The 57,671-nt window shown below is 38.4% G+C and carries 59 protein-coding genes (2 of these 59 only partly in view); 29 read left to right on the forward strand and 30 right to left on the reverse strand.

Annotated features, from left to right (window positions below; all coding sequences use genetic code 11):
• The 3 genes from bshC to ABGT15_RS07385 form a co-directional block, all read left to right on the forward strand.
• A protein-coding gene (gene bshC / locus ABGT15_RS07375; RefSeq protein ID WP_367230791.1) for a bacillithiol biosynthesis cysteine-adding enzyme BshC crosses the window boundary here: on the forward strand, positions 1 to 1,169 show its 3' portion. It extends 424 nt beyond the left edge of the window; 1,169 of the gene's 1,593 nt are visible here — the last part of the coding sequence; the start codon falls outside the window, past its left edge; its stop codon occupies positions 1,167 to 1,169.
• Between the two features lie 138 nt (positions 1,170 to 1,307).
• On the forward strand, positions 1,308 to 2,144 hold the full coding sequence (locus ABGT15_RS07380) for a formylglycine-generating enzyme family protein (RefSeq protein WP_367230792.1): 837 nt from the start codon (positions 1,308 to 1,310) through the stop codon (positions 2,142 to 2,144).
• Positions 2,145 to 2,212: 68 nt separating this feature from the next.
• A complete protein-coding gene (locus ABGT15_RS07385; RefSeq protein WP_237789819.1) occupies positions 2,213 to 2,632 on the forward strand; it encodes a nucleoside-diphosphate kinase in 420 nt (139 codons plus the stop codon).
• Between the two features lie 81 nt (positions 2,633 to 2,713).
• On the opposite strand, the gene ABGT15_RS07390 is transcribed toward ABGT15_RS07385, so the two are convergent.
• The 4 genes from ABGT15_RS07390 to ABGT15_RS07405 all read right to left on the reverse strand — a co-directional run bounded on the left by ABGT15_RS07390 (position 2,714) and on the right by ABGT15_RS07405 (position 6,574).
• Positions 2,714 to 3,268 (reverse strand): PepSY-associated TM helix domain-containing protein, encoded by a 555-nt coding sequence (locus ABGT15_RS07390; RefSeq protein ID WP_367230793.1) that lies wholly within the window; start codon positions 3,266 to 3,268, stop codon positions 2,714 to 2,716.
• A 5-nt stretch (positions 3,269 to 3,273) separates the two neighbouring features.
• Entirely contained in the window at positions 3,274 to 5,745 is a 2,472-nt protein-coding gene (locus ABGT15_RS07395) for a TonB-dependent siderophore receptor (RefSeq protein ID WP_367230794.1), read from the reverse strand.
• A gap of 113 nt (positions 5,746 to 5,858) precedes the next feature.
• On the reverse strand, positions 5,859 to 6,155 hold the full coding sequence (locus tag ABGT15_RS07400; protein WP_367230795.1) for a DUF721 domain-containing protein: 297 nt from the start codon (positions 6,153 to 6,155) through the stop codon (positions 5,859 to 5,861).
• Positions 6,155 to 6,574 carry a hypothetical protein gene (locus ABGT15_RS07405; protein ID WP_367230796.1) on the reverse strand — a complete coding sequence of 140 codons (420 nt, stop codon included), beginning with the start codon at positions 6,572 to 6,574 and terminating at the stop codon, positions 6,155 to 6,157. The genes ABGT15_RS07400 and ABGT15_RS07405 overlap by 1 nt, the downstream gene beginning before the upstream one ends.
• 109 nt (positions 6,575 to 6,683) lie before the next feature.
• On the opposite strand from ABGT15_RS07405, the gene ABGT15_RS07410 reads away from it, so the two are divergent.
• A complete protein-coding gene (locus tag ABGT15_RS07410) occupies positions 6,684 to 7,757 on the forward strand; it encodes a serine hydrolase domain-containing protein (RefSeq protein ID WP_367230797.1) in 1,074 nt (357 codons plus the stop codon).
• Positions 7,758 to 7,767: 10 nt separating this feature from the next.
• Here ABGT15_RS07410 and ABGT15_RS07415 read toward each other — a convergent pair whose 3' ends face one another.
• From ABGT15_RS07415 to ABGT15_RS07495, 17 genes are all read right to left on the reverse strand, one after another.
• Positions 7,768 to 7,950, reverse strand: coding sequence for a hypothetical protein (locus ABGT15_RS07415; protein WP_367230798.1), 183 nt, complete (start codon positions 7,948 to 7,950; stop codon positions 7,768 to 7,770).
• A gap of 6 nt (positions 7,951 to 7,956) precedes the next feature.
• Positions 7,957 to 8,910, reverse strand: coding sequence for a signal recognition particle-docking protein FtsY (ftsY, locus tag ABGT15_RS07420; RefSeq protein WP_367230799.1), 954 nt, complete (start codon positions 8,908 to 8,910; stop codon positions 7,957 to 7,959).
• Between the two features lie 250 nt (positions 8,911 to 9,160).
• Entirely contained in the window at positions 9,161 to 9,313 is a 153-nt protein-coding gene (locus ABGT15_RS07425; protein ID WP_023570098.1) for a DUF4295 domain-containing protein, read from the reverse strand.
• 46 nt (positions 9,314 to 9,359) lie between these two features.
• The gene (gene rpmG / locus ABGT15_RS07430) at positions 9,360 to 9,542 is read right to left on the reverse strand and encodes a 50S ribosomal protein L33 (protein ID WP_026981158.1); all 183 of its coding nucleotides are present in this window, start codon (positions 9,540 to 9,542) and stop codon (positions 9,360 to 9,362) included.
• A gap of 25 nt (positions 9,543 to 9,567) precedes the next feature.
• The gene (gene rpmB, locus ABGT15_RS07435) at positions 9,568 to 9,804 is read right to left on the reverse strand and encodes a 50S ribosomal protein L28 (protein ID WP_026981159.1); all 237 of its coding nucleotides are present in this window, start codon (positions 9,802 to 9,804) and stop codon (positions 9,568 to 9,570) included.
• 79 nt (positions 9,805 to 9,883) lie between these two features.
• Positions 9,884 to 11,131 carry a competence/damage-inducible protein A gene (locus ABGT15_RS07440; RefSeq protein ID WP_367230800.1) on the reverse strand — a complete coding sequence of 416 codons (1,248 nt, stop codon included), beginning with the start codon at positions 11,129 to 11,131 and terminating at the stop codon, positions 9,884 to 9,886.
• Positions 11,132 to 11,211: 80 nt separating this feature from the next.
• Positions 11,212 to 11,559 (reverse strand): hypothetical protein, encoded by a 348-nt coding sequence (locus tag ABGT15_RS07445; protein WP_367230801.1) that lies wholly within the window; start codon positions 11,557 to 11,559, stop codon positions 11,212 to 11,214.
• Positions 11,560 to 11,571: 12 nt separating this feature from the next.
• Entirely contained in the window at positions 11,572 to 11,916 is a 345-nt protein-coding gene (locus ABGT15_RS07450) for an Hpt domain-containing protein (protein WP_367230802.1), read from the reverse strand.
• Positions 11,916 to 12,527 carry a fumarylacetoacetate hydrolase family protein gene (locus ABGT15_RS07455; protein WP_367230803.1) on the reverse strand — a complete coding sequence of 204 codons (612 nt, stop codon included), beginning with the start codon at positions 12,525 to 12,527 and terminating at the stop codon, positions 11,916 to 11,918. The genes ABGT15_RS07450 and ABGT15_RS07455 overlap by 1 nt, the downstream gene beginning before the upstream one ends.
• 69 nt (positions 12,528 to 12,596) lie before the next feature.
• Positions 12,597 to 13,370 carry an exonuclease domain-containing protein gene (locus ABGT15_RS07460; protein WP_367230804.1) on the reverse strand — a complete coding sequence of 258 codons (774 nt, stop codon included), beginning with the start codon at positions 13,368 to 13,370 and terminating at the stop codon, positions 12,597 to 12,599.
• Between the two features lie 41 nt (positions 13,371 to 13,411).
• Positions 13,412 to 14,035, reverse strand: coding sequence for a DUF2306 domain-containing protein (locus tag ABGT15_RS07465; protein ID WP_367230805.1), 624 nt, complete (start codon positions 14,033 to 14,035; stop codon positions 13,412 to 13,414).
• Positions 14,036 to 14,977, reverse strand: a complete 942-nt coding sequence (locus ABGT15_RS07470; RefSeq protein ID WP_367230806.1) for a YARHG domain-containing protein — start codon at positions 14,975 to 14,977, stop codon at positions 14,036 to 14,038.
• An 89-nt stretch (positions 14,978 to 15,066) separates the two neighbouring features.
• Positions 15,067 to 16,368 (reverse strand): dihydrolipoamide acetyltransferase family protein, encoded by a 1,302-nt coding sequence (locus ABGT15_RS07475; protein ID WP_367230807.1) that lies wholly within the window; start codon positions 16,366 to 16,368, stop codon positions 15,067 to 15,069.
• 84 nt (positions 16,369 to 16,452) lie between these two features.
• The gene (locus tag ABGT15_RS07480; RefSeq protein WP_367230808.1) at positions 16,453 to 17,613 is read right to left on the reverse strand and encodes a glycosyltransferase family 2 protein; all 1,161 of its coding nucleotides are present in this window, start codon (positions 17,611 to 17,613) and stop codon (positions 16,453 to 16,455) included.
• Positions 17,614 to 17,664: 51 nt separating this feature from the next.
• A complete protein-coding gene (locus ABGT15_RS07485) occupies positions 17,665 to 18,519 on the reverse strand; it encodes a leucine-rich repeat domain-containing protein (protein ID WP_367230809.1) in 855 nt (284 codons plus the stop codon).
• A gap of 113 nt (positions 18,520 to 18,632) precedes the next feature.
• Positions 18,633 to 20,933 carry an alkaline phosphatase PhoX gene (locus tag ABGT15_RS07490; protein ID WP_367230810.1) on the reverse strand — a complete coding sequence of 767 codons (2,301 nt, stop codon included), beginning with the start codon at positions 20,931 to 20,933 and terminating at the stop codon, positions 18,633 to 18,635.
• Positions 20,934 to 21,070: 137 nt separating this feature from the next.
• On the reverse strand, positions 21,071 to 22,903 hold the full coding sequence (locus tag ABGT15_RS07495; RefSeq protein WP_367230811.1) for a cytochrome-c peroxidase: 1,833 nt from the start codon (positions 22,901 to 22,903) through the stop codon (positions 21,071 to 21,073).
• Positions 22,904 to 23,095: 192 nt separating this feature from the next.
• On the opposite strand from ABGT15_RS07495, the gene ABGT15_RS07500 reads away from it, so the two are divergent.
• Complete coding sequence (locus ABGT15_RS07500) at positions 23,096 to 24,955, forward strand: ABC-F family ATP-binding cassette domain-containing protein (protein ID WP_367230812.1); 1,860 nt, start codon at positions 23,096 to 23,098, stop codon at positions 24,953 to 24,955.
• 170 nt (positions 24,956 to 25,125) lie between these two features.
• Positions 25,126 to 25,845: a hypothetical protein gene (locus tag ABGT15_RS07505; RefSeq protein ID WP_367230813.1), complete on the forward strand. Its 720-nt coding sequence runs from the start codon at positions 25,126 to 25,128 to the stop codon at positions 25,843 to 25,845.
• A gap of 13 nt (positions 25,846 to 25,858) precedes the next feature.
• Here the strand turns inward: ABGT15_RS07505 and ABGT15_RS07510 are convergent, their stop codons facing one another.
• Complete coding sequence (locus ABGT15_RS07510; RefSeq protein WP_367231103.1) at positions 25,859 to 27,409, reverse strand: SDR family oxidoreductase; 1,551 nt, start codon at positions 27,407 to 27,409, stop codon at positions 25,859 to 25,861.
• A gap of 149 nt (positions 27,410 to 27,558) precedes the next feature.
• Between ABGT15_RS07510 and ABGT15_RS07515 the strand changes: the two genes are divergently transcribed.
• The 6 genes from ABGT15_RS07515 to ABGT15_RS07540 all read left to right on the forward strand — a co-directional run bounded on the left by ABGT15_RS07515 (position 27,559) and on the right by ABGT15_RS07540 (position 34,631).
• Positions 27,559 to 28,338 (forward strand): O-methyltransferase, encoded by a 780-nt coding sequence (locus ABGT15_RS07515; RefSeq protein ID WP_367230814.1) that lies wholly within the window; start codon positions 27,559 to 27,561, stop codon positions 28,336 to 28,338.
• Between the two features lie 256 nt (positions 28,339 to 28,594).
• Positions 28,595 to 29,284, forward strand: coding sequence for an ABC transporter ATP-binding protein (locus ABGT15_RS07520; RefSeq protein ID WP_367230815.1), 690 nt, complete (start codon positions 28,595 to 28,597; stop codon positions 29,282 to 29,284).
• 292 nt (positions 29,285 to 29,576) lie between these two features.
• A complete protein-coding gene (locus tag ABGT15_RS07525) occupies positions 29,577 to 30,149 on the forward strand; it encodes a cob(I)yrinic acid a,c-diamide adenosyltransferase (protein WP_367230816.1) in 573 nt (190 codons plus the stop codon).
• Positions 30,150 to 30,306: 157 nt separating this feature from the next.
• Positions 30,307 to 30,528 carry a DUF2795 domain-containing protein gene (locus tag ABGT15_RS07530; RefSeq protein WP_002986941.1) on the forward strand — a complete coding sequence of 74 codons (222 nt, stop codon included), beginning with the start codon at positions 30,307 to 30,309 and terminating at the stop codon, positions 30,526 to 30,528.
• Positions 30,529 to 30,616: 88 nt separating this feature from the next.
• Positions 30,617 to 33,976, forward strand: a complete 3,360-nt coding sequence (gene secA / locus ABGT15_RS07535) for a preprotein translocase subunit SecA (protein WP_367230817.1) — start codon at positions 30,617 to 30,619, stop codon at positions 33,974 to 33,976.
• A gap of 76 nt (positions 33,977 to 34,052) precedes the next feature.
• Positions 34,053 to 34,631 carry a hypothetical protein gene (locus tag ABGT15_RS07540; RefSeq protein WP_367230818.1) on the forward strand — a complete coding sequence of 193 codons (579 nt, stop codon included), beginning with the start codon at positions 34,053 to 34,055 and terminating at the stop codon, positions 34,629 to 34,631.
• 26 nt (positions 34,632 to 34,657) lie between these two features.
• On the opposite strand, the gene ABGT15_RS07545 is transcribed toward ABGT15_RS07540, so the two are convergent.
• Both ABGT15_RS07545 and ABGT15_RS07550 read right to left on the reverse strand, forming a co-directional pair.
• On the reverse strand, positions 34,658 to 36,802 hold the full coding sequence (locus ABGT15_RS07545) for a TonB-dependent receptor (RefSeq protein WP_367230819.1): 2,145 nt from the start codon (positions 36,800 to 36,802) through the stop codon (positions 34,658 to 34,660).
• A 99-nt stretch (positions 36,803 to 36,901) separates the two neighbouring features.
• The gene (locus tag ABGT15_RS07550; protein WP_367230820.1) at positions 36,902 to 37,270 is read right to left on the reverse strand and encodes a hypothetical protein; all 369 of its coding nucleotides are present in this window, start codon (positions 37,268 to 37,270) and stop codon (positions 36,902 to 36,904) included.
• 134 nt (positions 37,271 to 37,404) lie between these two features.
• Here ABGT15_RS07550 and ABGT15_RS07555 point away from each other — a divergent pair, with 134 nt between their 5' ends.
• The gene (locus ABGT15_RS07555; RefSeq protein ID WP_367230821.1) at positions 37,405 to 38,325 is read left to right on the forward strand and encodes an alpha/beta hydrolase; all 921 of its coding nucleotides are present in this window, start codon (positions 37,405 to 37,407) and stop codon (positions 38,323 to 38,325) included.
• Positions 38,326 to 38,329: 4 nt separating this feature from the next.
• On the opposite strand, the gene ABGT15_RS07560 is transcribed toward ABGT15_RS07555, so the two are convergent.
• On the reverse strand, positions 38,330 to 39,739 hold the full coding sequence (locus tag ABGT15_RS07560; RefSeq protein ID WP_367230822.1) for an FAD-binding oxidoreductase: 1,410 nt from the start codon (positions 39,737 to 39,739) through the stop codon (positions 38,330 to 38,332).
• Between the two features lie 171 nt (positions 39,740 to 39,910).
• Entirely contained in the window at positions 39,911 to 40,822 is a 912-nt protein-coding gene (locus ABGT15_RS07565) for an AEC family transporter (protein ID WP_367230823.1), read from the reverse strand.
• Positions 40,823 to 40,948: 126 nt separating this feature from the next.
• Between ABGT15_RS07565 and ABGT15_RS07570 the strand changes: the two genes are divergently transcribed.
• The 4 genes from ABGT15_RS07570 to ABGT15_RS07585 all read left to right on the forward strand — a co-directional run bounded on the left by ABGT15_RS07570 (position 40,949) and on the right by ABGT15_RS07585 (position 43,636).
• Positions 40,949 to 41,356: an Rrf2 family transcriptional regulator gene (locus ABGT15_RS07570; RefSeq protein WP_367230824.1), complete on the forward strand. Its 408-nt coding sequence runs from the start codon at positions 40,949 to 40,951 to the stop codon at positions 41,354 to 41,356.
• A 54-nt stretch (positions 41,357 to 41,410) separates the two neighbouring features.
• Positions 41,411 to 42,052, forward strand: a complete 642-nt coding sequence (locus tag ABGT15_RS07575; protein ID WP_367230825.1) for an NAD(P)-dependent oxidoreductase — start codon at positions 41,411 to 41,413, stop codon at positions 42,050 to 42,052.
• A gap of 91 nt (positions 42,053 to 42,143) precedes the next feature.
• Entirely contained in the window at positions 42,144 to 43,229 is a 1,086-nt protein-coding gene (gene meaB / locus ABGT15_RS07580; protein ID WP_367230826.1) for a methylmalonyl Co-A mutase-associated GTPase MeaB, read from the forward strand.
• 20 nt (positions 43,230 to 43,249) lie between these two features.
• A complete protein-coding gene (locus ABGT15_RS07585) occupies positions 43,250 to 43,636 on the forward strand; it encodes a hypothetical protein (protein WP_367230827.1) in 387 nt (128 codons plus the stop codon).
• A gap of 50 nt (positions 43,637 to 43,686) precedes the next feature.
• On the opposite strand, the gene ABGT15_RS07590 is transcribed toward ABGT15_RS07585, so the two are convergent.
• Positions 43,687 to 43,914: a hypothetical protein gene (locus ABGT15_RS07590; RefSeq protein WP_367230828.1), complete on the reverse strand. Its 228-nt coding sequence runs from the start codon at positions 43,912 to 43,914 to the stop codon at positions 43,687 to 43,689.
• A 25-nt stretch (positions 43,915 to 43,939) separates the two neighbouring features.
• Positions 43,940 to 45,319, reverse strand: coding sequence for an MATE family efflux transporter (locus ABGT15_RS07595; protein ID WP_367230829.1), 1,380 nt, complete (start codon positions 45,317 to 45,319; stop codon positions 43,940 to 43,942).
• 224 nt (positions 45,320 to 45,543) lie between these two features.
• On the opposite strand from ABGT15_RS07595, the gene ABGT15_RS07600 reads away from it, so the two are divergent.
• On the forward strand, positions 45,544 to 46,056 hold the full coding sequence (locus ABGT15_RS07600) for a hypothetical protein (RefSeq protein ID WP_367230830.1): 513 nt from the start codon (positions 45,544 to 45,546) through the stop codon (positions 46,054 to 46,056).
• Between the two features lie 32 nt (positions 46,057 to 46,088).
• Here the strand turns inward: ABGT15_RS07600 and ABGT15_RS07605 are convergent, their stop codons facing one another.
• Positions 46,089 to 46,964, reverse strand: coding sequence for a PPK2 family polyphosphate kinase (locus tag ABGT15_RS07605; RefSeq protein WP_367230831.1), 876 nt, complete (start codon positions 46,962 to 46,964; stop codon positions 46,089 to 46,091).
• A 97-nt stretch (positions 46,965 to 47,061) separates the two neighbouring features.
• On the opposite strand from ABGT15_RS07605, the gene ABGT15_RS07610 reads away from it, so the two are divergent.
• From ABGT15_RS07610 to ABGT15_RS07645, 8 genes are all read left to right on the forward strand, one after another.
• On the forward strand, positions 47,062 to 47,934 hold the full coding sequence (locus tag ABGT15_RS07610) for a DUF6929 family protein (RefSeq protein ID WP_367230832.1): 873 nt from the start codon (positions 47,062 to 47,064) through the stop codon (positions 47,932 to 47,934).
• A gap of 111 nt (positions 47,935 to 48,045) precedes the next feature.
• Entirely contained in the window at positions 48,046 to 48,546 is a 501-nt protein-coding gene (locus ABGT15_RS07615) for an RNA polymerase sigma factor (protein WP_367231104.1), read from the forward strand.
• Between the two features lie 2 nt (positions 48,547 to 48,548).
• Positions 48,549 to 49,457 carry a hypothetical protein gene (locus ABGT15_RS07620; RefSeq protein ID WP_367230833.1) on the forward strand — a complete coding sequence of 303 codons (909 nt, stop codon included), beginning with the start codon at positions 48,549 to 48,551 and terminating at the stop codon, positions 49,455 to 49,457.
• A gap of 31 nt (positions 49,458 to 49,488) precedes the next feature.
• Complete coding sequence (locus tag ABGT15_RS07625) at positions 49,489 to 49,962, forward strand: hypothetical protein (RefSeq protein ID WP_367230834.1); 474 nt, start codon at positions 49,489 to 49,491, stop codon at positions 49,960 to 49,962.
• A gap of 32 nt (positions 49,963 to 49,994) precedes the next feature.
• Positions 49,995 to 52,163 carry a YfbK domain-containing protein gene (locus ABGT15_RS07630; RefSeq protein WP_367230835.1) on the forward strand — a complete coding sequence of 723 codons (2,169 nt, stop codon included), beginning with the start codon at positions 49,995 to 49,997 and terminating at the stop codon, positions 52,161 to 52,163.
• A gap of 6 nt (positions 52,164 to 52,169) precedes the next feature.
• Positions 52,170 to 52,775 (forward strand): hypothetical protein, encoded by a 606-nt coding sequence (locus ABGT15_RS07635; protein WP_367230836.1) that lies wholly within the window; start codon positions 52,170 to 52,172, stop codon positions 52,773 to 52,775.
• 36 nt (positions 52,776 to 52,811) lie between these two features.
• Positions 52,812 to 53,552 carry a hypothetical protein gene (locus tag ABGT15_RS07640; protein ID WP_367230837.1) on the forward strand — a complete coding sequence of 247 codons (741 nt, stop codon included), beginning with the start codon at positions 52,812 to 52,814 and terminating at the stop codon, positions 53,550 to 53,552.
• A 1-nt stretch (position 53,553) separates the two neighbouring features.
• Positions 53,554 to 54,081, forward strand: coding sequence for a hypothetical protein (locus tag ABGT15_RS07645; protein WP_367230838.1), 528 nt, complete (start codon positions 53,554 to 53,556; stop codon positions 54,079 to 54,081).
• A gap of 43 nt (positions 54,082 to 54,124) precedes the next feature.
• Here the strand turns inward: ABGT15_RS07645 and ABGT15_RS07650 are convergent, their stop codons facing one another.
• On the reverse strand, positions 54,125 to 55,759 hold the full coding sequence (locus ABGT15_RS07650) for an ABC-F family ATP-binding cassette domain-containing protein (protein WP_367230839.1): 1,635 nt from the start codon (positions 55,757 to 55,759) through the stop codon (positions 54,125 to 54,127).
• A gap of 156 nt (positions 55,760 to 55,915) precedes the next feature.
• On the opposite strand from ABGT15_RS07650, the gene ABGT15_RS07655 reads away from it, so the two are divergent.
• From ABGT15_RS07655 to ABGT15_RS07665, 3 genes are all read left to right on the forward strand, one after another.
• Positions 55,916 to 57,091 carry a P1 family peptidase gene (locus ABGT15_RS07655; protein WP_367230840.1) on the forward strand — a complete coding sequence of 392 codons (1,176 nt, stop codon included), beginning with the start codon at positions 55,916 to 55,918 and terminating at the stop codon, positions 57,089 to 57,091.
• A 54-nt stretch (positions 57,092 to 57,145) separates the two neighbouring features.
• Positions 57,146 to 57,583, forward strand: a complete 438-nt coding sequence (locus tag ABGT15_RS07660; RefSeq protein WP_367230841.1) for an SRPBCC domain-containing protein — start codon at positions 57,146 to 57,148, stop codon at positions 57,581 to 57,583.
• 63 nt (positions 57,584 to 57,646) lie between these two features.
• On the forward strand, positions 57,647 to 57,671 hold the 5' portion of the coding sequence (locus ABGT15_RS07665; protein WP_367230842.1) for a T9SS type A sorting domain-containing protein. The gene runs 1,325 nt beyond the window's last position; 25 of the gene's 1,350 nt are visible here — the first part of the coding sequence; it begins with the start codon at positions 57,647 to 57,649; its stop codon lies beyond the right edge, outside the window.

Raw genomic sequence — 57,671 nt, forward strand, 5'->3', positions numbered from 1 at the left:
ATTTTGAGGAAATCAGCTACTTCTATTTTAAAAACAAAAAAATTCACTGGAATCGTGAAAGTTTCGGTCCGGTTGGAAGATTGTCAACGGAAGGTTTAGACGAAGTGTTCGAAGTCTTCTCCAAAGAGTTAGGTATAGGCAACAATGCGGATCATCTTCGTGAGCTTTTTCGAAAAACCTATCTGGAACATTCAAATTTGGCAAACGCCACACGATTCCTGGTTAATAAACTTTTTAATGAAGAAGGCTTGGTGATTGTTGACGGTGATGATGTTTCGCTAAAAAAACTATTCGTCTCTTTTGTAAAACAGGAAATAACAGAACAACTCTCCTTTAAAAAGGTTTCCGAAACCCTAAAGCAGTTTGAGAAGTATGAGATTCAGGTTAATCCCAGAGAAATCAACTTATTTTACATTGAAGACAATTTAAGAGAACGAATCGTTTTTGAAAACGGTAAATTTCAGGTTAACAACACTAAAATATCATTTACAGAAAGTGAATTGTTATCTGAAATTGAAAACCATCCTAACAAAATCAGTCCGAATGTTTTATTGCGACCGCTTTATCAGGAAATCGTATTACCCAATCTCTGTTATATCGGCGGAGGCGGCGAAATTGCGTATTGGCTGGAATTGAAATCGATGTTTGAAGCGCATCAGGTAACCTTTCCGGTACTCTTGCTTCGTAATTCGGTTTTACTCGCTACTGAAAAACAAATCAAAAAAACAGACGCCTTGAATTTGTCCTGGGCTGATTTATTTTCAAAACAAACCGAACTCATCAATCGTAAAACTGCAGAGTATTCTGAGCACACTCTTGATTTTTCAGAACAGAAAGCATTCCTAAAAGTTCAATTCGAAAAACTGAACCAAATAGCCACACAAACAGACAAATCATTTTCAGGAGCGGTAAAAGCACAGGAAACCAAACAGCTTAAAGGACTTGAGAATCTTGAAAAAAGACTTCTCAAAGCTGAAAAGAAAACACATCAGGATAGACTCTCCCGTATAGTCGAAATTCAGAATGAATTGTTTCCCAACCACTCACTTCAGGAACGAAAATGTAACTTTTCAGAATATTTTGTGACGAATGAAACAAATTTAACAAAAAAAATCTTAGCGCTACTGAACCCATTATCCTCAGAATTTTACATTATTCCCTTACAATAATGTGTTTTAAAAGATAATTTTATACACTTCATCGATATTTTTAAGCATTTCATCTAACATTTTTCATCAAAAATTAGGTTAGTATCAAAAAAATGTTACTTTCGCAACATTAAATTAATGAAAAGTTAAATTTATTATATGAAGAAGAATTACGTAATGTTTGGATTGAGTGCTTTGGCACTTTTTTTATGCTCTTTTTTACAGCTTACTACGGTAAAACCTGAAATGGTAATGGTGGAAGGCGGTACTTTTAAAATGTCTCCGAAAGAAAACGCCGTAGATGTAAAAAGTAAAAAGAAAATCGCTTACGATATCGCTGTTTCATCTTTTGAAATGAGCAAATTCGAAGTAACTGTAGCGGACTGGAGAGCCTATGTTACTGAAAACAAATTAAACATGCCGGCTAAACCTTCATGGGGCTGGAACGACGAATATCCTATTACCAATATTACATGGAGTGATGCGGTTAAATTCTGTAACTGGTTAAGCAAAACAAATGGTTTGAAACCTGCCTATACGAAAAGTGGTGGTAAATATGTTTGTGACTTCAACGCAAACGGATACCGACTACCGACTGATGCCGAATGGGAATATGCAGCCAAAGGCGGAAACAAATCTAAAAACTTCAAATATTCCGGTAGTGATGATATCGAGATGATTGCATGGTATTCTGAAAACAGTAGAAAATCTCCGCAAAAAATCGGAACTAAATTGGCTAACGAACTTGGTTTATATGATATGAGCGGGAATGCTTGGGAATGGTGCTATGACTACTACAGCCCGATTTTTCACAAAGTTGAAAAAAGACAAAACCCAACCGGACCGGACAGAGGTGAAAAAAGATGCATTCGTGGAGGTTCATGGGATAGCAGCAAATTGGAGTATTTAAAACCTACAACCAATCAATTGAACTGGAACCCAAACACTACAAACGAATTTTTCGGATTCAGAGTAGTAAGAACCGTTAGCAAATAATTTTCTGTTAACCCGGTTGTTTTTCAACAAGAAAGCAGTACTTTTGCGCCAAATTTAAAAACACAAAAATGGCAACAAACAGAACATTTACAATGATTAAGCCAGATGCTGTTGAAAAAGGACACATCGGAGGAATTTTAAATATGATTACTGAAGCTGGTTTCAGAATCGTTTCTATGAAATTGACACAATTAACTGTAGCTGATGCTCAGAAATTTTACGCGGTTCACAGTGAAAGACCATTCTACGGTGAATTGGTTGAATTCATGTCAAGAGGTCCGATCGTATCTGCAATTTTAGAGAAAGAAAATGCTGTAGAAGATTTCAGAACTTTAATTGGTGCTACAAACCCTGCTGAAGCTGCTGAAGGAACTATCCGTAAAAAATATGCAACTTCTATCGGTGAGAATGCGGTTCACGGTTCTGACAGTGATGAAAATGCTGCAATCGAAGGAGCTTTCCATTTTGCTGGAAGAGAGCAGTTCTAATTCGAAAGATATATCTGAAATAACTTTCAGTTTAAAATAAAAAATCCCGATTCAATGAATCGGGATTTTTTTTTAACTAAACTATGCTAAAAATAATAGAAATATAAGAGGAAAAATGATTCCGGCTAATGCCAGTTTCCAACCTCTTCGTTTAAAGGTATGCTTACCCGCAGTGATCATCATGGCACCTGTCACAGCTATTGTGATTAAAGATAACCCAAAAATATCCGAATAATAAATCCACCAATTGGAGGTACTCTTATGCAATTTCATTGTCTGGCTAATTAAAGGCGTTTTCAAAAATGAAATTATTTCTCCTTTTCCTGTTTCCACATCGATTTCAATATCTGTATTTTCAAGAGAAATTCTTAATTCCCCTTTTTTTACATTATAACGGCGAAATTTATCTTTAACGCCTAATTCCTTGGCAAGGTTTTCTGCATATTTTTCGTTGATATCATCTTCCGATGGTAATTTAACGGTAATGGCTTTCGTTTCGGTCGTATATTTTTCCGGATGCCAGCTTTCCCTGTGGTTCATGAGGATTCCTGAAAACGCAAAGGAAATAATTAACCCTAAATAGAAGTATCCGAAATCACGATGGATGGATCTGATATTTTTGTCTCTTTTTTTCATTTTTATTAAAATTTATATTTTAAAGTTGCCATGTACTGACGCGGTGCAATAGGATTGATACTGTAATTTTCATGTACGGAATAATTCAACTCATTAAAAATGTTTGCTACTTTACAAAGCAATGAAAACTGTTTCCAGGTGTAACCAACTGATGCGTCCACAGTAACATAACCATCCACCGGAATTTCACGATCGCGGAAAACAACTTCATTGGCAGTGGAATTGTATACATAATCATTGTTCCAACCTCCTATTCGATCTCCGATATAATTAGCGATACTTCCCACAGAAACTCCTTTCAAAAATCCGTTTTGAAGTGTGTAGAAGAAACTTGCATTTGCTGTATGTTGTGGCGTTCTGGCTACACGATCACCTTTAACAAAACTACCCGGAATCCAATCTCCCAATACTTTTGTAAAACGCATGTCATTGTAGCTGTATCCCACCAAAATGTTTAATCCTTCGATTGGTCGCGCATTAACATCAACTTCAATTCCTTTACTTGTGGTTTCTCCCGAAAGCACTTTTAACGTTGTGTCTGTATAATTTGGTGTCCCATCAGCTTTAAAGGATGCCATTTGCGCAAAATTGCTGTTGACAATCTGATATAGTGTAACATTAGTACTTAACAGTCCGTTCCAAAAATCTTTCTTAACACCAACTTCGTACTGGTCGATAATAGAAGCTTCAAGAGCTTGATAGTTAATATCGGTTCCGGTATTTGGCGTAAACGAGTTAGCATAGCTGGCAAATAATGAAGTCGATTTTGTCGGTTGGTACACCAATCCTATTTTGGGAGAAAAGGCTCTGTCTAAACGTTTAGCCTCTTTTGTAGGATTCGTATCGTCTTCTGGGGCTACATTTGTCTTTCCGTAATTTGTTGCCTGAGCCTCCTGCCAAGACCAGCGAATACCCGCCAAAACTTTAATTTTATCATTAAAAGAAATCAAATCCTGAGCATAGGCTCCAAAACGGGAAGTTTCAGTTCTTACGATTTTGGTATTTCTGGAATTCGGCACGTCATATTCATTCTGATACGTTAACGGATCATAAATGTTTACAGTACCATCTGTTCCGTTTGATGCGTTAGGTGCGTGAGGATTATCGTAACTGTCCGGATCGTAATTAGCTCTGGTAAAAGCATAAGTATAAGCCTGTCCGAAAGTATAATCCCAATCAAGTCCTGTAGAAAGCTGATGTTTAATACTTCCGGTATTGAAAACACCTTGAAGGTTAAACTGCTGTCCGGCAATCATTTCGGTATTTTTATTTTTCCCTAATGGTCTTTTGAAGTTCCCTAAAGCATCCACTTGGATACGCTCTGTTCCTTCCGATTTTCTGCTGAAATCCTGTACGGAAGAATTGGAACTGAATTTCCAGTTGTTGTTCAATTTATGGGCAATTTGTGCTGAAACGGATGCTTGGGTAGTCAGTCCGTTCGACCATTTTGCTCCTAAATAAGTATTTCTTGGTATATCTACGATAGTTTTACCGATAACTCCGGTACCAAAATCGGGTGTCCAGTAATCTTTTAAATAGTCTCCTTGCAATAAAATAGTCGTCTTTTTACTTGCCTTGAAAAGCAATGAAGGATTCACGTAAAAACGTTCACGGTTTACAACATCTCTAAAACTTTCCGCATTCTCATAAGAACCTACGAAACGATACGCGATTGTTTTACTTAAAGGTCCATAAAAATCAACAATCGGCTTGTAATAATTATAACTTCCTGTTTGAAAAGAAATACTTCCGCCTTTATTGAACGAAGGTGTTTTGGTTACCATGTTGATGATTCCCCCCGGAGCTACGTTACCGAACAACAAAGCCGAACTTCCTTTTAAAGCTTCAACCTGTTCTAAAGAAGCTACTTCCGGCATGGAACCTCCATTGTATCTGAAACCATTTTTGAACATGTTGTTGGCTGTCATGTCATACCCTCTCGACCAAAAAGATTCCTGAGCTCCACCACGTGCCGAACCGACATAAACTCCATTAACGTTTTTGATGACATCACTTAAACGGATCGTTTGTTGTTGCTCAAGTATCTTACTGTTGATTATCTGAACGCTTTGTGGCAAATCCATTACTTTGACACCGCTTTTCCCGTTAGCCATTGTTTTCTTGACAACACTTCCGGAAACCACAACTTCTGAAAGCTCATTGGAAGTTTCTTCGAGAACCACATCCACTACAACAGTTGAATTTTCATCTTTAACATGCGCATGCGCCGTAGTCGTAACATGACTTATGTGAGTAACAATTAAATTGTATTTTCCTGGTTTTACATTTGAGATAAGGAATTCTCCTTGCGCATTAGTTAGTACTTGAAAAGAAGCGTTTTTGGCAGTAATACTGGCTTTTTCAATTGGCAATTTACTTGATGAAGTAACTTTTCCTTTAATAATTGCAGTAGATTGGGCGTTTATTTGTAGTGAAAACAATAAAACTGCAAATACCAGTTTGGTTAAACTTTTCATTTGAGTTAGGCTTATTTAGATTAATTTTAATTTGATGCAAAACTAATCAGGCAAAGCCTAAAAAACAAGTTTATTTAGAATAAATAAAAATAAAATATTTAAAATATCAACAATTACCTAAGAACCAACTCTTTAACAACTTCCTTTCTGAGTTCTTCGTTAAGCATTTTGATAATTTTGTCTTTTCCGTAGCTCAGTTCTTCCCTCAGAACTGCTGAAGATAAGGCCACATAAAGCGTTTCTCCTTTTAAAAGAATTTCTGTAGTATAGTTGTTTACACCGTTCCCCATAAGGTTTTTCCAGGCTTCCTGTACATTGATTTTGTCCATGCCGGACTGCAGTTTATTCTCTGTAATAAACTGTTTCAGGACATTCCCTATAGGACTTTCTTCATTGTTTCGTTTCGCCATTATTTTACAGAAAAAGGTTGGGATCTTTTATAGGTATATTCAATATCCTGATCATTTCTGAGTATCATATGATCATTCGACAATTCCAGTAATTCTTCATCCCATTTGGCGTAGGAAGTCGTGTAATTTAAAGTAAAATCGCCATCTTTATTTGTAATGCTGATCTTTTCCGAAAGATCATTTATAAGATATTTCCCGTCCAATTGCGGCATCACCTTCTTTCTGAATCCTTTGGTTCCTTTAATCTCAAAAAAATCAATGGTCGTATTTATACTATACTTTTTTTCAGTTCCATCGGGCAGTTCGGCTTTTTCAATTTCCCAATACCCGTTTATTTTAGACAAATCAGTTTCTTGTATCTCTTGTCGGCAACTTATAAGCGAAAAACATACTAACAGAAGGGCAATTATTTTTTTCATCGGACGATTTCTTATATTAGAAGTACAAATGTAGGCTGAAAATACTTTGATAAAAAGAAAACCAATTAAACTATTTCATATTTTTAAAGTCATATTGAAAACCGGAAACATGAAACGATTCTTCTTCATACTCTTTACTGGAATTATGGGTACGAGCTGCAGTTCTGACTCAGAATCGACACCAAGCCCACAACCCATGCCCGAAACCATGTATTTCCCACCAATCACCGGAAACACTTGGGAAACAAAAAATATTTCGGATTTACAATGGAACAACACTGCCGTACAACCACTACTGGATTATTTAAACCAGAAAAACTCAAAAGGTTTCATTATTTTGGTTAACGGCCGTATTGTTATGGAAAATTATTTCAACAACCATACAGTAAACTCAGACTGGTATTGGGCCAGTGCCGGAAAAACTTTAACTGCCACGGTTACCGGGATAGCGCAAGAAGAAGGTTTTTTAAACATCAACAATAAGGTTTCCGATTATTTAGGAACAGGATGGACAAGCGCTCCTGCCGATAAAGAAAATCTAATCACCTCCCGCCATCTTTTAACCATGACGTCCGGATTGAACGATGCTTTAGGTGACGATGTATCGCCGGCTAATCTTCAGTATACAGCAGATGCAGGAACACGCTGGGCGTACCACAATGTTTATGTAAAACTACAGGATGTGGTAGCCGAAGCCACAAACCAAACCTGGAATACTTATTTCAACACAAAGTTAAAGAACAAAATTGGCATGGATGGGTTCTGGACGCAGGCAAATAATTTAAGCGTTTACTCCAGTACAACACGAAGCATGGCACGATTTGGCTTATTAGCCTTAAACAAAGGCAATTGGAATGGCACACAAATAGTTAGCTCTTTGTATTTTAATGATGCTGTCGCAACATCACAACCTATTAATCAGGCTTATGGTTATTTATGGTGGTTGAACGGCAAAACAAGCTACTATTTACCACAATCCCAATTACAATTTAACGGAAGTTTAGTCCCTTCGGCTCCGAGTGATATGTATGCCGCATTGGGAAAAAACGATCAAAGAATTTATGTAATCCCAAGCAAAAAAATGGTCGTGATCCGAATGGGAAATCCTGCTGACGGGAGCAATATGGCACTTTCTGATTTCGATGAAGTCCTTTGGCAAAAAATAAAGGCGTTATATGAATAACGCCTTTATTTTATTTTGAATTGAAATATCTAATAATCGCCCAAAAGAATAAAACATAACCCATAAGCCGCAAGCCCAAAAATATACTCGGATAGGGCTTTTCGAAAAAAACTGCAATCAATCCTAAAGCAAAACCGACAAGCACTAACTTTAGTGGTGATGCGTTTTTGAAAAAGGCTGCAACTTTTTTCACTGCTTATTATTTGAAGAATGAATCCACAAATTCGTATTTGTTGAATACTTGCAAATCCTCGATTCCTTCCCCTACTCCGATGTATTTTACCGGAATCTGGAACTGGTCGGAAATTCCAATGACTACACCACCTTTTGCCGTTCCGTCTAATTTGGTAACTGCCAAAGAAGATACTTCGGTAGCAGCTGTGAACTGTTTGGCCTGCTCAAAAGCGTTTTGCCCTGTAGACCCGTCCAACACCAATAAAACGTCATGTGGCGCATCTTCAACGACTTTTTGCATCACGCGTTTCACTTTGGTAAGTTCGTTCATTAATCCTACTTTATTGTGAAGGCGACCTGCTGTATCAATGATTACAACATCTGCATTTTGCGCTACGGCTGATTGTAACGTATCGAAGGCAACTGATGCAGGATCACTACCCATTTGCTGACGAACGATAGGCACACCAACTCGATCTGCCCAAATCTGCAATTGGTCGATGGCAGCCGCACGGAAGGTATCCGCAGCTCCTAAAACCACATTTTTTCCAGATTTTTTAAACTGATAGGCCAATTTTCCAATGGTAGTTGTTTTCCCAACGCCATTCACACCCACAACCATGATTACGTATGGTTTTTTATTGGCTGGAATTTCGAATTCGGTAGCTTCTCCGGAATTGGTTTCAGATAAAAGCCCCGCAATTTCTTCGCGTAGGATTTTATTCAGTTCGTCCGTTCCCAAATATTTGTCTTCGGATACCCGCTTCTCGATACGCTCAATGATTTTTAAAGTCGTGTTTACCCCAACGTCGGAGGACACCAGAACCTCTTCAAGATTATCCAACACATCGTCGTCAACCTTAGATTTTCCGGCTACGGCTTTCGTTAATTTCGACAAAAATGATGTACTTGATTTCTCAAGACCTTTGTCTAATGTTTCCTTTTTTTCGGAGGAAAATATTTTTTTAAAGAAATTCATTTTTTTAATTATGAATTATGAGTTAAAATTATGAGTTAAAAAGAAGCTGTAACGTTTTTCTCCAGCCCCGTTGGGAGCGGCATCCTGGCAGGGTGGGCTTGCTTCGCAAGCACGCAATGACAGATACAGCGGACAGCAGAAACTTCATGTAAAAAACACCTAAGCGTTTGGCTTCTAATTGCTGCAAATATAAAAAATAAAAAAGCTACTTCCATACGAAAGTAGCTTTTCTATATATTGTATAACGGAATTATTTCTTGCTTAAGAATGCATCCACTTCTTCAGGAGACATAACTGACTCAACGAAAGTATAAGCACCTGTTTTTGGTGATTTTACCATCTTGATCGCTTTAGTTAATCTTTTTGAAGCTGTCTGTAAAGTTGCTACGGTTTTCTTTGCCATGACTCTTTATTTTTTATTTGAAATTTTTATAACTAAAAACTTCTAATTATTTAATTTCTTTATGAACAGTTACTCGCTTCAAAATCGGATTGAACTTTTTAATCTCTAATCTGTCTGGAGTATTTTTTTTATTTTTCGTAGTAATGTAACGAGAAGTTCCTGGAACACCAGAAGCTTTGTGCTCAGTACATTCTAAAATAACCTGGATTCTATTACCTTTCTTTGCCATCTTTGATATATATTATTAGGTCGAATTATTTTACTAATCCGTTAGCTTTAGCTTCTTTCAAAACTGCAGCAATACCGTTTTTATTAATAGTTTTCAATGCAGATGTAGAAATTCTTAAAGTTACCCATCTGTCTTCTTCAGGAATGTAGAAACGTTTCTTAACTAAGTTAACACTAAACTTTCTTTTAGTTTTGTTCATAGCGTGAGAAACATTGTTTCCAACCATTGCTCTCTTACCTGTAAGTTCACAAACTCTTGACATTATACTTATCTTTATATTCGTTATTCAAAATCAGGGTGCAAAGTAACAAAAAAGAAACCTAATACACAAACTATTCTGATTAGTTTTTTAAAATTTCTTTGTAAATTTTTTCTAACGCCTTTGTTACCGCCCTGTCTATCACTTTTTCTCTGGGCTGTCCAAAGTTAAATTCCTCAGAATAAACTCCGTTTGGAGTTGCCATTGCCACTACAACCGTTCCTACTTCGGCATCTGCATCTCCCTTGTTTGGACCCGCATTTCCAGTGGTTGCCAAGGCATAATCCGTTTTCATCAATTGTTGAATTCCCAAAGCCATCGCTTCGGCTACTGCTACACTTACAACCGAATGTTTGTCGATTAATTCCTGCGGAACTTTCAAAACATTTACTTTGGTTTCCGTAGCATAACTCACCACACTTCCTGTAAAATAAGCCGACGAACCCGAAACCGAAGTTAAGGTCGCTGCAATTTTTCCTCCTGTACAACTTTCTGCGGTGGACAAAGTTAAGCCTTTTTCTTTTAGCAATTTTCCTAAAACCACTTCAATAGTTTCACCGTCATCAAAACCAACAATGGCTTCGCCTATAATCTCATGAAGTTTTTCAACCTGTCTGTCTAATTCAAGATAAAGCGCACCTTCATTTGTACCGCGTGCAGAGAGACGCAAACGAACTTGTCCCGGACTTGGCAAATAAGCTAACTTAATAAAGTCGGGTAAATTATCCTCCCAGCTTTCAATCTGTTCTGCCAGCAGACTTTCTCCGATTCCATAGGTTCGAATGGTTTTATGAACAATATAAGGTCGATTGAACTTAGAAACCAATCTCGGAATCACCTCGTTTTCAATAAGGTACTTCATTTCAAAGGGAACACCCGGAAGCGAAACAAAAACCGTGTTTTCTTTCTCCATCCACATCCCCGGAGCCGTTCCTACTTTATTGAACAACACCTGGCTTTTAGAAGGAACCAAAGCCTGATCTTTATTTATTTGAGTAATCGGACGCTTAAAAAATCCTTCAATAAGCTCAGTAACGTGAGCCAAAACAAGCGGATCTGTAACCAATTCATCATTAAGATATTCACATAAAGTTTTTTTAGTAATATCATCTTTTGTAGGCCCCAAACCTCCCGTTATGATTACAACATCAGAATCATTTTGAAGCGACGAAAGTGTTTCAAGTATATGCTCCCGATCATCACTGACGGAAAGCATTTCATACACTTCAATTCCAATTTTATCTAAGGATTTGGCTATAAAAGCCGAATTGGTATCCACGATTTGCCCGATTAGGATTTCGTCGCCAATAGTAACTACAGTTGCTTTCATTTCTTAACAGAATAGAGCTCAAAGATAAAACTCCTGTTTCTCAAAACCAAAGAAAAGCACTGTAACAGAAAAAGAAAATATTAGGGTTTAATAAATTTATCAAACACCTGCAAACCAATCATCAGGACAATAAAAACTGATATCAGTTTAATATAAAGATTAAGGATTTTACGCTCTTCGGAAATATTTGAAAAAACAACGACATCAGACACTACATCAATATTGTTTTCTTCCAAAATAGCTTCAATTATTTCGCTGTTCATATTAAGAATGGAGTACGCAACAAAATCTTCCAATAGTTTTTTATTGGAATCCACATAGAATTTCACTCCTCTCTGAGTTAATTCAGCTTCGAAAATTTCAGCATTCTCACGAGGGATATTCACTTTGAAGTGACTACTGAATTTAACACTAACAGTACCGGACATTTTATCTGAAAGTTACAAGTTATAATCTTTTTTTACTTCTTTCAGGGCGTTTTCAATGTGTTCTTTTAAGCTTTTAAAAACTTCTTTTATTTCTTTTCTTTTGCCTTCGGATTTAGTCCATTCCATCACCTGAAGATTCTCTTCATAGGCTAAATCCATTCCCAACAAATCCAAGGTAGGTTTGATTTTATGGGAAGAGGCATAGGTTTTTGGATAATCTTTTTCTTCAATACCTTCTCTGATTAATTTTAACTCATGAGGCACTTCTTCTACAAAAAGATTAATAATCTGCTGTGCAAAATCGGTATCGTTATCCGAAATTTCATAGACTTTTGATAAGTTATAATGTATAGCCATTATTTCACTTGTATTCTAAAGAGTTGTTGTCCTTCTATAAAACCTTCCAAAATGTCATTTGGTTGCACTTTCGCTACACCGGAAGGCGTACCCGTAAAAATAATATCGCCGGTACGCAATGTGAAGTACTGAGAAACGTATGCAATTATTTCGTCAATTTTCCATAACATCTGGCTGGTATTACCACGCTGCACTACAGTTCCGTTGTTCGTTAATTCAAAGTTAATATTTTCAAGTGAACTGAAATTTTTTTTCGATGAAAAGTCACTTATTATCGCTGAACCGTCAAAAGCCTTCGCTTTCTCCCAAGGCAACCCTTTACTTTTTAATTCTGCCTGTAAATCTCTTGCGGTAAAATCGATTCCCAAACCAATTTCATCATAATACTTATGTGCAAACTTAGGGTCGATGTACTTCCCTACCTTATTAATTTTAACCAGGATTTCCACTTCGTGATGCACATCATTAGAAAATTCAGGTATTACAAATGGGAATTGTTTGGGCAAAATAGCAGTGTCCGGTTTCATAAAAATAACCGGTTCCGAAGGACGTTCGCTGTTTAGCTCTGAAATATGGTCGGCATAATTACGTCCGATGCAGATTATCTTCATAGTATTCAGTCTCAGTGTTCAGTCTCAGTGTTCAGTCTGCCAACTGTGACTGCGACTGAAAACTTTTTATTACTGTTTTGTATTCAGTTTTCTTAATTTAATGGCAGTTAACACCTTTTTGGTATACAATGGGAAATCGGCATTTTGAATCCATCCGAAATAACCGGGTTCTTTTTCTAAAACCTCATCAACCAATGCACCTTTATGCTTTCCGAAGGTAAAAACTTCCTGTCCTTCAGCATTTAAAGCAATAAAACCGGCAAAATCAACTGATTTTTTACGCGTGGTGAATTCCGAAAGGGTTTTCATATCGTTTTCCAGTTCCGGATAACGCTCCAATTGGGCTTTTAAGATTTCGTAAGTTGCCATGGTATCCGCTTCGGCACTGTGGGCATTGTCCAAAGTTTGTCCGCAGTAAAATTTATAGGCCGCACTTAAGGTTCGCTCTTCCATCTTGTGGAAAATCGTTTGCACGTCTACCGATACGCGGTTTTTCATATCGAAATCTACCTCAGCGCGCAACAATTCTTCGGCCAAAAGCGGAATGTCGAACCTATCCGAATTAAAACCTGCCAAATCCGAATCTTTAATCATCGTATGAACCTGAGAAGCTAACTCTTTAAAAGTAGGCTCATTAGCTACCTTTTCATTGGTAATCCCATGAACTGCCGTTGCATGAGCAGGAATCGGAATGGTCGGATTCACGAGCCAGGTCTTACTTTCTTTGTTTCCGTTAGGATATATTTTTACAATTGCGATTTCTACGATTCGGTCTTTACCTACGTCGATTCCGGTAGTTTCCAAATCGAAAAAACAAATCGGTCTGTTGAGTTTTAATTCCATGCTAAATATTGTATTGGTTACAAAGATAATCGATATGTACCTTATTTTTTAAACTTATTATAAATGATGATTTCCGCAAGTAGCAGATTAAAAATCCATCCCATCCACGCAACAATTCTATAAGTATCCATTGGAGGAGGATGAAACAAAAAGACAACGATGTATTTAAACAAACGCAGGGAAACCGCTGAAAGTGTAAGTGCAAAACTCCGGATTGCATACTTTCGATGTTCTGCAATTTGTCCTTTTACTGCACATGTCCATGATTTTGCGGTAAAATAAATCCAAAGAACACTCAGTATCAAAAAAGATGTTTTCGCAATCCATCCACCATTAGCATGATAGGACATAATAAGCCCGGAAGTCCCAGACAAAAAAAGGATTGTAAAAACGTAAAGTCTACCGGAAAGTTTGTGCCAATAATAGTTCTCTTTATTCAATTTTACAAAAAACTGGAATCCTGCAAAAAGCATCAGGAAAATACTGGTATACACATGCGTAAAAAAAGCAATTTGATAATAGCCTTTCGCAATTTCTTCCTGCTTGATCCTTAAAAAAGCGACATCAAGATCCAAAGGAACATACTGTAACGTAATCAGCAGCAATAAAAAAGAAAAATATCCATAGCCCAAAAGGAGGGAATATTTCAAAACACGATCAATCATTTATCGGCCAAAAACATCATAATATTCAATCGCATTCTGTTCGTAACGCAAAAGCAGTTCCACATTCTTTTTCTCTACTTCGGTCAATTCGTTTTTCACATCTCCAAAAACCGGCATGTACCAATCGTAATTTTCAAAATAATTTCTCAATTGTTTGTCGCGGAAAGCAAAACCATGCCTTGCGAAAATTGAGTTTCTCAGAATGTAAATATCTCCTTTTGTCAGATTGGAAACATATTCCTTTGTCAATACTTCTTTCGAAGCGTTTTTTTCAAAGAGTTTTTCCGTCGTGGCGAAATAGGACGTTTCTTCATACGACTCCACTTCACCGTCTATGGTATCGTTAATTATGGCCGCTCTCGACTTATCTGCATTGATGAAAACAGTTTCCAACGATAAATTATTGTCATATTGGAACAATCGCTTTTTAAGCTGATACTTTCTCATTCGAACTTTTACTTTATCCGGATGATCCGCAATCCATTTTCCGGAAACCACAGAATCCTTTTTATGAATCATGAACATGAATTTACCGTCTGTATTTTTACCTTCGTATTCATCCAAGGCAATTAAAAAAGCACTTTTTCTTTCGTCTAACGTTCCTTTAAAAGGGCTGATATTTCCAGAAACAATGGAATGCCCTTTAATTTCATCATTAGTAATTTCGTCAATGGAAAGCGTAATTTTTCTGCTTAACATTTCCACTTCCATTTCGTCATTTTGATACAGGGAATCCATTTCTTCTTCGGTAACATCCACTTCAAAACGACCGACCCAATACCCCAACAAATCTTCTTTAGTATTCACTACCAGGCTTTTGCTAACCTGAGGTACTACAAAATCAATTTTATCGGGTTTGCGTTCCGCGAATGTCTGTTCGTTTTTGATTGCATCTTTACATCCGATGAGCGAAAGAAAAACCACAAATAAGAATACTCTCATATTTTTAAAGATTTAAGCAACTCAAATATAGAAAAAACCCGATTGAAGATTTCCAACCGGGTTTTATAACTTATAAACAATCTAATGCATTAAAAATCTCTGTTGATATCCCAAGCCTCTAAGTAATCCGCAACGCGTTTTACGAAGCTTCCTCCAAGCGCACCATCCACAACGCGGTGATCGTAAGAGTGCGATAAGAACATTTTCTGACGGATTCCGATGAAATCACCTTCCGGCGTTTCAATAACTGCAGGTACTTTTCTGATCGCACCCAACGCTAAGATTCCTACTTGTGGCTGGTTGATAATCGGTGTTCCGAAAACCGAACCAAAAGTTCCTACGTTAGTAACGGTGTAAGTTCCGCCTTGTGTATCGTCTGGTTTTAATTTACCGGCTTTTGCTCTGTTTCCTAAATCGTTAACCGCTTTAGCCATACCTACCAAGTTTAATTGGTCTGCATTTTTGATTACTGGAACGATAAGGTTTCCGTTTGGCAACGCTGCCGCCATTCCTAAGTTGATGTTTTTACGTTTGATGATGTAATCACCGTCAACCGAAATATTCATTCCAGGGAAATCTTTCAAGGCTTTTGCAACCGCTTCCATGAAGATTGGCGTGAAGGTTAACTTCTCTCCTTCTCTCTTCTCGAAAGCGTTTTTCACTTTGTCTCTCCATTTCACGATGTTGGTCACATCTACTTCGATGAACGACTGAACGTGTGCCGAAGTTTGTACCGATTCCACCATGTATTTGGAAATCAGCTTACGCATTCTGTCCATTTCCACGATTTCATCCCCACCGTTTACCGATACCGGAGCCGCTTTTGCCACTTCTGCAACCGGAGTCGCTACTGGAGCCACAGCAACCGGAGCCGCAGCAATTGGCTGGCTTCCTCTGTTTTTGATATAATTTAAGATATCTTCTTTATTAACTCTTCCGTCTTTACCTGAACCTTGGATCGATTCCAATTCCGCCAAAGAGATTCCTTCTTCCTTAGCGATGTTTTTCACTAATGGTGAGAAGAATTTATCCGATGCCGAAAAATCTGCCGGAGCAGCTGCTTCTTTGGCAACTTCAACCGTTTTGGCAACTTCAGCAACCGGTGCCGCTACTGCTTCTGCTTTTGGAGCTTCTGCCACTACTGCACCTCCTTCGGTTTCGATAATCGCAATAGTCTGCCCTACCTGAACCACATCGTCCGTATTGAAAAGAATTTCCACAAGGGTTCCAGCCACTTCCGAAGGTACTTCACTGTCTACTTTATCGGTAGCGATTTCAAGTACTGCTTCGTCCATTTCAATTTTATCACCAACTTTTTTCAACCAGTTGGTTACTGTTGCTTCTGCAACACTCTCTCCCATTTTGGGTAATTTCAATTCAAACTTTGCCATATCTTTAAACTAAAGTTGTGTTTTCGTATTTGGTTTGCAAAATTACTAATTATTTCGATTTATAATTTCACAATCTGTATTTTTTTACTTGATTTCGATTATTTCACCTCTGTCGTTACTGCTGTTGCTTCCAATCATAAAGAAGGCGGCTTCAGGAATTATTTTAAAGGTAAATCCTCGATTTTTATTTTTCTCCAGAAACGAAATGATTTCTTTAAACGAAAAACTGTTGTTGTCCAACAAAATTTCTACATGCTTTTCTGAAGAATTTGCCTGCGAAAATAAGGCATTTTCATTAATATCAGTAAGGCGAATTACCTTTTTTTGCAGTTGGTTTTCCAATTTATTTTTCAGGCTTTCCTCCGAAGAAAACAAAACGTATTCCTCTATGTTGTAAACAATTTGTTTCTGTTGTGATTTCTTTAGAAAAGCAAAAGCAAAAGCGCCGATTCGCATAAAAGCATCAAAAACAAACGAACCTCCAAAATGTTTTTTATAGAAAAACTGCATCGCCTCGCGAAAACGCTTCATATACGTTCCGTCGCGCACCGTACTTTCTCCTTTATAATGAATCACGGACGTTTCATGGAAATAATAGTTCGATTTTCCCGATTTCAAAACCAAGTAACTCAAATCGATGTCATCGGAATACATGAAACAGTTTTCATCAAAACCATCCACTTGAAGGTACAAATCGCTTTGCATCACCATAAAAGCCCCAACCAGAATATCCACTTTACCGGTTTGGTTTTCAGCTAAATGCTGTGCGTAATACTTATTAAAAAGATTCGATTTCGGAAAGAATTTATAGAGCCCGAAGATTTTGGTAAATGCCACCCAAGGTGTAGGAACCCCGCGTTTGCATTCCGGCAGAAAGTTCCCGGTCCCGTCGATGAGTTTACAACCTACAATGCCTAAATCGGGTTTGGACTTTGCAAATTGCAACACTTTTTCGAAAGTATCTTCTGCTACAACCGTGTCCGGATTTAAAATGCAGATATATTCGCCTTTGGCTTCAGCAACTCCAATATTATTCCCTTTTGGAAAACCGAGATTAGCTTTGTTTTCGATGAGCTTTACATTTGGAAAACGCTGCTTCATCATTTCACAACTTCCGTCTATCGAAAAATTGTCGACTACAATGATTTCACCGTCAATGTTTTCGAGTGCTTTTTGGACACTTAAAACACATTGTTCAAGAAAGTAGCAAACGTTATAGTTAAGAATGATTACCGAGAGTTGCATAAAGCAAATATAGTTGAAAATCCTAAATTGCTCTTGTGCGGTTGAAAAGTATTAAAAATAGATTTTACAATTGGGCAGTTCGGTCGTGATTCGGTTTTTTTCTTCGTCAGGAATTGGGTTTCCGGTTAGAATTAAGGTTCGCAATTCGGATAATTTACTTAGATTTTGCGGAAATTCGGTCAGATTATTACCAGCTAACGATAAAAAACTCAAGTGTTTCATTTCTACCAATGTTTCCGGAAGTTTTTCAATGTTATTATAATTCAACAGTAATGTTTCCAGATTTTTAAGTTGATGAATGTCGTCGGGCAACAAACGTAATTGGTTGTATTCCAGCTTGAGTTCTTTCAGTTCCGGTAACACAAACCATCCTTTTTCCATTTCATAAAACTGGTTGTTGGACAGGTTGAGTACTTTCAGCTTTTTCAACTTTGAAATACTGCTCGGCAAATAATTAAGTTGGTTATTATCGGCTTCCAAAGCCAGCAATCCTTGACAGTCTCCAATTGTTTCCGGCAAAGCGACTATAGAATTAAGTGACAAATACAAATATTGCAATCGTTTCAATTTACCCATTTCATCGGGCAGTAAAGAGAGTTTGTTCGTGGCTAAATCGAGCTTTTTTAACTTGTTCAGGTTCTTTATGGCGCCTGAAATGTACTTCACTGCATTTTGCCTGTATACCAGTACTTCCAGCTGCTTCAAAGTATAAATCTGATGATCTAAAACTTCTAAATTGTTCTTCATCAGATTTAAAAATTCTAATTTTTCAAGTTGCTGCAAATTGTCCGGAAGCACAAAAAGAAATTGATCGCGTAAATTTAACTGCGTGACTTTTGTATTGGCAGCCAAAGCCTCATCAACACTAAAAAAAAGTTCTTCCTTTGAATTAGCATCTTGTGCCATTGCATTCCAACAATTTAAAAACAATATACTTATCAGTAAAAATTCCCTTCCCATCCCTTAAATAGTAAAAGGTCGACATGTAAAACACGCCGACCTTACTTAATAAAAATCAATTAATTATCTTTTTTCAACACTTTGTAAATCTGTTTTGTATCGCCAGTTTCTACTTGAATAATAACCAATTGTTCTCCTTTAAATCCAGACAAATCTATTGTTTCTTTCTGATTGATTCCGGTAGTTTGAGTTTCTTTTGCGTATACTTTTCTTCCTAAGAAATCGTACACTTCAATTTTTAAATTTTTATCAGCCTCTTCGTTTAACGATAAAGTAACCAATCCTTTTGTCGGGTTCGGATATACCTGTATTTCACTGTTCAACGCAACAACTGGATTTGTAGATAAATTCTGCTGCTGACCCAAAAAGTCTTTGTTTGAAAATACTAAAGCAGCTGATGCATTAAAGATTACGTTACTTTGTGTGGCATCCGGTTGTGCCTGATTGCTTCCGCTTGGGTGCTGCACAGAAAAGAATCCATATTTGTAATCCGGTGTAAATGTAAGACCCGTTGGTTCTGACCCTGCAGGCATAGAAGAATGAATCATCACTTTAGGATCGCTTTGTGTGTGGTTAGGACGCACTACCCAAATGTAATTCAAACCTCCATCCTGAACTACCCAAAGATTCCCATGATCATCAAAAGCTAAATTATCATTTCCGTCTGCCCAGTTCTCAGTAACCACACCATTAGCCGTAGTGATTGGATAACTTTTACCTCCTACAAACGTTTCAAATTCAGATACAGTTGTTCCATTGTCTTTAAAGCGATATACTCGGTTTTTACCTTTTGAAGCAAAATAGATTTTACCATCAATAGGGCTGATTTCGCAGTCTTCCACTCCATTGAAGTTCGTTCCTCCTAAAGCCGCTGCTGCAGTGGTAACATTATTTCTCTCTGCTTGTGTAGTATTTGGAACCTGTACCCAAGTGGCTGTTGCGGAACTCGGTTCGTCATTTGATAATGCTAAGTCCATTTTCAACACATAAAGCGTTCCTGAACTGAAATTATTAGGCGTATTAGCCACAAATTTATATGTGCAATGAGTTCCTCCGTCTTCTCCATAATAAGCTGTTACCCCATCGGCGGAAACTACAATGTTTTCATGATTCATTCTGCCCATAGCCCACAATTTTTCATGTGTCCCATTTCCATAATTTACTACAGAAGCTGTAGCTGGATTAATTTCTACCAGCCAGCCCACATCCTGATATCCATCTCCGTTAGAATCGCCTGAGGTTGTTGCCTCTTCTGCAGTAATAATAGTTCCCCAAGGTGTAACTCCACCAGAACAGTTTCTTTCTGTTTTTACGAGTGCCGTATTACTAAAGTCTACTTTTCTTGAATTATTTACAACCCATAGCGGATTTGCCGGATCCTGATTTAATGCTATGTCTACTATGGAAACACCTCCCGGATTATTTTCGTGATTCACCGACAAATGCCCTAAAGCACTTGAAGTAGCTCCGACAGATGGAATATATCCGGTAAAATCATGATTTCCAGGTACAGTCCCAGAACCATCCATGTACGCAGTTCCCTGTTTAAACAACATTTGAAAACGGTGCTCCTGCGGAATGATCATTACTGGAGTTTGTGATGTTGGCGCAATGGAAGTAAAACAGGCAATATGATCTTCCACACACACATAATCTGGTGCTTTGTCTCTGATGTACATATCAAAACTGATATCGGAACTTGTTTGGTCACGATTGTGAATTTCCACCGAAACTCTGTTTACACCATTTTGAAAAACAGATTTCGGTAAATACGTTGTAAAATATCTTTTTTCATCAGCACCATCAACAATACTTGCTGAGTTCGTCAAATAATTTACTGTTCCAGCCGGCATATTGTTCCTGAAAACCTCAACACCGTTTACATAAACGATGGCACCATCATCACGTCTTAAACCGAATTCCACTTCATCTCCAATAGTATTTAAATCGATTTGAATATCTCTTGAAAAATAAGAGGTGATGTATTTATTAGTAGAACTTGGCCCGTATGAAATTGTCGTAGCAACTGGGTCACCGTATCCTAGCGGAGCTGCTCCGGCCGCCCATGCAGAATTATCAAAAGTTAACTGATTCCAACCCGTTGCTCCTTGATCTGAACCATTATCCAAGTAAGACCATTGAGAACCTTTTGGCAGAGGATACTGCGCTACCGGAAGAACAGTAGTTACAGCATTCCTTTTAATGGTTACCGGTTTTTCAGTTTTTACTTTTTTCCCGGTTAAAGGCTGTGTTTTTTGCTGTGCTTCTACGATTGAGAAAACAGGAACTCCTTTAAAATTAATCAGTGCGAAACTCCACAAGGAGAACAGACCAAATAAAAATAGTAAGCTTTTTTTCATAATAGTTGTATAGTTTGATTATTTGCTGCAAAACTATACGCCCGGAATTTCGTGTATCTTAAGTCTTTTTTAAACTTAAATTAAGATACTTACCTGTGTTTTAGCTAATCGTTACCAGATAACCGTTTTTAGTCCTGCTATTTAAAGGAATTATCACTAAGTGCTTTCATAAAAGCAATGAGCTCTTTCTTTTCAACATCCGATAAATTAAGCTTTTCTTCTGGAAGTGTTTGATTCTGCACCGATAAGCCAACGCCTTGTCCGCCTCCATTGTTATAAAAATCGACAACCTCTTCAAGCGTTTTATAAGCCCCATTATGAAAATAAGGTGCGGTTTCTCCAACATTTCGAATTGTAGTTGTTTTAAATGATTTCTCGTAAATCCAGGCATTTTCACTGGCAATACGGTTGTTCAATCGGCCTTCATCGGGATCTAAACGCTTTGTGTTAGGCATTTCGAACACACCCAATATTTCGCTTTCGTTTTCTGTATATAAGGGAGGAACTAAACCGCTGAATGTAGGAGCAAAATGACAGGTTGCACAATTGGCTTTTCCCATAAAAAGATTGAATCCGTTTTTAACGTCCTGAGGAATCGTTCCCTGCTCTCCACGAACATATTTATCTAATGGACTGTTAAACGATTGCAGTGAAAGCACATAAGAAGCCAATGCTTTAGAGACTTTATCACGAGTAATGACTTCTTTTTTACCAAAAACGTTTTGAAATTGTTTGCTGTAACGGGCATCCTTATTTAACTTTTTCAGAATCACTTCATAAGCCGTATTGAACTCATCAGTACTAAAAATTACATGTTCTACTTGTTGCTCTAAGGTAAAAGCTCTTAAATCATAAAAATACCGATCGGCATAAGCTGCATTTAAAAGCGTAGGAGCATTTCGCAAAACCGTTTTACCTTTAATATTACTTAACGATTTCGGCATACCGTCAGCAAACCCTTTTTCCGGCTGATGACAGGAAGCACAGCTCATTTTTCCGTCGTTACTGATGACCGGATCATAAAAAAGTGTTTTTCCCAAAGTTTTAAGATTGTCATTATCTTCTTCTTTCTTAAGAAGTGTATAGAAGTATGGGTTCAGAAAATCTGCGGAAAATAGTGATTCGCTGGATGGATTCCAAGCCGTTGTTCGTTCCAAAAATTCGGATTTTTCAACACCCTGCAAATTCCCCAATCTTTTATATAACGGATCAATATAAAGTGTAAGTAAACTGAAACGGTCTAGTTTTTCAAAAGATGAAGCCGCTGTCAGAAAGCCTTTCGCATTATTAAATAACTTGTTTACTGCATCCGCTTCCTGCTTGGAGACATTTACATGATATTGATTAAAATAAACCTGCATGCCTGTCAACGAAGCCACAGCGTCAGGCAACGCATTTACAGAACCTGGCGTATCAAAACCGGTAACACCCATCGAAAACAAACGAACCAATTGTAAACGCATGGCAGTCAAGCTGTATTTTGTATCCGGGATTCTGGCACCTATCTTCCTGTAAAGCAAAGCATAATTATTCATCAGCTTTTTTGACAATGAGGCAATTTCATATTTTTTATGGTGTAATTCCTCTGAAAAAAGAAGCTCATCCAATACTTGCAAACCTTCCGGTTCCACCACAAACGGATTGGATGTTTCTTTTTCAATATGTAGCAATGGCGCTCCATTAAGATGACTGTTTACATATTCCGGATGATAAAACGTTAAAAAGAATTCCGCTTTTTTGTATTCTTCTCTTGTTTCCAGAAAAACTTTCTGAAGAGCCTCCGATCCAATTTTAGCTTTTTTAAAGTCTTCCGCTGCTTTGTCCAGATTTTCAAAAGCCCTGTTTAAATTTGCTAATTGATTAACAACATATTTTTCATTAACGTTATATCCTTTTTGGGTAAAGGAAAAGAAAATCATTACTACCAGACAAAGCAACACAAACAAGCTACCACTTTTCTTCAAAATCATACCTCAATATTTTAGGAAACAAAACTAGAGGCACAATATCAAAGCCAGATTAACTTCAGATTAAGAAATGATTAAGCCATAGCCAACAAACGCAAAGCTTTTCAAAATGAAATATAGAATCCTCAAAACAAAAGATTACTTTTGCACCCGAAACCATTTAGGTCGAATTATACGAAGTAAAAAAATATCGTTGTGAATTATTTATCAGTCGAAAATATATCCAAATCTTTTGGTGAAAGAACCTTGTTTAAAGACATTTCTTTCGGAATTAACAAAGACCAGAAAATCGCTTTCATTGCGAAAAATGGTTCGGGAAAAACCTGTATCATGAAGATTATCAACGGTGAGGATGAACCCGATACAGGGCAAGTCGTGGTGCGCAAAGACATCAAAATGGCGTTTTTATCGCAGGATCATAATTTGCAGGACGAACTGACCATTGAGGAAAGTATTTTCGCATCGGATAACGAAATTTTAAAAGTAATTGAGCGTTACGAAAAAGCGTTGGAACGTCCGGAAGATGAAGAAGCCTACCAAAAAGCTTTCGACGACATGGATCGCCACAATGCCTGGGACTTTGAAACGCAATTCAAACAGATTTTGTTTAAACTAAAGCTGGAAGATTTCAAACTGAAAGTAAAAAATCTTTCCGGTGGACAGAAAAAGCGTTTATCATTGGCTATTATCCTAATAAACAGACCGGATTTATTGATTCTGGACGAGCCGACCAACCACCTGGATTTAGAGATGATCGAATGGTTGGAAAGTTATTTTGCGAAAGAAAATATTACGTTGTTCATGGTAACGCACGACCGTTTCTTTTTGGAGCGCGTTTGTAACGAGATCATCGAACTCGATAACGGAAAATTATACCAATACAAAGGCAACTACTCCTATTATTTAGAGAAGAAAGAAGAGCGTATCGCCTCGGAAAATGCAACGATTGACAAAGCGCAAAACCTTTTCGTTAAGGAATTGGCTTGGATGCGCCGTCAGCCGAAAGCCCGTACGACCAAATCGAAATCGCGTCAGGACGACTTCTACAAAATTAAAGAAGTGGCCGAAAGCCGTAGAAAAGAAAACGTAGTCGAGCTGGAAATCAATATGGAGCGCATGGGAAGCAAGATTATCGAACTTCACAAAATCTCCAAAAAATTCGGTGACAAGGTTATTTTAGACGATTTCACTTTTGATTTTCAACGTGGTGCCCGAATCGGGATTATCGGGAAAAACGGAACCGGAAAATCGACTTTCCTGAATTTATTAACCGGAACCATTCCTACCGATAGCGGAAAAGTGATTGTTGGTGATACCATCAAAATCGGTTACTACACGCAAAGCGGGATCAATCCGAAACCGGGACAACGCGTGATTGATATTATTAAAGAATATGGTGAATACATTCCGCTGGCGAAAGGCCGTATCATCTCGGCTTCCCAATTACTGGAGCGCTTTTTATTCGATGCTAAAAAACAATACGATTACGTTGAAAAACTGAGTGGTGGTGAATTGAAACGACTGTATTTGTGTACGGTTTTGATTCAGAATCCGAACTTTTTGATTCTGGATGAACCTACTAACGATTTGGACATCGTAACCTTAAACGTTCTGGAGAGTTTCCTTTTAGACTACCCGGGCTGTTTGTTGGTGGTTTCCCACGACCGTTATTTTATGGACAAAATCGTAGATCATTTGTTTGTCTTTAGAGGACAAGGTGAGATTGAGAATTTCCCCGGAAACTACTCCGATTTCCGTACTTATGAAGACAGCGTTGAACCCGTAAAAGAAGAAGCCAAAGAGAAAGTCAACTGGAAACAAAACAATCCGACATCTTCGGGATTATCGTTTAACGAGCAGAAGGAATTTCAGAAAATCGAGCGCGAAATCAAAGATTTGGAACTGAAGAAAAAAGAAATCGAGCAATTATTTTCAGATGGAAAAATAGCCGATGCTGACATTGAAAAAAAAGCCAACGAATTACAGAATGTGATTAAGAAAATGGAAGAGAAAGAAGAACGTTGGTTTGAACTTTCTTCTAAAATGGAAGAATAATTCAGTTGCAACAGCCTATTCACACTATTGAAAATTAAGTTACAGCCACGAATTACACTAATTTCCACGAATTAATTTCTGGAAATTAGTGTAATTCGTGGCAGAACAAAACAAACTGAATTCCAAGTAAAAAAGAAGAAATTTAATACATTTGCTGAAAATAAAATTTCATGAAGAAAATTCTTTTTATACTTTTCGTCTCACTTATCTGCCTAAATGTATTTTCCCAAACGGAAGAAACCAAACCGGTTGAAAAAAAATGGGTTGCCAAACTTAACGCAACGGCGCTGATTGATGGCTTTTCATTCCCAACCATTCAGTTTGCCGTGGAAAGAAAATTAGGATCCTATTTTAGCGTTCAAACCGAAGCCGGAATCCAAGCCTACAATATTAACCGTAGAGTTGCCGATACGCTATCCGTAAACACATCCGGGTTCCGATTGATGACCGAAGGACGATTTTATATTTTCAAATATCTGAAAAAAGACCAGTCCAAAACAAGAAGAGCCGATGGTTTTTACACCGGAATACAGCTTTTTTACAGAAAAAACAGCTATAACGAACGTCAATATTATTATCACGATGAAATTAGTTCTGAAAACTACGAAAACAGGCTGACGGACGACTTTGGCATTAAAAAAGAAGGCTATGGAATGAGCCTTTGTATTGGTCATCAGATTCCGTTTAACAATTTCATTATTGAACCCTATACTTATATCGGTTTTCTTAAACGAAAAATTAAAAATTTCGACGAATCTTATAATGAAAATTTAGGCCATGTCCTTGATGATATTGATAACCATCCCACTGTAAGAGATTTTGATGACGAAAGTGATTCCGGAACATTAGAAAATATCGCCATTGGTATCAGGATTGGTTATAAATTTTAATTTTCAATTGAATTTACCAAGAAATCGGCACGTAATCTTTCAAAAATTTCCCGCTCCAGTGTTTTCCTGTATTAATACCGTCAAACAAAGGATCCATAACTCTTGCGGCGCCATCCACAATATCTAACGGTGGCTGAAAATCTTCTTCTTCCTGTTTTCTTTTTGCCATTTCTGCCGGATCTTCGTCGGTAACCCAGCCCGTATCTACCGCATTCATAAAAATCCCCTGTTTTGCCAATTCTCCGGCAGCCGTATGGGTTAACATATTCAGAGCCGCTTTCGCCATATTGGTGTGTGGATGTCGGGCATCTTTGTAACCGTAATAAAATTTACCTTCCATCGCCGAAACATTGATAATGTGTTTTTGCCCTGTGTTGTCTTTCTTCATCACTTCCGCAAGACGATTACACAAAACAAAAGGCGCTACTGAATTTACCAATTGCACTTCAATCATTTCCGTAGTTTCGATTTCTCCTAATTTTAAGCGCCAGCTGTTGGTTTTTCTTAAATCGACTTGCTGCAAATCAGCATCTAGCTCGCCTTCTGGAAAAACTTCATTGGCCACCAACGTATTATCAAATGAATACGGAATTTGCGATAATTGAGCCGAAGCCCGCAACCCAATTCCCGGTTCGGGTCCGTGCCAGGTTACCGGCATATTCTGATTGGAAGAAGCGCCGGAAGTCAATATTTTCAACTCCTGTAAACAATCGGTATGGTCGAACAATAAACCCTGCACTTGTTTTGGTAACGAGGCAACCTGACGTTCTTCATTCTCCATTAAATGCGTGTAAAATCCAGCCGGACGTCGTACAGTTTGTGCTGCATTATTGATAAGAATATCCAAACGCCCGTATTTCTGCTCGATAAAATTGCAGAAAATCTCCACACTCGGAATATGACGCAAATCCAATCCGTGAATTTTTAACCGATGTCCCCATTCCATAAAATCTTCTTCCTTGGCAAAACGTATGGCCGAATCCACCGGAAAACGAGTAGTGGCAATAACAGTTGCACCGCCACGTAAAAGCATCAGCGTAATGTGATAGCCGATTTTTAAACGAGAACCGGTAATGACCGCAATTTGTCCTTTTACATTGGCCGTCTGAAAACGTTTGGCATAATTAAAATCGCCACAATCAGTACACATCGTATCGTAAAAATGATGCAACTTTGTAAACGGCGTTTTGCAGACATAACAATTTCTTGGTGTTTCCAATTCCAATTGTTCTTTGTTGGCAAGATCCGCCGGCGCCAATAATTTTGGAGCAATAAAAATACTTGCTTCACGCGCAGAACGGATTCCAGTTTCTTTACGAGCCGTTTTGTCTGCATTTTCTTTTTTGCGTTTGGCTACTAATCTTCCGTCTTTTTTTCTACGGGAAAGTTCATCGCGGTCGGGTCTGGAAAATTGTCCTGCCGCTTTAATTAAGGCGGTTCGCTGCTCTTTCGGAATATCGAATATCTGATCGGTATCGGTAGTTAATTGCGTCAACAAAGCGATGCATTTATCAATTTCTTCCGAAGTTATTGCCTTCGTATTTTCTGTTTCATCCTTCTTCATCATAAAAAACAAGTATCAGTCCTGGTAAAACGACCAAGGCTGCAAATATAGTTTTAAAATCCGGTTTGAACTTTTTACCGCAAAAGATTGAAGGTTTCTGAAATGGCTTTGTATCTTCGTTGTTTCTTTGTAAAACCTTTCGTAAAACTATGTTATTTCAAATCAAAGCGTATTTTAATTTCCTTTGGAATTCCAAAAACCAACACGGAGTACATTCACCGTTTGTGTATTCTTTGGTAACGAAATGTTTTTATGATAGAAAATCAAAGGCAGAGTATGGAGTTTTAAGAAACTACAGAAAAACACTTTTACAAAATAAAAACACGATTGAAGTAACCGATTTCGGAGCAGGATCGAGAGTTTTTAAAAGTAATACGCGTCAGATTTCGAAAATTGCGCAAACCGCCGGAATCACTTCGAAACGTGCCGAATTGTTGTACCGAATCGTAAATTATTTCCAACCAGATACCATTTTGGAAATCGGAACTTCTTTAGGATTGGCAACTGCAGCACTAGCCCTGGGAAATCCGAAAGCTAATATTACTACTTTGGAAGGCTGCCCGGAAACTTCTGGAATCGCAAAAACTCAATTTCAGAAATTCAAGTTTAATACTATTGAATCCGTTGTAACCGAATTTACGGAATACTTCAAAAACTGCCAACTGAATACGGAACACTGCCAACTGATTTACTTCGACGGCAATCATTCCAAAGAAGCTACTTTAACCTATTTCGAAATGCTTCTTCCGACTATTACCAACGACACCGTCTGGATTTTTGACGACATCCATTGGTCGGAAGGCATGGACGAAGCCTGGGAAATTATTAAAAACCACCCAAAAGTTACCGTTACGATTGATACTTTTCAATGGGGCTTGGTTTTCTTCCGCTACGAACAGGAAAAGGAACATTTTGTTGTAAGAATTTAATCCTTCCCACCAGTAATTTTTAACAAACATATAACGTCTCAAAAAAAATTAACTAATTAAAAATCAATAACTTTACAGTGAGTTATGGCCCATCGGCAGATGAGCTATTGCTCATCGCACATCATACTTTTTTTAAGACTCCCCGTTGTTAGATGAGCGGGGAGTTTTTTATTGCTGTAACAAATCGTAAAAAAAACCTACTAACTATCATATCAAAATACGTTTTTGTATTTTTAAATCCGAAAAACAAGCCGTAATGTCACAACCCATTATCAACATCAAAGGAATTACCCGTGATTTCCCACTTGGAAACGAAATCGTTTATGTTTTAAAAGGCATTGATCTGCAAATCAACAAAGGAGAATATGTTGCACTGATGGGGCCGTCGGGTTCCGGAAAATCCACTTTGATGAACATTTTGGGCTGTCTGGATACACCTACTTCCGGAAAATACATTCTTAACGGAAAAGACGTAAGTAAAATGGAAGACGACGAATTGGCAGGAATCCGTAACAAAGAGATTGGTTTCGTATTTCAAACCTTCAACCTGATGCCAAGAACCACAGCACTCGATAATGTTGCTTTACCCATGATTTACGCCGGCCACAACAAACAAAGCCGTGATGAACGCGCTACAACCGTTTTAACTCAGGTAGGTCTCTCCGATCGTATGGATCACAAACCCAACCAGCTTTCGGGAGGTCAGCGACAGCGTGTAGCGGTTGCCAGAGCTTTGGTCAACCATCCTTCAATCATTTTGGCCGATGAACCCACCGGAAACTTAGATAGTAAAACTTCGGTGGAAATCATGAACCTTTTTGATGAAATACACGCGAACGGCAATACTGTAATTCTTGTAACGCACGAAGAAGACATCGCCAGACATGCGCACCGCATCATTCGCTTGAAAGACGGAATGATTGAGAGCGATAACCCAAACAGGTAGTCACAATTTTCAGTTTCAATCTCAGTTTTCAATATCTACAATCCAAAAACTGTGAACTGCAACCGTAAACCACAATCTTTTTAAAGGGAGCGAATTTTCCGTTTGCACCTTGATACCCTATTCCCGCTATCCGCTGTACTTCGTGTCGCTGCTGTCGGGGCTATTCAGGATTTGTATTGAATATTTGCAAACTTCTCAAAAACCTCAGTACCTTAGCGACTCAGAATCTTAACAAAATGAAACGAGCTTTTCGCAAGTTCCATCAAATCCATTAAAATTAAACCACATTGAGATGAAAGTATATACCAAAACTGGCGATAAAGGAACAACCGCTCTTTTCGGCGGCACCCGCGTTCCGAAACACCATATCCGCATCGAAAGCTACGGAACAGTAGACGAATTGAACTCTTATATCGGTTTAATCCGGGATCAGGACATCAATCCCATGTACAAAAACATCCTTATTGAAATTCAGGATCGACTTTTCACTCTTGGGGCCATTTTAGCCACACCACCGGAAAAAGAAATCCTTAAAAACGGACAACAGCGCTTAAACATTAACCGTATTTCTTCGGAAGACATTACACTACTGGAAAATGAAATCGACACTATGGAGACTTCTTTACCTCCAATGACACACTTTGTCTTGCCAGGCGGTCACACTACCGTGTCATATTGTCATATAGCACGCTGTGTATGCCGTCGTGCCGAGCGTTTAGCCACCCATCTCAACGAAATTGAAGTGATTGACGAACTCGTTTTAACCTACTTAAACCGACTTTCTGACTACCTTTTCGTCTTGGCACGGAAGTTGTCCTTAGACCTGCACGCTGACGAAGTAAAATGGATTCCGCGTAAACAGTAAACAGTCGCAGTATTAAGTCTTTAACAACTGACTACTAAGACTAAAAACTAATAACTGAATAACAACGTTCTTAACTTTTTTTAAAATAAAACGAATTTTACTTGATTTTTTCAGTATAAAATTTATTTTTGCATAAAACTATAAATCGATATAAAAGATGTATTGGACATTAGAATTAGCATCTTATTTAAGCGATGCTCCGTGGCCAGCCACTAAGGATGAGCTTATCGACTATGCGATTAGAACAGGAGCTCCTCTGGAAGTTGTAGAAAACCTGCAGTCAATTGAAGACGAAGGTGAAATTTACGAATCAATGGAAGAGATATGGCCTGACTATCCGACTGACGAAGATTACCTTTGGAACGAGGATGAGTATTAAAAAATAAACACAGCGAAAAAGTCTCAAAACGAGGCTTTTTTTTTGTGTAAATTTGCACACATTTATCAGAATATAAACCAACAGAATTATGAGTTTCATAAACAGCATATTAAAAGCCTTTGTGGGGGACAAATCCCAAAAAGACGTAAAGGCCATTCAGCCGATTATTGCTAAGATTAAATCTTATGAAAGCGCTTTGGCTGCCCTTTCCCATGATGAATTAAGAGCTAAAACTACTTTCTTCAAAGAACAGATTAAAAATGCAAGAGCGGAAAAAGACGCTAAAATTGAAGCATTAAAGCAGGAAGCCGAGGCTACAGACAACATCGATAAAAGAGAGGATATCTATGCTGGTATCGATGCTTTGGAAAAAGAAGCGTATGAAATCTCAGAAAAAGTACTAAACGATATTTTACCGGAAGCCTTTGCTGTTGTAAAAGAAACAGCACGTCGTTTCAAAGAAAACACACAAATCAGCGTTACGGCTACACCAAAAGACCGTGAATTATCGGCTGCTAAATCGTACATTACTATCGAAGGTGATAACGCTGTTTGGGCGAACTCTTGGGATGCTGCCGGAAAAGCCATCACTTGGGACATGATCCACTACGACGTTCAGTTGATTGGCGGTACCGTATTACACCAAGGGAAAATCTCCGAAATGCAAACCGGAGAAGGAAAAACCTTAGTAGCAACCCTACCGCTATACTTAAACGCCTTAACCGGAAATGGAGTACATTTGGTAACCGTGAACGACTATTTGGCAAAACGTGACAGCACTTGGAAAGCGCCTTTATTCGAGTTCCACGGAATGACTGTTGATTGTATCGACAACCACCAACCGAATACCGATGCAAGACGTCGTGCTTACAATGCCGATATTACATACGGAACGAATAACGAATTCGGTTTCGACTACCTTCGTGATAACATGGCCCATACACCAGGTGAATTGGTACAAAGAAAACACAATTACGCAATCGTCGATGAGGTGGATTCCGTATTGATTGACGATGCCCGTACACCGTTAATCATTTCAGGGCCGGTTCCTCAGGGTGACCGTCACGAATTCAACGAATTAAAACCAAAAATCGAGAATTTATACAGCCTTCAACGTCAATTGGCGAATGGTTTCTTAACAGAAGCAAAACGTTTGATAAAAGAAGGAAACACTAAAGACGGAGGCTTCCAGTTATTAAGAGCATACCGTTCGTTACCGAAAAACAAAGCGTTAATCAAATTCCTTTCCGAAGAAGGCGTAAAACAGATTCTTCAGAAAACGGAAAACGAATACATGCAGGATAACAACCGTAAAATGCCACAGGTTGACGAAGCACTGTACTTTGTTATCGAAGAGAAAAACAATCAGGTGGAACTGACCGATAACGGTATCAAATTCATGTCTCAGGATACTTCAGAGGACTTCTTCGTTCTACCGGACATCGGAACAGAAATCGCTAACATCGAAAGACAAAATCTTCCAAAGGAACAAGAAGCTGAAGCAAAAGAAGCTTTATTCCAAGATTTTGGTGTGAAGAGCGAGCGTATCCATACCTTGACCCAACTTTTAAAAGCTTATACTTTATTCGAAAAAGATACGGAGTATGTAATCATGGACAATAAAATTTTAATTGTTGATGAACAAACAGGTCGTATCATGGACGGACGTCGTTATTCCGATGGCTTGCACCAAGCGATTGAGGCGAAGGAAAATGTAAAAATCGAGGCAGCCACTCAAACTTTTGCAACGATTACCCTTCAGAACTACTTCCGTATGTACAACAAATTAGGAGGTATGACGGGAACTGCTGTTACAGAAGCCGGTGAGTTCTGGGAAATCTATAAATTAGATGTAGTGGAAATTCCGACCAACAGAGGAATTGCCCGTAAAGATAAAGAAGATTTAATCTACCGTACCGTTCGTGAGAAATTCAATGCTGTTGCGGAAGATGTACAACAATTGGTAGCAGAAGGCCGTCCGGTGTTAATTGGTACCACTTCGGTAGAGATTTCCGAATTATTGAGCCGTATGCTGAAAATGAAAGGCATCCAGCACAACGTATTGAATGCAAAATTACACAAACAGGAAGCACAAATCGTTGCAGAAGCCGGTAATCCGGGTGTGGTAACCATTGCCACCAACATGGCCGGTCGTGGAACCGATATTAAACTTTCTCCGGAGGTAAAAGCTGCGGGTGGTTTAGCCATCATCGGTACAGAGCGTCACGATTCGCGTCGTGTAGACCGTCAGTTACGTGGTCGTGCGGGTCGTCAGGGAGATCCGGGAAGTTCACAGTTCTATGTGTCTTTGGAAGATAACCTGATGCGTTTGTTCGGTTCTGAACGTGTAGCGAAAATCATGGACAGAATGGGTATCAAAGAAGGTGAAGTAATTCAGCACTCAATGATGACTAAATCCATCGAAAGAGCACAGAAAAAAGTGGAAGAAAACAACTTCGGGGTTCGTAAACGTTTGTTAGAATATGATGACGTAATGAACGCACAGCGTGAAGTGGTTTACAAACGTCGTCGTCATGCTTTGCACGGAGAACGTCTGCAAGTAGACATCGCCAACATGATGTACGATTTAGCAGAACTGATTGCCGAAAACAACAAAGTTACCAAAGATTTCAAAAACTTCGAGTTTGAACTTATCCGCAATTTTGCTATCGAGTCTCCTATTTCCGAAAGTGATTTCAACAGATTAAACGAAGTTGAAATTGCCGGAAAAGTGTACAAGGCTGCAATGGACGCATACAATGCCAAACAAGAACGTAACGCCAAAGACGCTTTTGCAGTTATCAGAAACGTATACGAAAACAATAACGGTCAATACGAGCGCATAGTCGTTCCATTCACTGACGGAATCAAATCGTTAAACGTGGTTACTGATTTGGAAAAAGCCTATACTTCTGAAGGAAAATCATTGTTGGCTGATTTCGAAAAAAATATCACTTTAGCAATTGTAGATGAAGCCTGGAAGAAACACTTACGTAAAATGGACGAATTAAAACAATCCGTTCAGTTAGCGGTTCACGAACAGAAAGATCCTTTATTGATTTATAAATTTGAAGCCTTCAAACTATTCAAAAATATGTTGGATGGCATCAACAAAGAAGTAACTTCTTTCTTATTTAAAGGTGATTTACCTTCCCAAAACCCTAACAACATTCAGGAAGCTGAAGAAGTGCCGGTACACGAAGAATATACCACCTCAAAAGAAGAAGTACTGAATACGGATGAAATGGCGGCCAAAAGTCATGAAGCAGGTCATACACAGCACGAGCAACAACACATAACTGAAACCATTGTTCGCGATGCTCCAAAAATCAACCGTAATGACAATGTTACTATTAAACACGTTATCAGTGGAAAATCTGAAACGATGAAATACAAAAAAGCAGAAGCACTTTTAGCTTCCGGGGAATGGATAATCGTTAACGAATAACACAACCCAACAGTAATAAAATCCCCGATTATATTCTTAATCGGGGATTTTTGTATCTTTAAAAAAACTAAGCACCATGAAATTAAAATTCACTTTGGCCGTTTTATTGTTTGTTTCTTTTTTACAGGCACAATCCCTTTCGGAACTGCAACAGGACACCAAAAAAGTATATGATGCCAATTATACTATGGATTTCAATACTATACTGGATTATACCTATCCAAAAGTATATGACATTGTAGACAAAAAAACCATGTATGAAACTTTAGACAAAACCTTTCAAAATGAAGAGTTTGGTATTCGATTCGTCTATCCGAATCCTAAATTTACTTTTTCAGATATCAGGAAAATAGACAACCAGTCATTTTGCGTAGTGAGTTACCATGGTGCCATCCGAATGAAATTTGAGGAAAAACTCGATGACCAAACCAGTAAAAGAATGTTGGACGCCTTCCAAATAAGCATGAGAGGCAAAAAAGTATCCTTCGAAAAAGACCGGAACAGTTTTTTAATTGAAGGAAACAACATCATGATTGCCGTGACCGATACGCTAACCCAAAACAAATGGAAGTTTTTAAACTACGATCCCAACCAAATTGATTTTTTAAATAAAATAGTTTCCGAAACTATCCGAAAGCAACTTGGTTTGCAATAAAAAAGCCTCTTATCGAGGCTTTTTTATTATTTTCTCAATGAAAGTGCATATTGCAACCCAAAAACAAAAGTTCGCGGAGCTGCTGCCGTATAAGCTGAAACCGAGCTCAATGTATTGCCTTTCGTAACATTATAGGCATAAAGTTTATCGGTTAGATTTATAATGTTGGCATAGCATTCCAATCCTTTCCATTGGTATCCCAAACGGACATTAAAAATATTGTACCCGTCATATTTAGCCGTGTTGATCTGATCCTGATACCAACCGGACACCAATTGCCATTCGACTGAAGTTCTGAAATTTGGCAACCATTTCGGATAATATGACACCTCAGAGTTCCCCAGCCATTTCGGAGCTGACGGCATTTCAAAGCCATTCAGATTTTTAATCGGATCGGTTGGTTTATCGGAAATCTTGAAATCAATGAACTTATGTTGTGTCGCTGTGCCGCCAACCCTGATTATAAATTGCTCACTGGGACAATAATTCACCGAAAACTCAATCCCTTTATGTAAAGTCTTGCCGGCCGACTGATAATCTGTAGCATTATCGGGCTGTCGAATGTTTAACAATTCGTTTTGTCCTTCCATATAATACAGGGAATACCCAACATTCAATTTCTTATGCAAAAAACTGAACCATCCTCCTACTTCATAATTATCAAATTCGGCCGGTTTCAGATTATAATAAAAATCGGCAGGGACTCCTGTGCTCCCTCCTGTTCCCGACTTTGCCCGAAAAACAGAAGTTAATCCCGGTGGTGCAAAACCTTGGGAATAATTTCCATAAAACCCGATAAAATCAAACGGATTATAATTTATTCCATATCTAAACGTAAACTGCTCATACGTTTTATCTCCGTTAGATTTATCGATATGATTGTTGTAATCAAATCCCATGTTATCGTATCGTCCGCCAAAGGTTACCGTAACATCTTCGAAAGGCTTAAAATTCAGCTGTGCAAATGCGCCTTTATTATAAATATCCGCCTCATAATCTGAAAGTTTTATATCCGGTCTTTCCGCTACAAATTCATAGTTGCTTACAGTTTGTCCACTGGGATTCAGGTTTGCTTTTAAATCAATCTGATACGCCTTGTAAGCAACCGGTGAATAATCAAAAAGGACTCCTGCTACCAATACGGATTTCAAAAACTGTATCTTTTGATTGTGTTGTAACAATACCCCATAACTTTTAAACGCATTGGAATTGATTTCCCCTCTCGCTGTTGTCTGTCCCTGCGTCCAACGAATCCCATAGGAAGGATTTTGCCCTAATTTGTTATTACGGATAAAAGCAGTCAGCAAAGAAGAAGCATTATCGTTCCAGTCCTTTTCAAAACTGATCTTACTGCGCAAAGCATCTGATTTTCTATATGTAAAGTTGGTAGTGCTTTTATACGTGCGATTGTAAAAATCGTTTTCGTTAACTGTTCCGGTCATATCAGAAAAATATTCCCCATAAAACAAAGTGGCAACCAAACGGGTTTTCGAATTGAAATTATAATCAAACCTCCCGTTAATATTGTCCTTATTGTAATCCGAAAAAGTCATCCACGAATCACGCTGTGAACTCGATAAACCAGCAATATGAAATCCAAATTTACTGAAAGTCGCACTTCCTGAAGCTTGCAAACGTTTATACCCCCAATGGTCTGCCTGAACTCCAATTTTCATTTCCGGGTTTAGGGAAGGTTTCAGTGAAATGAGATTGACAGCACCGCCAACCGCTTCAGGACCATAGAGTGAAGAAACCGGGCCTTTTACCACTTCAATATTTTGCAGGTTAAACTGATTGATTTCCAATAATGCATTGTGGTTAAAAACCCCCATAGGACGAATAGGTAAGCCATCTTCCAAATACAGATAATACGCATTTGTGTTCATTGGCTGACGAATAGCCATAGCGTGTTGTTCGTTCCCCAGGTTCACCATCAGCACTCCGGGCGTTTTGTTTATAATTTCGTAGACCGCAATAGCTTTGGTTTCGTTAATTGCTTTTTGAGATATTTTGTAAATGGCAACCGGGACTTCTTTTTTAGAAGCAATACTTCTGCTCGCAGTAACCACTACATCGTCAAGCTGATTGGATTTTAAGGAATCGGGGGGTGCTGGGTTTTGCCCATATACAAGTTGTCCTACTACCAATAAGGCAAGGAATAGTTTTTTCATGTGTCAGTTCAATTATTGTAATACAAATTTCGCTTCGATAAAAATCAAAAGCATATTTTCCACTGTAGGCACAGCAGAATTAAAAAATCAAAACAATAGTCAAACCGTTGGAGGATGAAAAACCGGATCGGAATTTTCAAAAAAGTATAAATTGGAATAAAGGGAGCTACCTTTAGAATCAGCCCCTAAATCTGAAAAGGCTAAATTTTCATAGTTATTGCTCTGGAAAAACAAAACTTCAAATTCGTGATGAACCGTTTTTTTATCGGAGGAAACTGGAGTTTCATTTTCGGAAGCCTTAGCCAACTCCTTCATCAAGTGACATTTACCATTACAGCTCAATTCAGGCTTTTTCTTATTTTCACAGAGTTCTTTTACAATGTAATCGTAATTTAAAATGTATTCCAAAACCGGAAGTATTGGTTTAAGGACAAAAAGGAATACTACAATTACAATGGCTTTTTTCACGATGCAAAGGTAATCCTAAAAAACAAAAGACAATAACATACTTTTTAAAAGTTTCCTTAAAACAAAGAAGATTGTTTATAGAAAATTTCTTATTTTTATAACACGTATCTTCCACACTAAAAATCGTAAATGCAATGAACAAAATCATAGTATTGGGCTTAACGATTCTTTTTGTCTCCTGTAAAACAATTGAGATTCAGGAAAAGAATGCCTTTCGGGATTCCAAATACAATTATGAATTGTATGAAAAGTATATTGACCGATCTGATATTTCCGAAGAGGATAAAAAACAATTGTACAATATCCTTCACGATTTGGTTAAAACCGATAAAAAAGAAATCATTAAGAATGAAACAATTACAGTAAACCGGGATTTTTTCAAACCTAATGATTCCATAACGTTGGAATATTTTGAATTTGTTCCGGAAAATTATAAAAAGTCCGGATTCTTTTTCTTAGGCAATGGCTCAACAATTTTAAGGGTTTTTGATGATTTGGAAAAACTTGCCCGGGCAACACAAACAAAAATTTACGTACTGAATTACAGAGGTTATGGCAAAAGTGAGGGAGAACCTTCCTTTAAAACTGTTTTCTCTGACAATCAGCATTTTTTAAATTTCGTCCAAAAGAAACAAGGCAAAATAAACGTTGCTATTGGTTATTCCCTCGGAACAGTTTCGGCCACGTATCTTTCCGCTGACAATAAAATTCCGGAACTGATATTACTGGCCCCGATTTCAAATGCCAAAGAAACTGTAGCGGTTATTAAGAAAAGACAAACCCGTGGAATTGGAATTGTACTGCGACCTTTTATTAAGCTGAAAATGCCGGACTATCTCTCAGATTTGTCCAATAATGACAAAATAAAAAGCTACAAAGGCAAAGTAATCATCATGCATGCTAAAGATGATGAAACACTGCCCTATGCAATGGGAGTAAGTGTATACAACAACGTTACATCACCCGACAAAGAATTTATAAGCCTTGAAGGAGGCGGTCACAAAGCTCCGTTTGACCAAGCCAACTGGAATACAATAATTGAGCGTTTGCGGTAAACTGCTAATAATTTAGAGCATCCGGAAAAATTTTGCCCGGGTTTAAGATGTTGTTGGGATCAAATACTTTTTTGATGTTCTTCATCAAGTTTAATTGACTATCACTAAAAGCGATATCCATAAAATTCTTTTGCACGTAGCCGATGCCGTGTTCCCCAGAAAGTGTTCCTTTTAACGAGACTGTAAGCTCGAAAATTTCACGGATACCTTTCGGGACTTCGGTTTTCCAGTTCTCATCGGTCATATCCGCTTTGATGATGTTTACGTGCAGGTTTCCGTCGCCGGCATGACCATAACACACCGATTTGAAACCGTATCTATCACCGATTGATTTTATTCCTTTCAATAAGGTTGGTAATTCATAACGTGGCACGACCGTATCTTCTTCTTTATAAACGGAATTGGATTTCACCGCTTCTGCAACACCACGACGCATGCGCCATAACGCGTTTTTCTGATCTTCGGTATCGGCAAAAAGGATTTCATCGATTTCGAATTGTTCTACAACACCCATTATCTTTTCGGCTTCGAGCAGTAAAACATCGGGATAATTCCCATCGACTTCGATTAGCAAATGGGCTTGGATTTCATCCTTAATGTCCACATTCACCCCGTCGATGTATTTGATGGCCCAATCGATGGCTTCACGCTCCATGAATTCCAAAGCACTTGGCACCACTCCTGCTCTGAAGATTGCCGAAACTGCTTCACAGGCTTGTTCCGCTTTGTAAAACGGCACTAACATTAAAACGTTATGAGAGTTTTTCGGAAGTAATTTTAAAACAATTTTGGTAATGATACCCAACGTTCCTTCGCTTCCTACCATTAATTGGGTAAGATTGTACCCTGTTGAATTTTTCAAGGTATTGGCCCCAGTCCAGATGATTTCTCCGGTGGGCAAAACCACTTCCAGATTCAAGACATAATCTTTAGTCACGCCGTATTTTACCGCTCGCGCACCACCGGCATTCTCCGCTACATTTCCGCCGATAAAACAACTGCCACGACTGCTTGGATCTACAGGATAAAACAAGCCTTTTTCCAATAGTGTTTCCTGCAAAACCTGTGTGATTAATGCGGGTTCCGTAATTACCTGCAAGTTTCTCTCATCAATTTCAAGGATTTTATTTAAACGATCTGTTGACAAACCGATACCCTGATGAATACTCAACGCACCACCACTCAAACCGGTTCTTCCACCAATGGGAACTGCCGGGATTTTATGGGTATTGGCCAATTTTACGATTTCCGAAATTTCCTGAGCCGATGCAGGTTTTACTACTACGGATGGTGGAAACACATAGTCTTCTGTTTCGTCATGACCGTAGTGTTTACGGGTTTCTTCGTCTGTAAAAACATACGAAGCACCTACGATCGATTCCAATTGTTGTACTATTTCGGGAGTAATGGACATAAGGTTTGAATTTTAAACAAAGTTAGCAAACAAAACGGGATGGATAAATCAAATTTTCTATAAAGTTCTGGGCCTAGCCCCGATAGGAGTGGCATCCTTTTTTTGCTTTAACAAATGGCAAAAAAAGATAAAACGGATAGCGGGATTAGCTCCAAATAAATTGTAAAACTTCTAAACAAACTTGAGTACAAAATACCAAAACACCAATGTTAAAAAAGATAAGGGAATTCCAAAACCAATCATCATGTTGGCCAGTTTAGGCTTCAAACCGTAACTTGCGGCTACTATCGCTCCGGTAATCATGGGCGCCATCGCAGCTTCAAGCACAGACACTTGTACTTCCAAACCTTCTCCATTTAAAAGAAAAATGTACAACAGGTAGAAAAAGGCAGGTGTAACAAAAAGTTTAAAAAAAAGTCCCAATGTTAAGAATTTCCAATGCTTGCTCTTGCTGTCGAACTCCAATTGCATCCCAACAGCAACTAAGGCAATTGGGGTTACCGTGCTTCCCAAACGCTGGAAAACCGATTGCAGTGTTTCGGGGAAATCAATTTGTGCGACATTCAAAAAACAAGCGATGGTAAAGGCTACAAAAGGCGGAAAAAAAGCAATTTTCTTAAAGATTTCCAGTGAACTTGTTGTGCCACGGGAGTAGGTTGTAGCTACTAAAACCGCTAAGGTTGAAACGACTACGAAGGAACCCGGCTGATCGACGATTACCGCTGTTTCCAAACCTTCTTTGCCATAAACGGCTTCAATAACGGGAAAGCCTACAAAAGAAGTATTCCCTAATCCGGCCACAATGATCAAACAGCCCGTTAACCTTTTAGACCAACCGAAAATTTTTCCAAAAACTGAGAAAAAAGCATAGGAAAGGGCAAATCCTAGCCAGGCTATCCCCAAAGGAAACAACAATTTAGAACTGATTTCCAGTTTCGGGATATAATACAACGCCACCGCCGGTAGTGAAATATAAATCACAAACTGATTAAGCACCTTGTAGCTTAACGGTGGAAAAGCTGTCGTTCTTTTTAGGGCAAAACCCAAAAGCATACAGACAAAAATGAGTATAATGTTATCCATACTATGATTCTGTACTACAATATTACGAGGAACTGCCCTATTTTTAAGCGATTTTCATTTTTTAACGAAATTTTAGTTTGTGTTATTAAAATCTGTCTTATATTTGCAATATATTTTATTACAGTTATGATTTCCGGTAAGTTTGCCATTACGACCCACATTTTAACCTTGTTAGCCAAATTCCCTACCGAATTTATGGCTTCGGATTATATTGCGGGTAGCTTAAACATTCATCCGGTGTTGGTGCGTAAAGAAATCGCCAACCTAAAAAAACATAACTTAGTGGAAAGCAAAGAAGGAAAAAACGGCGGCGTTAGACTTTTGACTTCAGCCGATAAAGTGACATTGGAAGATGTTTTCAAAATTACTTTTGACAAAGCGAGTTTAGGGTTTTCCAAAAATGAACCGAATCCGGAATGCCCAGTCGGAAAGAAAATCAACCATAACCTCGATGATTTGTATGCCAACCTAAATCAAACCATTAGCCAACAATTGCAAAAGGTCACGCTAGCTGATTTTGTCGAAAAATTCTAATCTATTTTTTTATATTAAACTGTAACATTTTTTATAACAATTAAATTTTATACTATGAAGGTAGCTATTATTGGAGCCACAGGTTTTGTAGGTTCTACAATCTTAAACGAAATTTCGAACCGCAATCATGAAATCACTGCCATTGCGAGAAATCCGAAATCGGACGACAAAACCAATTGGGTAAAAGCCGATGTTTTTAATGCGGATGAATTAGCCGAAACTTTAAAAGGAAATGATGTGGTAATCAGTGCGTACAATTCCGGATGGACGAACCCAAACATTTATGATGATTTTATAGCCGGATCGAAATCGATTCAGGAAGCGGTGAAAAAATCGGGTGTAAAACGTTTTATCACCATTGGCGGAGCCGGAAGTTTGTTCGTAGCTCCAAATGTACAAGCGGTCGACACTCCTGATTTCCCTAAAGAATATCATGCAGGTGCTTCGGCAGCCAGAGATTATCTAAACATTATCAAAGAAGAAAAAGACTTGGATTGGGCATTTTTCAGTCCTGCTTTTGAAATGCATCAAGGCATTACCACAGGAAGAACCGGAAACTATCGCTTAGGTTTAGACAACCCGGTTTTCGATGCGAACAACAGAAGCATACTATCCGTTGAAGATTTAGCGGTAGTGATTGCCGATGAAACCGAAAATCCAAAACATCACCAAGTACGTTTTACAGCCGCCTATTAATTCTGATTTCATAATGTGAAAAGTGCACAATGTTCCATAACTGTTGAATGTTGTGCACTTTTTCTTTATTTTTACTGCATAATTCAGCACCGTGGCACTACGAAAATCACATCCTTCGGCTTTAAAAGAAAATGACGGTATCGAGCAACCGGAAATCATTAGTGCTGCTTCTGTGGCGCAAATCCAGAATTTCCGAAGAGCACAACCGTCCGCCGAAGAATTAATTGCCAAAATCCTAAAAGGTGACATTACTGCTTTAAGCCGCGCCATTACGCTAGTGGAAAGTACTAGTGAAAAACATCTGGAAAAAGCAACTGAAATCATCAAAGGTTGTTTGCCTCATGCCAATAAATCGGTACGTGTTGGGATAACCGGAGTTCCGGGTGTTGGAAAATCAACCTTTATTGAGGCTTTCGGAAAGTATTTGACTTCGATTGGAAAAAAGGTAGCCGTTTTAGCGGTTGATCCGAGCAGTTCCATCTCACACGGCAGTATTTTAGGCGATAAAACCCGCATGGAAGAATTGGTGAAAGATGCAAATGCCTACATCCGACCAAGTGCTTCCGGAGAAAGTTTAGGTGGGGTGGCCCGAAAAACCCGTGAAACCATCATTTTATGTGAAGCCTGTAGTTTTGATACGATTCTGATTGAAACCGTTGGTGTCGGTCAAAGCGAGACAGCTGTTCACAGCATGGTGGATTTCTTTTTACTGCTGAATCTGGCCGGTGCAGGCGATGAACTACAAGGCATCAAACGCGGAATTATGGAAATGGCGGATTTGATCGTAATCAACAAAGCAGATGGTGACAACGTAAAACGCGCAAGATTAGCAAAAACCGAATACAACCGAGCTTTACATTTGTTCCCGATGAAAAACTCAGGCTGGTCGCCAAAAGTAACGACTTGCAGTGCCATACACAACGAAGGAATTGCAGACGTATGGCAAACGATTACCGAATATTTCGACTTAACCCAAGAGAATCATTTCTTCGAGCAAAAACGCAAGGAACAAAACCAATACTGGCTGATTGAAACCATCAACGAACAATTGAAGCAAAACTTCTACAACCATCCGGAGGTTCAAAAATTGTTGGAAGAAAATAAAAAAGCGGTGCAAAACAATGAAATCTCACCGTTTGCCGCCGCTCAAATGCTTTTAAAGAAATATCATAAATAGACCGCAACTACATCTTTGATATGATAACAACAGCTAAATATACCGTTATTCTCTTTGGCGTTTTTTTCATTGCCGCAGGATTTCTGATGCTTTTTGCTCCTGAAAAAGCCAGACAAACCCTAAGAAAGGCCGGAAGTACCAACTTTATTAATTATGCGGAATTAACCATCAGAATGATTCCCGGGCTGGGATTGATCATTTATTCCGATTTTTCAAAATTCCCAGAAGCTTTTAAAATTTGTGGCTGGTTTATCCTTGTCTCTTCCTTGGTGCTATGCATAATTCCGAGACAACTCCATCACAACTATTCCTTAAAATGTGCCGACATTTTAAAACCGCTGTATTTCCAATTAATTTCACCTTTTTCTATGGCAATTGGCATCGGAATTATTTACTGCACAATCTGAAAATTATCGAGGTAAACCCTAAAAAAAATACGACGGTGACTGAAAACTAATTAGTCTTCGTAACGCTCCATTTCACGATCGTAAAACTCGCCTGCCAAGGTAATCAAATGCTCCATTTCGGATTCCATTTCGTGTTCGTCTTCTTCGTCAATGTCTTCTAAAAATTCAACTGAATCGTCTTTCAGATTGATTAAAAAACGAGGGAATTCTAGGTGAATGATGAAAATATCGTCCGGAAAATCGGTGTTGTCTGCTAATACGAATTTTGGTAATTCCATATATCTTTTAGTTATAAATTATGAGTTATGAATGGTTTTCAACGATTAACTTATTCGTCAAATGGTTGAAACGAAGATACAAAAATATTGCGGCGGCTGATAATCCGGCCAGTAATCCGATCCAGATGCCAATGGCTTTCAAATCGGTATACAATCCTAGGTAAATTGAAATTGGAAAGCCGATTATCCAATACGCAATAAAGGTAATATACATAGGTATTTTTACATCCTGCAAGCCGCGTAAAGCACCTAAAACCACCACCTGAATACCATCCGAAATCTGAAAAATGGCAGCGATGATAATTAAGTGTGCGGCTATGGAAATTACTTCGGCTGTATCGGCAATGGTGTGTGCTTTGTCTGCATTCATGAACAATTCCGGCAAATACGGATGCAACACTACGAAAATAAAGGCAAAAATTCCCTGAATGATGATCGCCAGCAAAAATAACGAACGGGCAACCGTTTGCAACATTTTGAAATCCTGAGTTCCTTTGTAATTTCCAACGCGAACCATTCCCGCAACGCCCAATCCGGAAACAAACATAAAGGTAAACGTCGCCAAACTCAACGCAATCTGATTGGCCGCCTGTGCCTCAGTTCCCAACCTTCCGGAAAGCCAAATCGCTCCGGTAAACAAGGCTACTTCAAAGAACATCTGCATCGAAGAAGGTAAGCCTAAGTTTACAATCTTCTTTACGATATCTTTCTGTAATTCTTTAAACGAAAAGCCTTCAAAATAGGTTTTAAAACGTTCTTTATGAATTAGGGAATAGTGGATGTAAATCAGCATTACGAAACGGGAAATCACGGTTCCGTAAGCCGCGCCCAGCATGCCTAATTTCGGGAAGAACCACAAACCGTAAATCAACACCACGTTCAGGAAAAAGTGTACTACATTGCACAACAAATTCGCCCACATCGCCACTTTCGTCTCCGATTTACCATCCGCAAACTGTTTGTAACCCTGAAAAATAATCAAAGGGATCAGCGAAAAAGCCACAATGTCCAGAAAAGGTTTCGCCATTCTAACTACATCATCAGGCTGTCCCATCAAACCAATCAAGGGTTTTGAGAAATAAATAATCAAAAATAAACTGATTCCTAAAAGGGTACACAAAATCAATCCGTGATGAAAAATCGTGCGTTCTTTATCGACATTCTTCTCTCCATCTGCCTCAGCCACCAAAGGCGTGATTGCTGTGGAAAATCCTAACCCAACCGACATGGCGATAAACACAAAACTGTTTGCCAAAGAAGCCGCGGCTAATTCGGTTGGCCCTAATTTTCCCACCATGATATTATCAACAATACTCACCAGTGTATGCCCCAACATTCCCAAAATAATGGGATAAGCCAGTTTCATATTTGCCGAGAATTCTTTTGTATAGGTGGACCAACGCATTGTACTTAATTTTGGACAAAGGTAAGAAGTAGATTTTCGGAAATTATGCGGAATGGTGAAAATTTAGCCAAAATCAACAAAAACATAACTATTTAAAAATCAAAAATTTAGAATTCATTATTAAGAAATTTTAAGATTTTTTAACAGAAGTTTATCTTTTTCAGCAAAACAAAAACGCATCAGAGCAGTTTTCATAAGGAATTAATACCCTTAATCTAATTTTTATGAGAACAGCTAAAAAAATTTTAGGCCTGACATTGACCGCAACCGCAATGCTCCTTTCTACTACTATTTCAGCTCAGGAAACAACGGAAACCAAAGCAAAACCGGAATATTTACATCACTGGCGTTTGGGTTACGGACTTAACGGCGGAATTCCCACCAAAGAATCGTACAAATTCAGTTTAGGAGCCGACGCCCGACTGCAGTACGATTTCACCACAAAAACGTCCATAGCTGCCACCACCGGGTATACGCATTTGTTTAGTACAGATGATGATACCGGTTTCATTCCTGCCAAATTAGGTTTCAAAGCTTTTTTAGGCAATCAGTTTTACGTATTGGGCGAAGCCGGTGGCGCCTTTGGGATCCAAAAAGAATTGGGTAACTCGTTTCTGTGGGCACCGGGAATCGGAGTCGCCACCAAACACATCGATGTAAGTTTGCGCTACGAAAACTATAACGATTACAATACGGGACAAATTTCTTTACGCTTGGCGTATGGCTACAAATTATAAAAAAAAGCCTTCTTTATCGGAAGGCGTTTTTTCTATTTACTCAATTGTTTGCGATAGGTTTCAAAATCTGCTTTTACTTTCGCATCCAACTCGGGTTCTTTAATGTCGGTATATTGCTGCATTTCCTCCCAGATGATTTTCGCTACCATGTACCGCGCCATTTCCTTATCATCGGCCGGAATAACATACCAAGGCGCATGCGGCTTTGAAGTTTTATTGATGGCTTCTTCATAATACTTCATATAATCCTCCCAACGGTCGCGCTCTTTCAAATCGCCAGGTGAGAACTTCCAATGATGCTCTTCTTCTTCCAAACGGCGTAATAATCGTTTGCGCTGTTCTTCTTTGCTCATATGGAAATAGAATTTCAGCACAATTGTTCCGCTTTGGGTAATATGTTTTTCAAAATTGTTAATCTGTTCAAAGCGATTCTCCCAAAATTCAGGCTTGATATCTTCTACTTTTTCAATTCCCGGCAAGTTTTCATTCAAAATATATTCCGGATGTACACGCGTAACCAGCACATTTTCATAATGCGTTCTGTTGAAAACCGCAAACTTTCCTTTCTCCGGCAACGCCAGGTAATGACGCCATAAATAATCATGTTCCAGCTCTGTAGAATTCGGAGTTTTAAAACTGTGCACCACTACCCCACGCGGATTGAATTCTTTGAAAACCTCCCGAATTAGGCTGTCTTTTCCGGAAGTATCCATCCCTTGCAGACAAATCAAGACACCGTAGCGATTATGGGCGTACATTACATCTTGCAATTCGCTCAATTTCGCCTGAACCTTATCTAATTTCTCCTCCTTTTCATCATCATCCAAATGCGTCTGTACTACCGTTGGAAAATCATTGATTTGAAAAGGCACGGTTATTTTAAAATTCTCAGGATTAAATATTGCCATAATCATTCGCTTTATATTAGTAAATATAAGTATTTTTAGAAGCTAATTCCCGCTATCCGCTGTATCTTTTTTTGCCACTTATGACAGCAAAAAAAGGATGCCGCTGCTATCGGGGCTAAACCCAGAATACAACATCATGCACAAATTCACCTTGGAGATTCTTTTTCAGATTATCGGCATCGGTTCGGCTTCCGGCCTTATTTATAAAAACAATCAGTTATTGGTTGTTGGCGACAACAGCAGTTATCTGTACGAATACACTATCGAAAACAAAGCACTCAACCGTCATCCGCTAACGGAAAACCCATCGGAAAACATCGCCAAAAAAGAAAAACCGGATTTTGAAGCTGTTACGGAATTTGAAGGCAAAATCTATGTTTTCGGCTCCGGTTCCACCGAAGAACGCAACAAAATGATTGAGTTGGATGCGCAAACAAAAGCGGTAACAGCAACTACTGATTTAAGCGATTTATATTTATCCATGCAGAGTTTTGCCGAACTTCCCGAAGGCGATTTAAACATCGAGGGCGTCGTTCGCAACCAAAACGAGTGGTTTTTCTTTAATAGAGGAAATGGCGCTAAAGGGAAAAATATAGTCTTTACTGTTCAGGGCAAAAACCTAATGGAAGAATTCAACATCATCACCAACGAATACAAACTTCCTAAACTGAAAGGTATTCGCGCCAGTTTTACCGATGCCGTTTTAATTGGCGACAAAATTTACTTTCTGGCAACCGCTGAAAACACCAATTCCACCTATAACGACGGTGAAGTTTTGGGAAGCCTTATCGGAAGCATTGATACCCAAACCATGAAAATTGAATTCACCAAAAAAATTACCGATACCCATAAATTCGAAGGTTTGTCGCTTTATAAAGAAACCGACAATGAGCTTACTTTCTTATTATGCGAAGACAACGACACCGAAGAATTGAAGGCTTCTGTTTTTCAGTTAATCCTAAGAAAGTAATTTTTTTTAAAAAAATTTTATCCCTGCTCCAACCTTTTTCCTTTTTAAGTTCTCTTTACTTATAAAGACCATATTGTGATCGACGAAAAAATACTAACCGCCTGTAAAAAAATGCACCGTGATGCCCAGCGTCAGGTGTATGAAATGTTGGCACCCAAGCTGTATCGTACCTGCAAGCGGTATCTTAAAAAGGAGGAAGAAATCGAGGAAGTGTTGGCCGATGCTTTCTACACCATCTTCACCAAAATGGATCAGTTGAAGGAATTGGGAGCATTTGAAGCCTGGGCCAGAAAAATTACCGTGAACCATTGCCTTTATCAGTTAAAACGCAATGTGAACTTTAATTTGTATCTGGAAGACACCAAACTTTCGCATCATCCGGAAAGCGCTGCAGCAACACAATTGGAAGAAGAAGATTTGCTCAATTTGGTGCAACAACTTCCGGAAGGCTGTCAGGCGATTTTTAATCTGTTTGTCATTGAAGGCTACGGACATAAAGAAATTGCCGAAATGCTGAACATTTCCGAAGGCACGTCCAAATCACAACTGAATGTGGCTAAAACCAAATTAAAGGAGTTAGTCAACCGTCTTTATTACCAACAAGCTCGTTAATCATGGAACAGGAAAAATTATATCATCAAATAAAAAAGGCTGCCGAAAACGCAGAATTCCAAGACTTTCCCGCAATGGACAAGGTTTGGAACCGCGTGGAAAGCAAACTCGACCAGAAACTCCTGAAAAAGGAAAACAGCCGCTGGAAAAAAATTGCAGTGGCCGCTTCGGTGCTGTTAACTGTTACAACTGTGTATCTGTTTTTTAAATGGAATAATGCAATCGGCACGCAAGAAAAAAACATCGTAGTACAAGATTCGGTTGTTAAAACACCTTTAAAAGAGGAGAATAAAGAAGCAGTAGCACTTCATCCTGAACTAAAACCGGAAACGGAACAACTTATTAACGATCAGGTTAGAAAACAAACCGAAACTGTTGTCAGCACTTACGTTCCGAGAGAAAAAATATCGGAAGTAACGCCTACGGAAGCTCCCATAATGAGTGAAACCATCATAGAAAAAGACAAAACCGGTAAATTGCTGAAACCGCGTCCGGAAACTATTTCAGTGGTTCCTAAGCAGAATTCGACTGGCACAACCTTTCGAACAGATCAGGACTTTTCCACTACAACTGCTAAATCCGTACAACAAAAAGATAAACCATTAGTAGTGGTTAACGGGAAAGCTGTAACCGGAAAAGAGTACAATTTAAATGGTGAAGATGTCGAATCGGTTGTGGTTTTGGACGATCCGTTGTACATCATAAACGGAACTTATTATACCGAGCAACAACTCTTTGGCCCGAATCCGACCAGTCCTTACGCACCTTTGGACAAACAGGAAATTGAAACTGTTTCCGTACTTCAAGGGAAAAAAGCCACTGACATTTACGGAGACAAAGGCAAAAAAGGCGTCGTGATCATCGCCACCAAAAACGGAAAACCGGCCAAACTTTTCGAAAGGAAAAAATAGCATATCCATTTTAACTTAAAAACTCAATATCATGAAAAAAATTAAAACATTTTCATTAGGCATCGCTATGCTTATAAGTTTCCTAACCTTCGCACAAGAAAAAACAGTTAGCAATTTATCTGAAAACAAGCAGCTCACTACACCAAAACCATTACATCAAGACGAAAAACCCTTAGTTTACATTAACGGCAAAACCGCAGGAGAAATGGATTACTTTAAATACAGTTCATTCAACAATATTAAAGACAAAAACATTGAATCAACTGTAGTTTTAAATAATCCTTTATATATTATAAACGGCAAATCTTATACGGAAAAAAAACTCTTCGGACCGAATCCGACTGCCAATTATGCCTCTTTAAAACCGAAGTACATTAGAGAAGTTCTGGCATTCCATGGAAGGGAAGCAACTGAGAAATACGGCAGCAGAGCAAGAAATGGAGTCATCCAAATCACTCTCAAAACCGAAAGTTTTAAGACGTACTTCAAGAGAACAGAAAACTAGCATACCTACGTTTCACATAAAAAATCAGTATCATGGAAAAAATTAAAACATTTTCATTAGGCATTGCTATGCTTATCAATTTCCTAGCGTTCGGACAGGAAAAAACCATTACAGGTAAAGTTATTGAAGGAGGATTACCGCTTCCGGGTGTTTCAGTAGTAGTGAAAAAAACTACTCGTGCCACTCAAACCGATATAGACGGTAATTACAGTATCAAAGCTAAAACCGGAGAAATTTTGGTGTTTTCCTTTATCGGAATGAAAGAACAATCGATTACAGTTGGAGCTTCCAACATCATCAACGTAACCATGGCTGGAGAATCGATGCATTTGGAAAATATAATGGTTACAGCACTTGGAATAAAATCAAAACGAAATGCCACTACATCATCCAATCGAGTGGTTAAAACCCAATATCTAACGCATAAAGCCAATCCGAATGTAACACAAAGCCTTGCCGGAAAAGTATCCGGCGTACAGATAACCAACGGTTCAAAGGATACAAAAATTGTACTTCGCGGCAACCGTTCGGTTAATCATGATAACAAAGCTTTAATTGTTGTCAACAACCAGATTGTAACTGCGGAAACACTTCGAAAGCTTAAACCCGAAAATATCGAATCGACAAATGTGCTAAAAGGAGCGCAAGGTGCCGCTTTATATGGTGAACAGGGTGTAAACGGCGTTATCGTTGTAAAAACCTTCTCCAACTTATCCCGAAAAGATCAGAAGGAATTGGATAAATTATTGAAAACGGATAAAAAAGGACAACAAACGGTTGTTCCGATAGTTATACCAAACGAGGAAGATTACGATTCTTTCGTGGAAAATCCGTTTACCAATCCTAAAAATGAGGCGTTATCGACTTTTTCCATCGATGTGGACAATGCGTCCTATACTAACATCCGACGTTTCATCAACAATGGGCAGAAAGTACCTAAAGATGCGGTTCGCGTGGAAGAAATGATCAACTTTTTCAAATACAATTATCCGCAGCCGGAGAATAAACATCCGTTTTCCATCAATACCGAATACAGCGACTGTCCTTGGAATGAAAATCACAAACTGTTAAAAATCGGATTGCAGGGAAAAAACATCCCAACCGATGCTTTACCGCCCTCCAACCTTGTATTTCTGATCGATGTTTCAGGTTCGATGAACTCTCAAAACAGATTGCCGTTATTGAAAGAATCCATGAAAGTATTGGTCAACCAATTGCGCAAAGAAGACAAAGTAGCCATGGTGGTGTATGCCGGAGCAGCCGGATTGGTCTTGCCTCCTACCAGCGGCGCAGAAAAACAGACCATCATTAATGCACTGGATAATTTAGAAGCAGGTGGAAGTACGGCAGGTGGCGCCGGAATCGAATTGGCTTACAAAACGGCTCAGGAACATTTCATCAAAGACGGAAACAACCGCGTGGTTTTAGCAACCGATGGCGATTTCAATGTGGGCGCGTCTTCGGATAAGGATATGGAAACGCTTATCGAAGAAAAAAGAAAATCCGGTGTTTTCTTGACTTGTTTAGGCTACGGCATGGGCAACTACAAAGACAGCAAAATGGAAATTTTAGCCGATAAAGGCAACGGAAACTACGCATACATAGATACCATTCAGGAAGCAAATCGTTTTTTAGGAAAAGAATTCAAAGGTAATTTATATGCTATTGCCAAAGATGTGAAAATCCAGATCGAATTCAATCCGAAACACGTACAAAGCTACCGTTTGATTGGTTATGAAAACCGAAAACTAAACGCCGAAGATTTCGAAAACGATGCCATAGATGCCGGAGAATTAGGCAGCGGACACACCGTAACCGCTTTGTATGAAATCATTCCAACGGGCGTAAAAAGCGAGTTCAACAAAGAAACTGCCGAATTGAAATACAGCAAAGTAGCTACCAATACGGACAAATATTCCGGCGAATTGGCTACGGTAAAATTCCGCTACAAAAAACCGGATGGCGATAAAAGTACCGAAATGGTTCAGGTGATTGAAAATCTGTCCGGAACTATCAATTCGGCCTCTAACGACTTAAAATTCAGTGCTGCTGTAGCCTGGTTCGGATTGAAACTGAGAGATTCTAAACTGGTAACCAAAAAGGCATCATCCGAAATAAAAGCATTAGCTTTGCAAGGAAAATCTGAAGATTCAGAAGGATACAAAGCTGAATTTATCCGATTGGTGGAGGCGGTAAATTAGATCTTGATGAAAAGACTTTTTCTGTTACTTTTTCTCTTCTCTCTTTCAAGAGGATTCTGTCAACAAAGAGAAATCACCATTCAAAGTTATTCCTTTATGCGTTCAAAAGGTTTTAGCATTAAAATTATGGAGTTCGAAAATCAAATGATGATTGAAGCCAGATTGTTAGACAGTATCTCCGACACAATGAGCAACGACAAACAGTACAAAAAAATAATAAAAAATCATGATTCAAAAGAACCTAAGGATTTTCGAATTAAAGAACCTGACGAAATAACGTTTAGTGAAATTATCAGTAAATATGCAACGCTGGAAAAGGACACATTAATTATAAACAACTCACAATGCATTGACTTTCAAAATTCGTTTCATCAAATCTTTAAAACTCCATTGGATGTTTTAGAGAATAAAAAACGGGTTCGAATTGTATTGGATGGACATATCGTCACTTTTACAATTAAAAATAAATCAGCAAAAGCATATCTCCAACTCCGTTCTCCTAATGAAAATTCACATCCTGTTTTATTTAATTTTCTAAAAGAAGCGATTGCTTTATTCAGAAAAGAGAAAAGTAATGATTTTTTAGAAGCTGCTTATATTTTCAGCTATTGATCTGCATAACCAACAAGTAAAATACATTTACAAACCATGAAGTTATCATTTTCACATCTTATAATTTTCTTCTTCACAGGCTTTTCTTTTGCCCAAAGCCATAAGACAACCTGTGAAGACGGAGTAAAAAAAGCCTTGCTCGATTTTAAAAAAGGAAACTTTGTTTTGAAAACCTTAGGACAAAATATTGACAAAGATTTCGATCCTTTTATGATAAAAGTCGCTAAAGAAAAGTACAATATTCGATTGTCTTATTCCGATTGTGTCCAATTTCCTAATGAGAAATGCTATCGTAAAACTATGGATGAAAAAGTGTTTGCAAAATTCGGCAGTGATATTGAAGCCAAAATCGAAACGGAAGCTTTAGTGGAATTCAAACAATCGGAACTTTACAGAAAAACCATTCAACCTAAAATCGATACCGGATTTGTTTTTACAATCGTTCATGTCCAAGCGAAGTTTTCAGAAAATGAAACAGCAATGCGGGAATATATTAAAACCAATATCCGGGAAATCAAAAACAGTTCATATTGGAATGAAAATATTTCTTTTATTGTTGAGAAAGACGGTTCCTTGTCGAATATTACTTTCTATAAAAAACCGAAAGAGGAAGTAAAAGAGGAAATCACCCGAATTGTAAACCTAATGCCCAAATGGATTCCTGCCAAATATTATGGTGAAACCGTTCGCTTTAAACAAAACATAAGTATCAGTTCGAAACAGGAAATGGAAATGATGGATGAAATCAGAGCAAAAAAAACAAAATCAACCAACTAAAATGAGAAAAATACTTCTTCTTCTAACTGTACTATCGCTTTTCAGTTGTAAAACCTATCCGACATTCAATATTGACGAATTACCTAAAACCGATACGATTTACAAATTGGACTTGTCAAACCGAAATTTCAAATCCCAACCGGATTTATCGGAATTCACCATATTGGATTTAGATTTGTCCCACAACAAGATTGTCAATTTTGAAGAAAAGAAGCTTCCAAAAGGCATTCATACTTTAAATATCAGCAACAATAAACTGTCGAAAAGAGTTATTCTAAAAGAAAAACGAAATTTTAAAAAACTGGATTTCTCTTTTAATAAAATTGAGGTACTTTACTATCAAAACGGAATTTCACAAAACCTGAATCTTTCCGACAATCGTTTAAAGGATCTTCAAATGTCACAATACCAAAAAAAATTGGCTGACACGCTTAACGTTGCTAACAATAAAGATTTAGAGACAAAAAGTTGGCATTTCCCGCAATTTTATAAACACCTGATTAATTACAGCTTGAGTACTAAAAACTAAAAAGCTCCTTTTTAGGAGCTTTTTTATAATCTTTTAGCAAGGCTTATTTCTCAATTTCTTTCAAACTTTCCATTTTCTTGTGCGCTAAGAAACCTTTGATGTCTTCAAAATGTTCTTTCACGCGTTTGTGGCCAAACTCGAATACTTTTTCCGCCAAACCGTCTAAGAAATCACGGTCGTGAGAAACTAAGATTAAAGTTCCGTCGAAATCTCGTAAAGCGTCTTTGATGATGTCTTTGGTTTTCATATCCAAATGGTTTGTCGGCTCATCCAGAATTAGAACGTTTACTGGTTCCAACAGCAGTTTAATCATGGCTAAACGGGTTTTTTCACCTCCGGATAGTACTTTTACTTTCTTTTGAATATCATCACCTTTGAACATGAATGCACCTAACAAATCTTTGATTTTCGTGCGAACATCACCCACAGCAATCTGATCGATCGTATCAAAAATTGACAAATCACCATCTAATAAAGCTGCCTGATTCTGAGCAAAATAACCCACCTGAACGTTATGTCCGATTTCCAGTTTTCCACCGTCATGATCAATTTCTTTCATGATGGCTTTAATCATGGTTGATTTACCTTCTCCGTTTTTCCCAACGAATGCAACTTTCTGACCGCGCTCGATTACCATACTGGCATTGTTAAATACGACATGATCACCATACGATTTAGACAATTCTTCTACAACTACTGGATATTGTCCCGAACGTGGTGATGGCGGGAATTTTAATTTCAAAGCGGATGTATCGACTTCATCCACCTCAACCAACACTAATTTTTCCAACATTCGCACACGGGATTGTACTTGTTCCGTTTTTGAAAAAGTTCCTCTGAAACGTTCGATAAAGGCTTGATTATCGGCTATAAATTTCTGTTGCTCATCATAGGCTTTCTGCTGGTGGATTCTACGGTCTTGGCGCAACACCAAATATTCGGAATATTTTGCTTTGTAATCGTAGATTCTTCCCATCGTCACTTCAATGGTACGGTTGGTAATATTGTCGACAAACGTACGATCGTGGGAAATCACCATTACCGCTTTCGCCTGATTGATTAAAAAATCCTCCAACCACTGAATACTTTCCATATCCAAGTGGTTTGTCGGCTCATCTAAAAGAATCAAATCCGGCTTTTTCAATAAGATTTTCGCCAATTCGATTCGCATTCTCCAACCACCGGAAAACTCCGATGTGGAACGATTGAAATCTTCTCTTTCAAAACCTAAACCTTTCAGTACTTTTTCTACCTCCGCTTCGTAATTCACTTCTTCAATCGAATAGTATTTCTCGGAAAGTTCGGAAACGCGTTCAATCAACTTCATGTAGTCGTCGCTTTCGTAATCGGTACGAATGGTTAATTGCTCGTTGATTTCGTCGATTTCTTTCTTCATGTTCAACACATCCGCGAAAGCTTTGGAAGTTTCTTCCATTACCGTACAATCATCTGCAGTTAGCAAATGCTGTGGCAAATAAGCAATAACCGCATCGCTTGGCGCAGAAATCCCTCCACGGGTTGGCTTGTTTTCACCAGCTACGATTTTTAAAAGTGTCGATTTCCCGGCACCATTCTTTCCCATTAAGGCGATTTTATCATTTTCATTAATGGCAAAAGTGATGTCGCTGAACAAAGTCGTTCCGCCAAATTCTACCGCGATGTCGTTTATTGTAATCATATTTTAAATTCTGAAATTCGATTTTGAAGGTGCAAAGATAATTGAATCTGAAGATACTGCAATTTGAAAAACCATCTATCCCTATTAAAAATTTCTACTTTTGAAAGAATTAACAAACATTTATCAGAATCATTTCGTTTTATTCTTTAAAATTGCTTGATATATCAAATAATTAAAAATGAAAAGAATTACACTTACCGCTATTTAATCTTAACATTAAATAGCTACGCACAAACCAAACCCAGAGCACGAGATTTAGGTGTTCCGTTTGACGGAGTAACAGGAAAAAACAATGCTATCACCGATGTACCAGGCATCGAAGTCGGATACAAAACCCTAATTGAAGGAAATGGAAAACTGGAGCCGGGCAAAGGGCCTGTTCGCACTGGCGTAACCGTAATTCTTCCGAAAGGCAAAACTTCTAAAAATTACCCTATAGCCTGGTTCAACCTTAATGGTGACGGGGAAATGACGGGTATTGCCAATGTAGAAGATTACGGTTTAGGCTATGGTCCTATCGGGATAACCAACACCAATAGTGTAGGAACCGTTCGTGATGCGATTGGGGAATGGAGTTACAAAAAATTCTCGGAAGGTGATTTCATCGATTTCTCCTTCGGATTACCCATTGTGGCAGAAACCTGGGACGGCATGTTAAACGATATAAACGGTTTTCATGTGAAAAAAGAACATGTTTGGGAAGCGTTGGACAATGCTAAAGGCGGTATAGTTCAGGAAGGAAATGTGGGTGGTGGAACCGGCATGGCTTTGTATCATTATAAAGGCGGTAACGGAACAGCATCAAGAACCTTCAAAATTGATGGAAAAGAATACACGTTAGGCGTTTTCATACAGGCAAATTTTGGTGGTAGAAACGATTTAATGATAGCCGGAGTTCCGGTGGGTAAGGAAATCAAAGAATACAAACCGATACTGAATAATCAAAAGCGAAAAGACGGTTCAGCAATTGTAATTGTAGCTACCGACGCCCCTTTATTGCCGAGCCAACTGGAATTGGTCGCGAAAAGAGTAACGCATGGCATCGCCAGAACCGGAACGTTTTCGAATGACAGTTCGGGTGAAATCTTTTTAGCGCTTTCCACTGCAGAACCTGTTACCAACGAAAAGGGAAGCCTGCAAACCTGGAATGTCCTAACCAAAGAGCAACTGAATCCTATTTTTAAAGCAACGGTTCAGGCAACAGAGGAAGCAATCATCAATACTTTGGTTGCGGCGGAAGATATGGAAGGCATCAACAACAATAAATTTTTCGGTTTACCTCACGATATTTTACAAGAGATTTTAAAGAAATACAACCGTTATAAAAAATAAGGTTTCAGATATTTCTTAATTTTAAGTAACTTTAAGGTTTAAATACTATCAATCATGGAAAAAATAAATTTTACAATAAACATCATCGCTCCAAAAGAAAAGGTATGGAAAATACTTTGGGAAGATGCCACGTACCAAAAATGGACGGCCGTTTTCAGTGAAGGCTCCCGTGCAAAATCCGATTGGAAAGAAGGAAGCAAAGTGCATTTTGTGAATGAAAACGACGACGGTATGTACAGTCTTATCGACAAATGTGTAGAAAATGAGATCATGAATTTCAAACACCTTGGCAATGTGAAAAACGGTGTGGAGTTGCCTCTGGATGAAACCACGGAAAGCTGGAATGGGTCCATGGAAAAATATGCACTCGTAGACACCGACAACGGAACCTCTCTTAACTTAGAAATGGACATACTCGAAGACTATCTAGATTATTTCAATGAAAAATTCCCTTTAGCACTAAATATCGTTAAAGAATTATCAGAAAATTAACCCATTTTTAAATCCCTTTTCTGAAAAAAAAAGATTATTTTCGTGCTGATTAAAAATAGATCTATGAAAAAAATCTTTACTCTTTCAT

The sequence above is a fragment of the Flavobacterium enshiense genome (genome assembly GCF_040750275.1).
GTDB lineage: Bacteria > Bacteroidota > Bacteroidia > Flavobacteriales > Flavobacteriaceae > Flavobacterium > Flavobacterium enshiense_B.

Coding starts and splice junctions, on each gene's coding strand:
- ABGT15_RS07380 (WP_367230792.1), top strand. CDS start 1,308: ATGAAGAAGAATTACGTAATGTTTGGATTGAGTGCTTTGGCACTTTTT.
- ABGT15_RS07385 (WP_237789819.1), top strand. CDS start 2,213: ATGGCAACAAACAGAACATTTACAATGATTAAGCCAGATGCTGTTGAA.
- ABGT15_RS07390 (WP_367230793.1), bottom strand. CDS start 3,268: ATGAAAAAAAGAGACAAAAATATCAGATCCATCCATCGTGATTTCGGA.
- ABGT15_RS07395 (WP_367230794.1), bottom strand. CDS start 5,745: ATGAAAAGTTTAACCAAACTGGTATTTGCAGTTTTATTGTTTTCACTA.
- ABGT15_RS07400 (WP_367230795.1), bottom strand. CDS start 6,155: ATGGCGAAACGAAACAATGAAGAAAGTCCTATAGGGAATGTCCTGAAA.
- ABGT15_RS07405 (WP_367230796.1), bottom strand. CDS start 6,574: ATGAAAAAAATAATTGCCCTTCTGTTAGTATGTTTTTCGCTTATAAGT.
- ABGT15_RS07410 (WP_367230797.1), top strand. CDS start 6,684: ATGAAACGATTCTTCTTCATACTCTTTACTGGAATTATGGGTACGAGC.
- ftsY (WP_367230799.1), bottom strand. CDS start 8,910: ATGAATTTCTTTAAAAAAATATTTTCCTCCGAAAAAAAGGAAACATTA.
- ABGT15_RS07425 (WP_023570098.1), bottom strand. CDS start 9,313: ATGGCAAAGAAAACCGTAGCAACTTTACAGACAGCTTCAAAAAGATTA.
- rpmG (WP_026981158.1), bottom strand. CDS start 9,542: ATGGCAAAGAAAGGTAATAGAATCCAGGTTATTTTAGAATGTACTGAG.
- rpmB (WP_026981159.1), bottom strand. CDS start 9,804: ATGTCAAGAGTTTGTGAACTTACAGGTAAGAGAGCAATGGTTGGAAAC.
- ABGT15_RS07440 (WP_367230800.1), bottom strand. CDS start 11,131: ATGAAAGCAACTGTAGTTACTATTGGCGACGAAATCCTAATCGGGCAA.
- ABGT15_RS07445 (WP_367230801.1), bottom strand. CDS start 11,559: ATGTCCGGTACTGTTAGTGTTAAATTCAGTAGTCACTTCAAAGTGAAT.
- ABGT15_RS07450 (WP_367230802.1), bottom strand. CDS start 11,916: ATGGCTATACATTATAACTTATCAAAAGTCTATGAAATTTCGGATAAC.
- ABGT15_RS07455 (WP_367230803.1), bottom strand. CDS start 12,527: ATGAAGATAATCTGCATCGGACGTAATTATGCCGACCATATTTCAGAG.
- ABGT15_RS07460 (WP_367230804.1), bottom strand. CDS start 13,370: ATGGAATTAAAACTCAACAGACCGATTTGTTTTTTCGATTTGGAAACT.
- ABGT15_RS07465 (WP_367230805.1), bottom strand. CDS start 14,035: ATGATTGATCGTGTTTTGAAATATTCCCTCCTTTTGGGCTATGGATAT.
- ABGT15_RS07470 (WP_367230806.1), bottom strand. CDS start 14,977: ATGAGAGTATTCTTATTTGTGGTTTTTCTTTCGCTCATCGGATGTAAA.
- ABGT15_RS07475 (WP_367230807.1), bottom strand. CDS start 16,368: ATGGCAAAGTTTGAATTGAAATTACCCAAAATGGGAGAGAGTGTTGCA.
- ABGT15_RS07480 (WP_367230808.1), bottom strand. CDS start 17,613: ATGCAACTCTCGGTAATCATTCTTAACTATAACGTTTGCTACTTTCTT.
- ABGT15_RS07485 (WP_367230809.1), bottom strand. CDS start 18,519: ATGGCACAAGATGCTAATTCAAAGGAAGAACTTTTTTTTAGTGTTGAT.
- ABGT15_RS07490 (WP_367230810.1), bottom strand. CDS start 20,933: ATGAAAAAAAGCTTACTATTTTTATTTGGTCTGTTCTCCTTGTGGAGT.
- ABGT15_RS07495 (WP_367230811.1), bottom strand. CDS start 22,903: ATGATTTTGAAGAAAAGTGGTAGCTTGTTTGTGTTGCTTTGTCTGGTA.
- ABGT15_RS07505 (WP_367230813.1), top strand. CDS start 25,126: ATGAAGAAAATTCTTTTTATACTTTTCGTCTCACTTATCTGCCTAAAT.
- ABGT15_RS07510 (WP_367231103.1), bottom strand. CDS start 27,409: ATGAAGAAGGATGAAACAGAAAATACGAAGGCAATAACTTCGGAAGAA.
- ABGT15_RS07515 (WP_367230814.1), top strand. CDS start 27,559: ATGTTATTTCAAATCAAAGCGTATTTTAATTTCCTTTGGAATTCCAAA.
- ABGT15_RS07520 (WP_367230815.1), top strand. CDS start 28,595: ATGTCACAACCCATTATCAACATCAAAGGAATTACCCGTGATTTCCCA.
- ABGT15_RS07525 (WP_367230816.1), top strand. CDS start 29,577: ATGAAAGTATATACCAAAACTGGCGATAAAGGAACAACCGCTCTTTTC.
- ABGT15_RS07530 (WP_002986941.1), top strand. CDS start 30,307: ATGTATTGGACATTAGAATTAGCATCTTATTTAAGCGATGCTCCGTGG.
- secA (WP_367230817.1), top strand. CDS start 30,617: ATGAGTTTCATAAACAGCATATTAAAAGCCTTTGTGGGGGACAAATCC.
- ABGT15_RS07540 (WP_367230818.1), top strand. CDS start 34,053: ATGAAATTAAAATTCACTTTGGCCGTTTTATTGTTTGTTTCTTTTTTA.
- ABGT15_RS07545 (WP_367230819.1), bottom strand. CDS start 36,802: ATGAAAAAACTATTCCTTGCCTTATTGGTAGTAGGACAACTTGTATAT.
- ABGT15_RS07555 (WP_367230821.1), top strand. CDS start 37,405: ATGAACAAAATCATAGTATTGGGCTTAACGATTCTTTTTGTCTCCTGT.
- ABGT15_RS07560 (WP_367230822.1), bottom strand. CDS start 39,739: ATGTCCATTACTCCCGAAATAGTACAACAATTGGAATCGATCGTAGGT.
- ABGT15_RS07565 (WP_367230823.1), bottom strand. CDS start 40,822: ATGGATAACATTATACTCATTTTTGTCTGTATGCTTTTGGGTTTTGCC.
- ABGT15_RS07570 (WP_367230824.1), top strand. CDS start 40,949: ATGATTTCCGGTAAGTTTGCCATTACGACCCACATTTTAACCTTGTTA.
- ABGT15_RS07575 (WP_367230825.1), top strand. CDS start 41,411: ATGAAGGTAGCTATTATTGGAGCCACAGGTTTTGTAGGTTCTACAATC.
- ABGT15_RS07585 (WP_367230827.1), top strand. CDS start 43,250: ATGATAACAACAGCTAAATATACCGTTATTCTCTTTGGCGTTTTTTTC.
- ABGT15_RS07590 (WP_367230828.1), bottom strand. CDS start 43,914: ATGGAATTACCAAAATTCGTATTAGCAGACAACACCGATTTTCCGGAC.
- ABGT15_RS07595 (WP_367230829.1), bottom strand. CDS start 45,319: ATGCGTTGGTCCACCTATACAAAAGAATTCTCGGCAAATATGAAACTG.
- ABGT15_RS07600 (WP_367230830.1), top strand. CDS start 45,544: ATGAGAACAGCTAAAAAAATTTTAGGCCTGACATTGACCGCAACCGCA.
- ABGT15_RS07605 (WP_367230831.1), bottom strand. CDS start 46,964: ATGGCAATATTTAATCCTGAGAATTTTAAAATAACCGTGCCTTTTCAA.
- ABGT15_RS07610 (WP_367230832.1), top strand. CDS start 47,062: ATGCCGCTGCTATCGGGGCTAAACCCAGAATACAACATCATGCACAAA.
- ABGT15_RS07615 (WP_367231104.1), top strand. CDS start 48,046: ATGCACCGTGATGCCCAGCGTCAGGTGTATGAAATGTTGGCACCCAAG.
- ABGT15_RS07620 (WP_367230833.1), top strand. CDS start 48,549: ATGGAACAGGAAAAATTATATCATCAAATAAAAAAGGCTGCCGAAAAC.
- ABGT15_RS07625 (WP_367230834.1), top strand. CDS start 49,489: ATGAAAAAAATTAAAACATTTTCATTAGGCATCGCTATGCTTATAAGT.
- ABGT15_RS07630 (WP_367230835.1), top strand. CDS start 49,995: ATGGAAAAAATTAAAACATTTTCATTAGGCATTGCTATGCTTATCAAT.
- ABGT15_RS07635 (WP_367230836.1), top strand. CDS start 52,170: ATGAAAAGACTTTTTCTGTTACTTTTTCTCTTCTCTCTTTCAAGAGGA.
- ABGT15_RS07640 (WP_367230837.1), top strand. CDS start 52,812: ATGAAGTTATCATTTTCACATCTTATAATTTTCTTCTTCACAGGCTTT.
- ABGT15_RS07645 (WP_367230838.1), top strand. CDS start 53,554: ATGAGAAAAATACTTCTTCTTCTAACTGTACTATCGCTTTTCAGTTGT.
- ABGT15_RS07650 (WP_367230839.1), bottom strand. CDS start 55,759: ATGATTACAATAAACGACATCGCGGTAGAATTTGGCGGAACGACTTTG.
- ABGT15_RS07660 (WP_367230841.1), top strand. CDS start 57,146: ATGGAAAAAATAAATTTTACAATAAACATCATCGCTCCAAAAGAAAAG.